Origin of the sequence: Stenotrophomonas sp. RIT-551 (genome assembly GCF_026241915.1) — a bacterium.
Lineage (GTDB): Bacteria > Pseudomonadota > Gammaproteobacteria > Xanthomonadales > Xanthomonadaceae > Stenotrophomonas > Stenotrophomonas bentonitica_A.
Genome location: NZ_JAPJIU010000002.1, coordinates 1 through 55,558 on the forward strand (window position 1 = coordinate 1; position 55,558 = coordinate 55,558).

Below are 55,558 nucleotides of genomic sequence, written 5' to 3' on the forward strand. Positions count from 1 at the left end.
CAAGGCAGAGGCCGTGGCCCGCCTGCACCCGGGCCAGTGGGTGATCGGCTCGGACCAGGTGGCGGAACTGAACGGCGCCGCGCTGGGCAAGCCCGGCACGGTCGAGGGTGCGCAGGCGCAGCTGGCGGCGATGTCCGGCCAGGTGGTCGACTTCCACACGGCGGTGAGCCTGGTGCGCGACGGCGAGGTCCTGGCCGCCTGCGACCGGACCCGGGTCCATTTCCGCACGCTGGATCATGCCGAAATCGTCCGCTACGTGGCCGCCGAGCAGCCGCTGGACTGCGCCGGCAGTTTCAAATGCGAGGGGCTGGGCATCACCTTGTTCGAGGCGATCGAGAACCGCGACCCGACCGCTCTGATCGGCCTGCCGCTGATCGCGGTGAGCCAGCTGCTGCGCCAGGCCGGCTACACCCTGCCCTGAGCCTCAACGCAGCTGCAGCGCTTCCAGGCAGCCGGCATCCAGCGGCCCGGTGGCCCAGCCGACCCAGTGCCCGGCCAGCGGCATCGCCAGGCCCACCGGGCGTCCCGCGCACTGCAGGACCAGCCGCGGCGCCGGGCTCCGGGCAGCGAACTCCACGCGCCACGCGGGCCCGCCCAGCAGGTTGCGCACGGCGACCACCGAAACCGCACTGAGCGGCACCGCCGAGGCGGTGGCCGCCGTGGGTTTGCCCTCCAGATAGCGCGTTTCCGGCCAGGCGAACATCGCGCTCCCGTGCGCGCGCAGGCTTGGCAGTGCCGCCTGCACTTCGCCAGGTACGCTCTCGCCATGGGTCTGGTCCGGATCGATCACGCCCGCCGCGGCTGCGGTGGCCGTCATGTTGGCCACGCGCTGCATGCTGGCGCCGAGGTAGGCCATCCAGGCGGTGCTCGGCACGGCCACCAGAGCCAGCAGGAGCGCCCCGCAGACCACCGGCCGGGGGCGGCGCAGACCCACGCGGACCGTCGCCCACAGCAGCAGGCCGCACCAGAACAGCCACGACCACGGCACATACCGCGGTGCGGCCAGCTGCGTGGGGTAATCGGCGAAATAGGTCCAGCGGCTGAGCGCGACCAGCCCGCCCACGGTCAGCCCGAACCACGCCATCGCCAACGCCACCGACTCCCCGGCGCCGGCGCTGCGCCCGCGTTGCCAGCTGCAACGGGTCATTCCGAGCACTCCGCCCAGCCCAACCGCGCCCACCAGCAGATGCGGCCAGCGCGAGGTCATCACCGGGCCGAACAGCCACTGGTACCCGCTCGCCACCGAATGGACCGCATTGCGCACGGGCGCGAACGGCAGTTGCTGTGCCACCGCCGGATCCAGCGCAGGCCAGGCCAGGTAGATGAAGGGCGAGGCCAGCCAGCGCAGCAGCACGTCCAGCTGCGCCAATGGCGCAAGCGCCATCTGTGAGGGCATGCCGGTGCGGCCCATGCCCAGGTGCAGGCCGACCGCCACCAACAGCCCCAGCATCAACGGTACCCAGTGCGACAGCGGCGCACGGCGCACTACCAGCACCGCCGCCAGCCCGACGAACACCGCTACGCCGCTGCCGAACGAGAACGTCGCGGCGACACCGCACACCGCCGCCAGCACCGCACCGCGGCGATCCCCACGCAACAGTAGCGCCACCCCGGCCATCAGCGCCGCGGTGATCAGATACGCATGCACCGACTCGTTGCCATGGGTGAGCGCGCGCTGGCTGCCGAGCCAGAAGATCGACAGCGCCCCGATCAGGGTCGCGGCCGCGCGTACCGGCGGCGCCAGCGCATCGGCCTTGATGATCCGGGCCAGCAGCCACACCGTGGCCAGCGCCAGCAGCACGCCCGTGCCGATCTGCAGCCACTGGTTGCCATGCAGCCAGGACAGCTCGGCATGGCGCACCAGGTTCGGCAGGATTTCGCGGTGGCCGTTGTCCGAGACCAGCACGTTCGATGGCCACGGCATCTCCAGCAGCTTCTGGGTGAAGCGCCACGGATCGGCGTACAGCACGCGCGGCGCGAGCCACAGCATCGCCGCCACGCCCACCGCGACGACCGCAGCCACCGCCAGCCACAGCAGGCGCGTCAGCGCGGGCGGCACCGGCGGCACCGGCGCGGAGACCGGACGGGACACCGGCACGGAAGCCGTTTCCGGCGAGGCATTGCGCATGAGGGTGTCATCCATGAAAAAAACACGCGCACTCAGCGCGCGGGGACGGTGAAGGCCTGTTCCTGCCACTGCTCCACGCTGCCGTCCTTGCCGTACAGCGTCATGCCCAGCCAATGGCGACCGGGCGCGAGGTGAGCGGTGTTCAGCGTGGCATCGAAGGCCACGTTGGGATGCTGCGGATCGGTGGAGATCTTCCAGGCGCTGGTGATGTCGTAGGCGCGCCCGTAGACCGCATCGCCGACCGGCTTCCCATCGACAAACAGCTGGACGCGTTCGATGCCGGCACCGTCCTTGAAGGCCCAGCCGCGCACATCCAGCGTGTCGCCCACCTTGGCATCCGGCTGCGGCGCATCCACCCAGGCCATCGCCGGGGTGACGCAGGGCCCGTCCACCCGCCCGGCAGGCAGCTTGAACAGCAGGAAGCGCTGATAGCCATGATCGTTGCTGACCACGCGCGGCGGCGGCAGCGGGCCCACCTGGTCGCAGACCGCGTGATAGCGCTCCAGCAGATCGCGATAGCGCTGGTCGCTGGGGGACAGCACCAGCAGCATCGGTGTGTCGCGCTGACCATCGTGCAGCAACCCCCACAGCCCCAGCTGCGCACTGCGGCCGTGTTTGTCGTTCAACGGATGGCGCAGCACCTCGATCGAGGGATCACGCAACTGGAAGCCCAGTTCCGCGCCGACCTTGAAGTTGCCGGCCAGCACGCGGGTGCCCGGTGGCATGCCCTTCAATTCTTCGCGCACGGCGCCTGCCAGGGGTTCCCAGCCGGCGAAGTTGCGCGGGTAATACTTGTAGCCGGCCAGCTGCTCGCGCACGCTCGGCACGGACGCCATCAGGTAATAGCCGAAGGCCAGTGCCAACCCGGCACCGGCCAGCCACCAGCCGGTGCGGCGCAGCCAGCGCGGCCAGCCATTGAGCACGACCGGCACCGCGATCAGCAGCGCGAGATAGCCCGGCAACGGCCAGTGGAAACTGATGCGCTCCACATCGGTGAAGAAGCCCAGGGCGAAGATGGACAGGGTCGATACCGCGCCGATCAGACCGAAATACCGCCACTGGGCGCGTGCGCCTCCACCGGAGCGGGTACCGGCCAGGGCCACCTTCCACATCGCGATGCACAGGATCGGGGTGACCAGCATCGGCTGGATCACCAGGAACCACAGCCCGCTCCACTCGAACGCCCACGGGTGGCGCTCGACCACCTGGAATTTCAGGCCGGCATCATGGTTGTCGGCATTCCACGACAGCAGCGGCAGCCACGCCACCACACCCACTGTCAGGGCCACCCAGACGCGCGGATCGCGCAGCATGCGCCGGCCCTGCGGCAGCACCAGCAGCGCGATGAAGCCGACCACGATCACCCCGATGAAGCGGTAATGGCTGAGTGCGCCGATCGCCAGGCCTGCGGCCAGCTTCACCGCCGCCGCCGCGTCCACGTTGCGCAGCAGGCGTGCACCGGCGTCCAGGCACAGCACCGCGGCCAGCGCCATCGGCACATCCGGCACGGCCAACATGCCCAGCGTGGCTGACAGCGGCATCAGCAGGGTCAGGCTGCCGGCCTGCCAACCGGCCACCGCGCCGAACCAGCGCGTGGCGATCCGCGAGACCAGCCATGGCAGCCACGCACCGATCGCCAGGAACGGCAGCCGCAGCGCGAGCACATGGTTGCCACCCACTTCCACGCCCAGGCGTGCCAGCCATGCGGTCAGCCCGGGCAGGTCCGAATAGGCCGCCGCCAGGTGCTGGCCTTCCTGCCAGTAAAAAGCCTCGTCCACGAACAAGGGCAGACGTGCGGCCACCACCAGCTTGACGGCGGTGACCAGCGTCCACAACAACAGGAATATGGTGCGTGCGCGTTGTTCGCCCTGCATTGCTCTATAGAATCAGTGGAATCATCGATACGAGACGGACATGGATCATTCGCCCCCCGTGCCAGCCATGCTAACCGATGTACTGCGACAGTCTCTCCGCGCCGCCCAGGATCAGGTCAACGGGCTGGTCCTGGGCAAGGCCCAGGAGGTACGACTGGCCTTCGTGGCGCTGCTCTCCGGCGGCCATCTGCTGATCGAGGATCTGCCCGGCCTGGGCAAGACCACCCTTGCCCACGCCATGGCCTCCAGCCTCGGGCTGGGCTTCCAGCGGGTGCAGTTCACCTCCGACCTGCTGCCTGCCGATGTACTCGGCGTCTCTGTTTACGACGCCGGCAGCCGTCAGTTCCAGTTCCACCCCGGCCCGGTCTTCACCCATGTGCTGCTTGCCGATGAGATCAATCGCGCCCCGCCGCGTACCCAGAGTGCGCTGCTGGAGGCGATGGCCGAGCAGCAGGTGACCCTGGATGGCGTGACCCACCCGCTGCCGGATCCGTTCTTCGTCATCGCCACCCAGAACCCGGTCGACCTGTCCGGGACGTTCCCGTTGCCGGACTCGCAGCTGGACCGCTTCCTGCTGCGGTTGGCGCTGGGCTACCCCAATCCCGAATCCGAGCGCGAGCTGCTGCGCGGCACTGATCGCCGCCACCTGATCGCGCAGGCCACCGCGCGGCTGAGCGAGGTGGAGGTGCGGACGCTGCGCGAGGCGGTCGGCCAGGTGCACGCCAGTGAAGCCTTGATCACCTACGTGCAGGCGCTGCTGGCCCGCAGCCGCCAGCACGCCGGGGTGCGCGTCGGCCTGTCACCGCGCGCGGGCCTGGCATTGCTGCGCGCCGCCAAGGCGCATGCGCTGCTGTTGGGCCGCGCACATGTCGTGCCTGAAGACGTGCAGACCCTGTTCATTGCAGTGGCCGGGCATCGGCTGGTGCCGGAGGCAGAAGCAGGCAATGGGCCGGCACTGGCCCGCGCCATCCTCCAGACCGTGCAGGTCGACTGAGATGCGCCGCGGCTGGGGAGCCCGCTGGCAGCACCTGCAGCATCTGGCGCGACCGCGCCGACCGGAGCACCTGCCCAGCCGGTTCGACCGGCGCCGCATCTATGTGCTGCCGACGCGCTTCGGTCTGTTCGTCGCCGCGCTGCTCTCGGCGATGCTGCTCGGTGCATTGAACTACAACAACAACCCTGCCCTGTTGTTGGCGCTGCTGCTGGCCACGGTCAGCATCGCCAGTGCGATCAGCGCCCACCTGCAGTTGTCCGCGTTGCAGGTGGATGCGGTATCCGCCGAACCGGTCACCGCAGGCGCGCCGCTGCGGCTGCGCATCAGCCTGTCGCGCACCGATACCCGCGCACGTCGCGGCCTGCACGTGGAGCACGACGGCGTGGCAGCGTTCGGGCACCTGGTGGACAGCGACCAGATCGAAGTGGATCTCGACCTGCCCACGCATCAGCGCGGCTGGTTCGATCTCTCCCGGATCCGCATCGCCACCACACAGCCACTGGGCCTGGTACGCGCCTGGTCGTGGGTGTGGCCGGAGACACCCTTGCTGGTCTATGCCGCACAGGAAGCGCACGCCCCTGCGTTGCCCGAGAGCGGCGGCGATCCGCTGCATACCCGTGTGCATGCCAGCGGCGACGAGCTGCATCAGCTGCGTCCGTATCGCCCCGGCGACCCGACGCGCAGCATTGCGTGGAAGCACTCTGCGCGGCGCGACACCCTGCTGGTGCGCGAGTACGAAAAGCCGATCGGCGTGGAGGTCGTGCTGGACTGGTGGCGCCTGGCCCCGCTGGGCACCGAGGCGCGGATCGCGCGCCTGGCGCGCTGGGTCGACCTGGCCGAACGCGAAGGGCGCCGCTACACCCTCACGCTGCCCGGCCAGCCGGTGCTCGGCCCCGGCAATGGCAGTGCCCATCACCATCTGTGCCAGCGCGCGTTGGCGCTGCTGCCCCATGACTGACCGCGCCGTCGCCCAGCTCAGTCCCGGTGCGCGCTACTGGACCCTGGCCAGTGCGGCCCTGGGCCTGTTGCCGCTGCTGCTGCAGCTGCCCACCGTGCTGGCGGCCGTCATCGCCGGCGTTGCACTGCTGACCGCCCTGGCTTCGCGGCAGCGCCTGCTGCCGGGGGCACTGCGCCTGCTGCTGGTGCTCGCCATGCTGGGCGCCATCTACTGGCAGATGGGCCCGCGCCCGGGCCGCGATACCGGCTGCGCGCTGCTGGCGGCGATGCTCGCGTTGAAATCCAGCGAGCTGCGCAGCCTGCGCGATGCGCGCAGCCTGGTCGGCTTCGGGTTGTTCGGCCCGTTCGCGGCGTTCCTGCTCGACCAAGGGCCGCTGACGATGACATTGGCGGTACTGGCCGGCCTGGTCGCATTGCTCGCGTTGCAGCGGCTGGCGCACCTGGAGGGCCAGGCACCGCCGGCGCCGCTCAAACGCCAGCTGCGCGGGATCGGCCGGCTGGTCATGCTCGGCCTGCCATTGGCGCTGGCAGGTTTCTGGCTGTTCCCGCGGTTGAGTGAACCCCTGTGGGGCATCCCCGATCGCGCGGTCGGCAAGCCCGGCCTGTCCGACACGATGGAGCCCGGGCAGTGGCTGGATCTGATGGCCGATGACACCCCGGCGCTGCGCGTGCAGTTTTTTGGCGCGGTTCCGGAACCGCAGCAGCGCTACTGGCGCGGCCCGGTGCTCAGCCTGTTCGACGGCAGACGCTGGGAACAGGACAGGCATCTGATCGAGCGCGCGCCCGCCGCGGTGACCCACGCCAGCACACAGTGGGAGTACCAGATCGACTATGAGCCGACCGACCGCCGCCAGCTGGTCGCGCTGGATCTGCCGTTGCAGGCCCCTGCCGGCAGCGATCTGGATGCCAACCACAGCCTGCGCAGCCACGCAGCACTCAATGCCCTGACCCGCTGGCGACTGCGTTCCGCCCCGGCCGTGGCCTACACCGACCCATTGACGCCTTACGAGCGTCGCCTCGCACTGCAGCTGCCCGACGGCGTGAACCCGCGCACGGCGGTGCTGGCGCGGCAGTGGCGGCAGGAGGCTGGCAGCAACGATGCGGCGATCGTGCAGCGCGCACTCGAGTGGGTACGTGCGCGCTTCGTCTACACCCTGGACACGCCCGAGCCGGGCCGCGATGGCGTGGACGAGTTCCTGTTCGACCAGCAGGCCGGCTTCTGCCAGCACTTCAGCTCATCGTTCGTTGTGTTGATGCGCAACGCCGGCATCCCGGCGCGGGTCGTGACCGGCTTCGCCGGTGGCGTCCACAATCCGTATGGTGACTACTGGGTGCTGCGCCGGATGGATGCCCATGCCTGGGCCGAGGTCTGGCTGCCCGGGCGCGGCTGGGTGCGGGTCGACCCGACCGCGGCGGTCGCCCCCGAACGCATCTACGACACGATCGACGACCGGCTGGCGGCCGGCGACGCCGGTGCGATGCTCAACAGCCGTTGGCTGCAGTTCGGGCAGATGGGGGACTGGCTGCGCCGGGGCTGGAACGACCTGATCCTGTCCTTCGATGCCAACCGCCAGCAACGGCTTCTTGAACCGTTTGGTTTCGAGCGCCTGGATCCGACCCGACTGGTGGGAATTTTCACTGTCTTCGCGCTGGCCGCGCTAGGGTGGATGGCGTGGCTGCTGGCCCGGGGCGAACGCGAACGCGACCCGCTGCTGCGGGCGTGGCACCGGCTGGGACGCCGCTATGCACGCCATGGGCTGGAACGCGCCAGCGCCGAACCGGCCAGCGAGTGGGCCCGCCGAGTGGACCGGCAACGGCCCGATCCGGCGTTGTTGTCGCTCAGCGCGCGTTTCGTCCAGGCGCGCTACGCTGGCGCTGACGTCGACCTCACTTCATTATTGCGCGACCTGCGCAGGCATCGCCCGACCTCCGGAGCATCCCCATGAAGATTCAAATCCTGCTTCCCCTTGCTGCCTCTCTGGCATTGGCTGCCTGCGCCACCGCGCCCAAGCCGCTGCAGGGGCAGTTCAGTATGGTCAGCCCGCGTGACGCGGTTCCCACCCAGCAGGTGGGCACCCCGGTGCGTTGGGGTGGTCGCATCATCGAAACCAACCCGGGCCAGGGCCAGACCTGCTTCCAGATGATTTCGCGTCCGCTCAACGGCAGTGGCCGCCCGAGCACCACCTCGGCCGACGCCAGTGACGGCCGCTTCATCGCGTGCCGCGCCGGCTTCTACGATCCGGCGGTGTTCGAGCCGGGCCGTGACGTGACCTTCATCGGCAAGATCGGCGGCTACGAGAACACCCGTATTGGCGAGTACGACTATCGCCTGCCGAAGCTGGACGCCGATGTGATCTACCTGTGGCCGGAACAGCGCCAGGTCGACGTGGTGCCCGCCTACCCGTACGGCCCGTGGGGCCCGGGCTGGGGTCCGGGCTGGGGCTACCGCGGCTGGGGCTGGTGGTAAGCCCGGAGGTGGCGCGTCCCCGTCGCTGATGCGGACGCGCTGAAAAAAAACGCCGCCTTCGGGCGGCGTTTTTTGTTGCCCCGGCCCGCTCAGCCGTTCGGCGTGCCGAAGTGACCCAGCTGCGCGCCGGCCAGCAGGTGCAGGTGGATATGGAACACGGTCTGCCCGGCGTGCTCGCGGCAGTTCATGACGATACGGTAGCCGTCCTGCGCGAGCCCTTCGCGGCGGGCGTACTCGGCGGCGGCCATCGCCAGCTTGCCGATCAGGTGCGCCTGGTCCGGTCGCACGTCATCCAGGGTCGGGATCGCTTCGTGCTTGGGAATGAACAACACGTGCACCGGCGCCTGCGGTGCGATGTCCTTGAAGCCGAGCACCTCCTCGTCTTCGTAGACGATGGTGGCGGGAATTTCGCGGCGGATGATCTTGCCGAACAGGGTGTCGTGGCTCATGAGGGCACCTCGTGTAACAGGGCCTTGGAGAGTAGCGCGGATGCACGCCCGGTTTCGATCACCGGCGCGGGTTGCGCGGGATCATTCCTGCACTTCGGTACGCGTACCGAAGGCGTGCGACAGCGTGCCGCGATCCACGTATTCCAGCTCGCCGCCCAGCGGCAGGCCCTGCGCCAACCGGCTCGGGCGGACCTTGTGGCTGCGCGCCATCTGGGCCAGGTAATGCGCGGTCGCTTCGCCTTCCACGGTGGCACTGGTGGCGATGATCAACTCGGTCACTTCGCCTTGCTTCAGGCGGGCCTCCAGCTGATCCAGGCCCAGCTCGCGCGGACCGATGCCGTCCAGCGGTGACAGCCGCCCCTGCAGCACGAAATAGACCCCGCGGTAGCCGGTAGCCGTTTCGATCGCCAGGCGATCGGCCGGTGATTCCACCGCACACAGCTGCTGGCGCTCGCGGCTGCCGTTGGCGCAGACCGCACAGACCTCGGTCTCGCTGAAATCCCGGCACTGCGCGCAATGCCCGATCCGCTCGATCGCCTTGGCCAGCACCTCGGCCAGCTTCTGGCCGCCCTCGCGCTCACGTTCGAGCACGTGGTAGGCCATGCGCTGGGCAGTCTTCTGGCCCACGCCCGGCAACACGCGGAAGGCCTCGATCAATTGTTCGAGCAGGGGCAGGCTCATGGCGGATCGCTCATCTCAGAAACAAGCGCGCGAAGCCCGGAGGCTTCGCGGCGCGGTCACCACTCTCGCCAGGCCTCGACCCGGCGCAGACGTGGCTCAGAACGGCAGCTTCATGCCCGGGGGCAGCTGCATGCCAGCGGTCGCCGAACCCATGCGGTTCTTCGACTCGGCATCGATCTTGTTGGAGGCATCGTTGAACGCTGCGGCCACCAGGTCTTCGGTCATTTCCGCATCGGAGAGCACCGACGGATCGATGCGCACCTTGCGGCATTCCTTGGTGCCGGTCAGGGTCACGCTGACCATGCCGCCGCCGGCGCTGCCGGTGACTTCCAGCTTGGCGAGGTCTTCCTGGGCCTTCTGCAGGTTTTCCTGCATCTTCTGGGCCTGCTGCATCAGTTGGGCGATATTGCCGCGCATGGTTCTTTACTCTTCAAAAGGACGAATGGAATCGGCCACGACCCGGGCACTGTGTTGCTGGATCAGCAACTGCACCGACGGGTCGGCCATGAAAGCGGCTTCCGCCGCCGTTTGGCGTTCGCCACGCTGGCGGTCAGCGCGCTGATGCAGGGTCTCGGCACCGGCCGCGCCGGTATCGATCACCAGACGCGGAGCCTGCCCCAGGGGGCCGGTCAATGCCGCGATCAGCGCCGCCTGCGAGCGGTCCGAACTCAAGTACTCAAATCCGGGCGAAATCGCCAGTTTCAAGACACCGTGCTGGTAGCTGATGAACGCCGAGTGGGCCGCCAGCTGCTTGGACGGGCCATTGAGCTGGCTGCCGGCGACCAGTTCCAGCCAGGCATCAGCGGTCAGCTCACCGCTCGCCCCTGACGGCGCGGCGTCGGCCACTGAGGGTGCGATGGCGATACCCTCCGGGCGAGCCACCGGGGCGGGGGCTTCCCGTACAGGCGCGGGAGCAACCGGTGCCGCGGTCCGCTCGGGCGGCGCTTCCCAGGGAGCGACCATGGCCGCATCCGGGGTGGCCATTTCAGCAGCCAGCGCTTCGTCGCGATCGGCCGCATCGTTCTCCTGATGCCACGGCGGCAGATCGTCGTCGGCAGCGGGGGCAGGCGCGTTTGGCTTGGCCGGCTTGGTCGGTTGGACCGGCTCGGCGGCTGTCGGGGCGGGAGCAACCTGTTTCAGCGGCGGGGCTGCGGCCTCGGGGGGCGCGACGACCGGGGCGGCGACGGGCGCCTCAGGCGCCACCGGGGCTGCCTGAGCGACGGGCGCGCTGGCCTTGGCGGGCGCCACGGACGGAGCCGGAGCCGGAGCCGCTGCCGCAGCGGCCATGCCGGCGCCCTGGCCACTGGCCTGGCCGCCACTGTTCACTTCGGTACCGGTGCCCGGATCACGGGGCACCGGCGGGACGGCCGATGCCGGGCGGAACGCCAGCATGCGCAGCACCGCCATCTCGAATCCCGCGCGCGGGCTTGGGGCCAGGTGCAGGTCACGGCGACCGCCCAGGGCCATCTGGTACCAGAGCTGCACCACTTCCGGGCGCAGGCGCTGGGCGAAGGCCTCGGCATCGATCCCCTCGCCCGCCGTCGCGGCGCCCGGCACCAGCTGCTGCACCTGGATCCGGTGCAGGGCTTCGGCCAGGGCGTCGAGCACCCCGCTCCAGTCCGGCGAGAACTCGGCCAGCAGGGCCACGGTCTGCAGCAGCCGCGGGCCATCACCATCGGCCAGCGCATCCAGCATCGCGGCGACCTGGGTGCGGTCGACCGTGCCCAGCATCGCGCGCACCACATCCTCGCGCAGCGCGCCGCCGGCATAGGCAATCGCCTGGTCCAGCAGCGACAGGCCGTCACGCAGGCTGCCATCGGCCGCCTTGGCCAGCTGCACGATCGCGGTCGGATCGGACTCGATCTCCTCGGCGGCCAGGATCTTGGTCATCTGGCCCTGGATCTGTTCCTCGTCCAACCGCTTCAGGTTGAACTGCAGGCAGCGCGAAAGGACCGTCACCGGCAGCTTCTGCGGATCAGTGGTGGCCAGCAGGAACTTCACGTGCTCCGGCGGCTCTTCCAGCGTCTTGAGCAGCGCATTGAACGCCGCCTTGGACAGCATGTGCACTTCGTCGATCAGATAGACCTTGTACTTGCCCCGGGAGGGCATGTACTGGGCGTTCTCGATCACCTCGCGGACATCATCCACACCGGTATTGGACGCGGCATCGATCTCGAGCAGATCGATGTAACGGCCGGAGTCGATATCCAGGCAGGCCGGGCACTGGCCGCATGGATCGGCGCTGGTGCCCTGCTCGCAGTTCAGCGACTTGGCGAAAATACGGGCAATGGTGGTCTTGCCGACCCCGCGGGTGCCGGTAAACAGGAACGCATGGTGCACCCGGCCGCTGTCCAGCGCATTGCTGAGCGCACGGACCACGTGTTCCTGGCCCACCAGCTCGGCAAAACGCTTCGGACGCCACTTGCGGGCAAGGACGAGATAGGACATCAGGCCACCGTCTTCATCGGGACGACCATTGTGCCACGCCTGTCCAGCCCCCCTGCCCCCGTGACGAACCGCTTGTGCGATTCCGATTCCCCCGCTAGAATCTGCGCCCCTGCAGCGGGTTGTGTGCGGCAGGTCCGGAGAGGTGTCCGAGTGGTTGAAGGAGCACGCCTGGAAAGTGTGTAAGCGTCTAAACCGCGCTTCGGGGGTTCGAATCCCCCTCTCTCCGCCAGACAAATAAAAAGGCCGCCCCCAGGGGCGGCCTTTTTATTTGTCTTCCGGAAAGCATGGGGAGCCGAGAACCCCAACGGGTTCGACGGATTCGCCAGGAGCGAATCCGGACAGCCGAATGGCTGTCCCTGGAGCGCGCCAGCGCGGAAGGGCTGGGTGCATGGATGCACCCAGCAATCCCAATGAAGCGGCCACCCTGCTATCGAAGCCCAAGCGCCTCACCGACATTCCTGGGCGCGTGGCGACGCGTTCATCTCAATGGCGCATCCAACTCCAGAAGGCGCGGCCCTGGAGCGCGTCAGCGCGGAAGGGCTGGGTGCATGGATGCACCCAGCAATCCCAATGAAGCGGCCAGCCTGCATCCGAAGCCGACCACCCCAACGCGGAGCATGCCAAAGTCCCCCCATGCCCACCCTGCGCGCCTACACCCCAACAGACGCCCCCGCCTGCCTGGCACTGTTCGACACCAACGTGCCGCGTTACTTCGGCCCACACGAACGCCACGACTTCGCCAACTATCTACTTCACCCAGACCGGGCCCACGACTATCTGGTCATCGAACACAACGGCCACGTCGTCGCCTGTGGCGGCCTCGCCCTGGAAAAGGAGCACACGGCGGCCTTCTGCTGGGGCATGGTCGATAACGCCCAACATCGCCAAGGCCTGGGCAAGCAGCTCTCCCACGCACGCCTCGCCCACGCAAAAGCGCTAGGCGCCCAGCGCGTCACGCTCAGCACCAGCCAGCACACGCAGGATTTCTACGCCGGACTCGGCTTCGCCGTCACCCACATCACCCCCGATGGGCACGGCCCCGGGCTGGATGCGGTGGAGATGGTGCTCGAACTGGCGCCGCGTTGAGCGGCGCCAGTGATTCGATCGGGTCAGCAGTGCGTCAGCCACGCATGGCGTGGCTCTACGCCCGAGCGCGCAGCGCGCGTTTTGAACGCCTCAGCTGCTGCTCAACTTCATCAACACCAATCCGCTCACGATCAGCACCGCTGCAGCAATCCGCATCGCGCTGACCTGCTCGCCGAGGAAGGTAATGCCGATCACGAACGCGCCGACCGCGCCGATGCCGGTCCAGATCGTGTACGCGGTGCCCAGCGGCAACGTGCGCATCGCCAAAGACAGCAGCCAGAAGCTGGCAATCATGGTGACGAGGGTGATGATCGAGGGGGTGAGCCTGCTGAACCCCTCGGACTGCTTCATCGAGAACGCCCAGACGATTTCCAGTACACCGGCTGCCAACAGATAGATCCAGGCCATGCGGCCCTCCTTGATGGGGGCCAGGCCGTCCTGGTCAGTGGTTCCCGAAATGGGGGAGGCCGTTCCTCCTGTGCCACGCATTTTAGCAACCCACTCGCCGGATGGCCGATTCCGGCGGCACCGGGCTACACGGGATTCAGCCTCCGCGTCTGGCACTGCAGGCCGTGCATGCGCTAGAATGCGCGACTGCACTGCCGGACCTGTTCCTGCGTTGCACCTTCCGCCTGCGGCCGGCTGATCCTCGATCGCCCTGCAGCCGGAACGTCTCTATGGTGGCCCCGTCGGCCCCTCGCGACGCTAGGTCGAAAATCCCGCCAGGGCCGGAAGGCAGCAACGGTATCGATCGACGCGGGCGCCGAGGTCAGCCGGCGGGGCCGCCACCTTTTTGGGCGCCCGGTTTTCCCCCAACCACGCTGCCGCTCAAGGCACCGCAGGCGTGCCCTGATGGAACACCACTCGCCATGCCCCGTCGCGCAGTCGCCACAGCGAACTGCGCAACACCTCGCTCTGGCGCTCGCCGCCGACCACATACCAGCTGCGATAGCGCACCTGTGCCAAGGTGGGCGCCAACAACACGACCCGGTAGTCGGTGGACACGATCTCGACCTGCGCGCGCTCGTGCGGAATCTCCGCCAGTGCAGCAGCCCGATCGAAACACGCACCCGAGCTGCCGATCTCACTGAAGTCGTCATCCAACAACGCCGCCAGCTGCGCGACATCGCCACGGACCGCAGGCTCGTGCAACGCGCGTTCGAGCGCCTGCAGATGAGCGGCCAACGCGTCGTCCATGCTCAGGGAGGATCCTGCGCCAGCACGTGCATGGCGGTGGGAGACGCCAGCGCCACACGTTCGCCGGGCACGGCTACGCGGTGACCCCGCTGGCGCAGCGCCTCGCCGTCAGCCTCGCTGGCGTAGTGGTAGAGCATCATCCGCGCCTGCAACCCGGCCGTGTACTCACGCTCCAGGTCATCCACACCGGTGTGCGACGGGTTGCCATGCAGGCCGCAATCGTGGGCGATCAGTTCGTTGTCGTCGGCGTAGCGCGCCAGCATTTCCGGAATCGGCCGGGTATCGCCACTCCAGGTGACCGCACCCTTCAGGCGCAGGCCATAGGCGGTTTCCGGCCAGTGATGCCGGACCGGAAACACTTCCAGGCGCACGCCGTCATGCCAGAACGCATCGCCGACCACGATCAGCTGGAACGCATCCCAGAAATTCGCACCGCCCTCGGCCAGCACGTTCGGGTAATCGGCCACGCGTTTGTGCAGCAGCGGCACGACCGTCGCCGGCACGTACACGCGAATTCGCCCACGACGCTGGGGCGAGAAATACGCATCGACGAACAGGCGTTCGAAACCGGCGACGTGGTCCAGGTGCACATGGGTGACGAACAATGCCTGCGGCACATGGCCGTAGTGCGCCTGGAACGCAGTGAGCCCTTCCCCGCCGCAATCGATGGTCAGCCACGGGCGTCCATCGCGTTCGATCACCGCCATCGGCGAACCGAGCTGCACGGCCGACGCATTGCCGACCCCCATGAAACGCAGTGCCCAGTCCATCAGTAACCCCGGTTCCAGGCCAGATCGTAGGCGCGGCGCAGCCGTGCGTAGTCCTTCTCGACGTCATCCTGGCTGCGCTCACCGCGCAGCTTGATCAGCGAGCGCAGCAGCCGCTTGAGATTGCGCTCGCGCCAGCGGGTGGCCGGGATGCGCAGCACGCCGCGATCGAAATCGATCAGCCAGCCGTGGCCGTTGGCGTCGAACAGAATGTTGTGGGCGTTGAGATCGGCGTGGTCCAGCCCGACGCGATGGAACCGCGCGATCAGCCGGCCGGTCTCTTCCCAGGGCGCGCCGCGCCCGGCGACCAGCGCGCGGTCGGCCAGTGAACGCACGCCCTCCAGGCGCTCCATCAGGATCGCTGCCTTGTAGCGCAGGCCTTCGCGCATGTAGAACGCGGCGATCGGTCGCGGCACCGGCAGCTTCTGCGCGCGCAGGGCACGCATCAGCCGGAACTCGGCGAAACTGCGGGTGCGGTTGGCCCCGCGCCAGATGTAGTGGTCCCGGCTGAGCTTGGCCGCCAGGCCGCCACGCAGGTACTGGCGCAGCACGGCATGACCGAAGGGGGCATCGACGAACCAGGCGCCACCACGGCCGCCATCGCCGACCGGCCGTGCCCGCTCGCCCCAGTGGGCCGGTGCGAACAGGCTCATCTCGGCTTGCCGCAAGGCTTCGCGGTCGAACAGAATGGCACCGATACCGCGTCCATCGCGGCAGGGCGTCAGCGCTTCAGTGGCGTCGAATGCGACCATTCCTTCGAGTCTAACAACACCATGGCACCAACGTCCTCTTCCTTGTGTCTTTTGCGTTTGTCCGCGCTGGGGGACGTGACCCATGTGGTGCCGCTGGTACGCACCCTGCAGCAGGCCGATCCCGGGGTGTCGCTGCACTGGATCATCGACAAGGCCGGCCACAAGCTGCTCGATGGCCTGCCCGGCGTGACCTTCCACAGCTACGACAAGAAGACCGGCCTGGCCGGCATGCGCGCCCTGCGCGACAGCCTTCCCGCCGGGCGCTTCGATGCGCTGCTGCAGATGCAGGTGGCTTTCCGCGCCAACGTGCTGTCCGCCTTCGTGCCGGCCAAGCGCCGCATCGGCTATGACAAGGCCCGCTCCAAGGATCTTCACGGGCTTTTCATCAATGAGCGCATCCCCGACCGCCCCGGCATCCATGTGCTGGATGCGATCGGCAGCTTCTGCGAACCGCTCGGCCTGAAGCAGACCGAGGTCAGCTGGGACCTGGCCGTGCCGCCGGCCGCCGTCGAGTGGGCCAACGCCCAGTGGACCGGCGATGGCCGCCCGGTGCTGATGATCTCGCCCTGCTCCAGCCATGTGCGCCGCAACTGGTATGCCGACCGCTATGCGGCCGTGGCCAACCACGCTACCTCGCGCGGCTGGCGGGTGGTGCTGTGCGGTGGGCGCAGCGACCTGGAGCGCGGCATGGCCGATGCGATCCAGGCGCAGCTGACCACCCCGGCGCTGGATCTGGTCGGCAAGGACACCCTCAAGCAGCTACCGGCCCTGTTGGCGCGTGCCGCGCTGGTGATGACGCCCGATTCGGGCCCGATGCATATCGCGAACGCGATGGGCGCCAAAGTGCTTGGCCTGCATGCGGCCAGCAACCCGCACCGCAGCGGCCCCTATTCCGACCGCCGCTACTGCGTGGATCGCTACGACGATGCGGCGCGCAAATTCCTCGGCAAGCCGGCCAGCGAACTGAAATGGGGCGCGAAGGTCGAATTCGACGACGTGATGCAGCTGATCACGGTCGAGGACGGCATTGCCGCCTTCGAGCGGTATGTGGCCGATTACGCCCCGCGCGGCGCGTAATCCTTGTACGACTTCTCTTCCACGTAGAGCGAGCCCAGCGCCAGGTTGATGTCTTTCTTGATGCGGGCGCGCTCATCGTTCTGCTGGTAGACGCTGCGGGCCAGTTCGACGAAATGATCGTCGAAGGCCTGGGCCTTGTCCTGCAGGCGGATGTTGTCTTCGATGTCCCATAGGCGCTCGTTGACGGCCTTGAGTTCGGCACGCAGGCGGGCGATGTCCTTGACCCCGGCCGGGTGCGCCATCCAGGTCTTTTCCAGCGCGCTCAGTTCGGTGCGGATGTTGGCCAGCTTGGCCTCGTCGCTGATGCGCTCGGACTTGATCTGCAGGATCGAGATCTTGTCGAGCAGTTCACCGAAGGACACGGGGACGAGGATTTCAGCGGTCATGGGGGAGATCCGTTACGTGAGGTGGGCAGTTTAGCGGAGCGCACGTTGGCGGGGTGTGGGGTGGGGGTGCGCCCCCCCCCCCGGGTAGAGCCACGCCATGCGTGGCTGCGCGATGGCCGCTTCATTGGGATTGCTGGGTGCATCCATGCACCCAGCCCTTCCGCGCTTGCGCGCTCCAGGGCCGCGCCTCCTGGAGCTGGAGACGCCGTTGGCGATGAACGCGTCGCCACGCGCCCGGGTATGTCGGTGATGACGCTGTGGCTTCGGAGACAGGGTGGCCGCTTCATTGGGATTGCTGGGTGCATCCATGCACCCAGCCCTTCCGCGCTTGCGCGCTCCAGGGCCGCGCCTCCCGGAGCTGGAGACGCCGTTGGCGATGAACGCGTCGCCACGCGCCCGGGTATGTCGGTGATGACGCTTGGGGCTCCGGGAGCAGGGTGGCCGCTTCATTGGGATTGCTGGGTGCATCCATGCACCCAGCCCTTCCGCGCTTGCGCGCTCCAGGGCCAGACGTTCGTCTGTCCGGATTCGCTCCTGGCGAATCCGTCGAACCCCCGTCGGGGGTTCTCATCCCCCCGCAATTGGGCGCCGCTCATTTCGCAGCGGTCGGAAAACGCCCGATCTCGGTCATGAAAAAGGCCGCCCAATGGGCGGCCTTTTTCATGTATCTGGCGGAGAGGGGGGGATTCGAACCCCCGAGGCGCTATAAACGCCTGCCTGATTTCGAGTCAGGTACATTCAACCGCTCTGCCACCTCTCCAGATGGTCCCGGCGAACCGGGACGCGAATGATACGGGTAGGACGCGCTGGCGACAAGTCATTGCGGGCAAAGAAGTGAATTTCTTCTGTATGGATGCCTTGCCGGATGTCCGGCGGGCCGCGATCATGCCGTTATCCCCCGCAATCCTTACCGGCACGCGCCTTCATGATCGAATTCGGACACCTGACCCACCCCGGCCTGCGCCGTGACCTCAATGAGGATACGTATTACGGCGATGGCGAACTGGCGCTGTGGCTGGTCGCCGATGGCATGGGCGGGCACGCCTGTGGCGAGGTGGCCAGTGCGCTGGCGCGCGAGACCATCGTGCGCGAGATCCGCCGCGGGGCGACGCTGGCGCATGCCATCCGGATCGCCGATGAGGAGATCATCCGCACCTCGCGCCGCCGCAATGACAGCCTGCCGATGGGCACGACGGTGGTGGCCGCGCGGGTCCAGGGCAATCGCTACGAGGTGGCGTGGGTGGGCGACAGCCGCGCGTACCTGTGGCGCGACGGCAAGCTGGCCCAGTTGAGTCAGGATCACAGCGTGGTCCAGGAGCTGGTCGCGCAGGGCAATCTGACCGCCGAACAGGCACGCGCGCACCCGCACCGCAATGTGGTGACCCAGGCGCTGGGCGTGACCGATCCGGCGCACCTGAATGTGGCGACCACCACCGGTGAGCTGCGCCCGGGCATGCAGCTGCTGCTGTGCAGTGATGGGCTCACCGAGGAAGTCGAGGACAAGGGCATTGCCCGTACCCTCGCCTTCGACGATGCCAGTGCGCAGGAATGCGTGGATACCCTGGTCGCCGCCGCGCTGGATGGCGGCGGCTCGGACAACATCACCGTGATCCTGGTGCGGTGCCATTGAGGCAGGCATCCCGACCAACGGTCGGGATCTACCGCCGGGGTCGGGCCATCAGGCGCTGACCGCTTCCACCGCTTCAGGCTCACCATCCCAGATCGCGCGGCCGGCCTTCTTGCGCAGCTTGGCCAGGCGCGCTTCGTGTGCTTCCAGCTCCGAGGCGGTGGCGACCACGCGCGGGCGTGGCAGCAGGCGCGAGGTATCGAAGGTCTGCACGTGGGCGCTGCCGGATTTGCGGTCGTCGGCCGCGCCGAAGCCGATTTCTTCCTGGCCCGAGGTCAGCGCGATGTACACATCGCCCAGGATCTGGGCATCGAGCAGGCCGCCGTGCAGCTGGCGGTGGGCGTTGTCCACGGCCAGGCGCCGGCACAGCGCGTCCAGGGAGTTGCGCTGGCCGGGGAAGCGCTCGCGCGCCATCTTCAGCGTATCGATCACCGTGCAGCGGTCGGTGATCTTGCCGTAGTGGTCGCCCAGCAGCGACAGTTCGTTGTCCAGGAAGCCCAGATCGAACGCCGCGTTGTGGATGATCAGCTCGGCGCCGTCGATGTAGGCCAGGAACTCGTCGACGACCTGGGCGAAGTCCGGCTTGTCGGCCAGGAATTCCAGGGTCAGGCCGGTGACTTCCTGCGCGCCCTGCTCGAACTCGCAGTCCGGCTTGAGGTACTGGTGGTAGTTGTTGCCACTGGGGCGGCGCTCAAGCAGTTCCACACAGCCGATTTCGACGATGCGGTTGCCCTTCCGCCACTCCAGGCCGGTGGTTTCGGTATCAAGGATGATCTGACGCATGGGCTCAGTGTACCGGGCCGGCGGCACGGATCCGGATCGCGGCGTCGCGCGCCAGCTGGTCCACGCGCTCATTGTCCGGATCGCCGGAATGCCCCTTGACCCAGCGCCAGTCGATGGTGTGCTTGAGCGTGGCCGCGTGCAGGCGTTCCCACAGCTCGCGGTTCTTGACCGGCGAGCCGCCCGCGGTTTTCCAGTTCTTGCGGATCCAGCCGGGCATCCACTCGGTCAGGCCTTGGCGTACGTACTGCGAATCGGTGAACAGCACGATGTTGCATGGCTCGGTGAGCGCTTCCAGCCCCGAGATGGCCGCCATCAGTTCCATGCGGTTGTTGGTGGTATGCGCTTCACCACCGCTCAGCTCACGCTCGTGCGCGTTGTAGCGCAGCAACGCCGCCCAGCCGCCCGGGCCGGGATTGCCGAGGCAGGAACCGTCGGTGTGGATTTCTATCGTCTTCATTCCATTCCAGATCAGGTGGCCACGGTCCCGTGCCAGCGTGGCAGGGCCACGGGCGTCGGTCCCGGCAGGGCCAGAGTGCGTTTTTCAGCGGTGAACAGGCAGGCCGCGCGCAGTGGAGCGAGGTCGCGCCGGGCCGGCGAGCGGTCGCGCCACATCGGGCCGAGGTAGTGCAGGTCTTCGCAGCTCAGACCGGCCTGCGTGAGGGTATGGCGCAGCCGCTGCGGGCTGCGCACCACCAGCCCGTGGTGGCGCCACTGCCGGCGGTACGGGCTGAACGGGTTGAGCGTGGACAACCACAGGCGGCCGCCCGGCATCAGCACCCGCGCGCACTCGTCGATCAGCTGCTCGGCATCGCGCGCGGTGACGTGCTGCAGGATGATCGCGTTGACGCTCTCGTCCGGCAGCGGCAACGGCAGCCCGCAGTGCACGTCCCCGGCGTAGCTTGCCCCATCGCGGAACAGCCGCAGGCCGCGACCGGGCAGCTCGACGCGCTCCAGCCAGCCGGGCGTCGGTGCCACCCACAGCCAGGGGTTCACCGGGCGCTCGGCGAGCAGGCCGCGCAACCGCTCGGATTCCAGACGGCACAAGGCGTGTGCCGGTTCAGTATCAAACCAGGATGCGACTGTCGCTTGACGGGAGCTCGGCGCGGGGGGCATGGTCCAATTCTATGCGACTGACCGCCCTACCCGCGTTTGCGGACAATTACATCTGGGCGCTGGTCGCCGACGACGGCCGCGCCGTGGTCATCGACCCCGGCCAGGCCGACCCCGTTCTGGCTGCCGCAGCGCAGCAGGGATGGGTTCCCCACAGCATTCTGCTGACCCATCACCACGATGATCACATCGGCGGCGTGGCAGAACTGCAGGCACGTTTTCCGGCGGTGGAGGTTTACGCGCCAGAAGAACCGCGCATCCAGGTGGCCGCCCATCGGGTCGCTGAAGGTGAATGCGTTCAGGCATTGCGGCTGGGGTTCCACGTAGTATCCGTGCCCGGGCACACCCGGAGCCATATCGCGTTTCACACCGCTGAACACCTTTTCAGTGGCGATGCGTTGTTCAGCCTGGGCTGTGGGCGCATGTTCGAAGGTACGCCTCCCCAGCTTCTGGCATCCCTGCGGAAGCTGGCGTCCCTGCCAGCGCAACTGATGGTCTGTTGCGCCCACGAGTACACCCTGTCCAATGCCGTCTTCGCGCGGCATGTAGACCCCACCAACGCTGCGCTGTCGCAGCGCCATGAGGAGGCCTTGGCCATGCGCCGCGATGACCTGCCCACGCTGCCGGTTTCACTGGCAAGCGAGCTGGAATGCAATCCGTTCCTGCGTACGAGTACCCCCGCCATCCAGGCGGCCGTCAGCGCCCATCTCGGGCGTCCCGTTACCGATGAAGTCGATGTTGTCGCAGGGCTGCGCAACTGGAAAGACGGATTCCGAACATGAGTCGGCGATTGTTGCCGCTCGCGCTGGGCCTGGCGATCGCCGTGGCCGGCAGCGCGGGCGCCCAGTCGTTGACCGCCGGCATGTCGCAGAACGTGGCCGGCCTGTCCTCCCTCCCCCTGACCGCTGCGGCGCTGCCGCCGGCCTCGGTGCGCAACGGGCAGGACATCTTCGCCAGCTTCCGCGATGGCCTGGCTGAACCCACCTGCGACGCCGAGGCGACCAGCCCGCGCTGGCAGAAGCAGTTCGCGCATGCCCCCTCGCGCCTGGCCAACCAGGACGATGACGCCCTGGTGCTGTTCGGCTATGTGGTGGAAGAGCTGCGCAGATCCGACCTGCCGACCGAATTTGCGCTGATTCCCTTCGTGGAAAGCGGCTACCGGCCCAACGCCCGCAACGGCGGCGGCCCGGCCGGCCTGTGGCAGTTCATCGCCACCACCGCCAAGAACCACCGCGTGCAGATGACCCCGGGCTACGACGGCCGCCTCTCGGCGGTGGATTCCACCCAGGCCGCGGTGCGTTACCTCAAGACCCTGCACGGCATGTTCGGCGGCGACTGGCGCCTGGCCACCATGGCCTACAACGCCGGCGAGTACCGGGTCCTGCAATCGCTGCGCAAGGCCGGCATGAACGCGCAGAACGCGCGTCCGGCCGAGTTGCCCGGCCTGTCGCCGGTCACCTATGCCTATGTCGAGAAGCTGCACGCCCTGGCCTGCGTGCTGGAAGACGCAGAAACCGAGCCAGCGGTGATGGCCTCGCTGGACCGCACCGTGCCCGTGCTGAAGGGGCATACCCTGCCGGCGGGCACCAGCGTCCAGCAGTGGGCCCAGCAGCGCGACCTGGATCCGGCCCGGATCGCCCGGCTCAACCCGGCCCTGGCCAGCGGCAAGGGCCGCCCGGCCGGCCAGGTGACGGTTCTGGCCCCGACCGCGCATGCGCCGGTGGATGCCAGCGCCAGCGTGGCCGCCATTGCGGTGGCTCCCAGCGCACCAGTGGATAGCCCGGCCGCCCGTACGGCGCCTGCGCCGGCCGCCACCCGCACGGTGGCCAGCGCGGATCGTCCGCGCAGCCGCCGCCACACCGTGCGCGATGGCGAATCGCCCTGGACCATCGCCCGCCGTTACGGGATGCCGTTGAAGGCCCTGCTGTCGCTCAATGGCCTCAGTGGCAGCAGTGTGCTCAAGCCGGGAGCGGTGTTGCGCGTCGAAGACTGAGCAGCGCCCACCCCCAACGCAAAAAGCCCGGCATCGCCGGGCTTTTTGTTGTCCAGCAGAAGCCGCCCCGGTTAGAGGTTGGCTTCTTCGGTCTGCACCTTGAAGTGCTTGCGCATCGCTTCCACGTAGGCCTTGGCGGCGGCCATGCCGTCGATCTGGCTCAGCTGCTCCTTGAGCTGCTGCTGCTGGGCGGCGTCCACTTCAGCAACGTTGCCCGGGGTGACCTTGGTCACCGCGTAGATCACGTAGCGGCCCTGCACGGCGACCTTGCCGTAGCTCGGCTTGCCTTCGGCGGGCAACGGCGCGCTGAACACGGCACGGTTGATCTCCGGGGTCGGCACCGGCTGGGTGCGCGGCAGGCCCGGCAGCGGGCTGATCTGCAGCTTCTCGCTGGTCGCCAGCGCCTGCAGGGTCTGACCGGCCTTCAGCTTGGCCAGCACGGCATCCACGGCCTTCTCCGACGCCTGGCGGGTGCGGTCGGCATGGATCGCGGCGATGATCTGCTCACGGGCCTTGTCCAGCGGCAGCGCCTGTTCCGGGCTGTGCTCGGTCACGCGGATCATCACGTTGTGGTTCGGACCCAGCTCGATCGGGTCGCTCACCGTGCCGTCCTGGGTCAGGATGTCGGAGAACGCCGCGCGCAGCACGGCCGGGTTGGCGGCGATGCCGCTGGCGGTGGTGCGGGTGAACGGACCGATGGTCTGCACCGGCAGGCTCATGTCCTTGGCCGGGCCTTCCAGCGAGGTCGGGTTCTTGTAGACCAGATCGACCAGGCGGCCGCTCAGCTCGGTGAACACACGGTCGGTGTCGGCCTTGAGCTGCTCGGCAGCCAGCTGGTCACGCACCTCGTCGAAGGAACGGCCTTCGCCGCCCTTGGTCTCGCGCAGCTTGAGCACGTGGAAACCGAAGTCGGTCTTGACCGGACCGGTCACCTCGCCCGCCTTCATGGCGAACAGGGCATCTTCGAACGGCTTGACCATCGCGCCGCGTTCCACCCAGCCCAGGTCACCACCGGTGTCCTTGGAACCGGGATCTTCGGAGTTGGCCTTGGCCAGTGCGGCGAAGTCGGCACCCGGTGCCTTGGCTTCGGCAGCCAGGCGGGTTGCCTTCTCTTCAGCCGCCTTGAGCTTGGCCGGATCGCTGCCATCGGCGGTGATCAGGATATGCGAGGCCAGACGCTGTTCCGGCGTGGCAAAGCGCGCCTTCTCATCGTCATAGCGCTTGCGCAGCGTGGCTTCGTCGGCGGCCGCCGGCGCAGGCAGGTTCGCGCCGTTGATTTCGACGTATTCCAGCGACACGGTTTCCGGCTGGCGGAAATCCTTGGTGTGGCTGTCATACCACTGCTTGATCTGTGCGTCGGTCACTTCGGCGGTGTCGGCCGGGGTTTCCGGCAGCGCGGCCAGTTCGACGTCACGCGTTTCACCGAGCAGCTTCATCAGGCGCTCGGCTTCGCTCTGGGTGGTGAACCCGGAACGCTGCAGGGCCGACGGAATGATCGACTGCTGGATGCTCTCGCGCACCAGCGCTTCGAACTGCGTCGGCGTGCGCGGCGGATTGCCGCTGGCCAGCGCGATGCGGTAGTTGTCCTGGTTGAACTTGCCGTCGGCACCGAGGAAGGCCGGGATCGAGGCGATGTACTCGCGCACGGCGGCATCGCCGATCACGATGCCGGACTGTTCGCCGGCCAGGCGCACGACCTGCTCATCGATCATCTGATCGAGCACGGCCAGCTTGCTCTCCGTGCTTTCGAACTGGCGCGGATCGAAGTCCTCGCCCTGCTCCTGGCGTGCCTGCTGGCGCGCCTGCTCGAAGCGCACGCGGAAATCGTTGGAGCTGATCTCATGGTGCTGCCACAGGAACGAGACCGGCCACCACGACGGGGCGGACTTCCACCAGGTCGGCGGTGCGGCCACTTTGGCCACGTTCTGCGAGCCGACGCCACCAAGGTAGCTGGAGTCGATCACGAACAGGAACGGAATCATCAGCAGCCCCAGGATCACGGTAACGATCCAGCCCGAGGTCTTGTCGCGAAGTTTCTGCAGCATGGGAAAAATCAAGGCCTGATTGGCGAGCCCGGCAGTGTAACCCGCTTCGCGGCAGGCTCCAAAAGTGCCCGCGCTGGCCCCTGCGCGCGATCCGCCCGGTGCCGCACCCGCTGATCGCGGCGGGCAAACGGTGTGCGCCGCGCTGCCGATCAATCTGCTGGATTGGAAACAAAAAAAAGCCCTTGGTTTTCACCAAGGGCTCTTCAAAGATTGGCGGAGCGGACGGGACTTGAACCCGCGACCTCCGGCGTGACAGGCCAGCATTCTAACCAGCTGAACTACCGCTCCGCACTTGAAACTTTGCAGGCGCTCATTCTATCCGAAGATATTCAGATTGCCCACCCCGAAATGCTGCTTTTTTCGAGGTTTTTTTAAAACTGGCGGAGCGGACGGGACTTGAACCCGCGACCTCCGGCGTGACAGGCCAGCATTCTAACCAGCTGAACTACCGCTCCATGTTTTAATTCTTTCAGCCGACCAACGGTCGGCTCTACCGCCTTCACCGCGACATGCGTCGGCGGAGAAAACAAGGCCCCCGATTGCTCAGGGGCCTTCTTGAAACTGGCGGAGCGGACGGGACTTGAACCCGCGACCTCCGGCGTGACAGGCCAGCATTCTAACCAGCTGAACTACCGCTCCACATTTCAAAACTTTTACTGGCAGTGCCTGGTGGGTGCTGAGGGTTTCGAACCCCCGACCCTCTCCGTGTAAAGGAGACGCTCTACCGCTGAGCTAAGCACCCCAGCAAGCCGCTTAGTTTACGGCATCCTTCAGGGCTTTGCCAGCCTTGAACGACGGATTCTTCGACGCAGCAATCTTGATGGTGTCGCCGGTCTTCGGGTTGCGGCCGGTACGGGCAGCGCGGTCGCGGACCTGGAACGTGCCGAAGCCCACCAGCGTCACCGCGTCACCGCCCTTCAGGGCCTTGGTGACGGAAGCGATGACGGCATCAACGGCGCGGCTGGACTCGGCCTTGGTCAGGTCGGCGGCTTCAGCAACGGCGTCGATCAATTCGGTCTTGTTCATTCTCTACAGCTCCTTTGGCGGGGATTCCGCGGATTCAACATTGAGACACCCGATGACGATACGCCGTCGGATGCCAGTGAAGTTCTCTGTTCGCCGAATTCAGATTTACGCTGACTCGCGAGTGGTGCTTTTATACCAGTGCCCCCCTACCCGCGCAAGCTGAAAAGCCAATAACGACGCGGGTTTCGGGCATTTCCACAGGACGCGTCAGTGCTTGACGCGCGTTGTGGAAGCTGTCTTGGACTTGCCGCGTACCGTGACACGTTGCCCATCTTTCTTGGGCTTCGGTGCGGTCAGCGGGGCCTCCAGGGCCAGGTCGAGCACTTCCTCGATCCACTTCACCGGCACGATCTTCAGATCGCGGGTGACATTGGCGGGGATATCGGCCAGATCCTTGCGGTTCTCCTCGGGAATGATGACCGTGGTGATGCCGCCGCGCAGCGCCGCCAGCAGCTTCTCCTTGAGGCCGCCGATGGCGGTGACGCGACCACGCAGGGTGATCTCGCCGGTCATCGCCACTTCGGCCCGGATCGGCACCTTGGTCAGCGTGGACACCAGCGAGGTAACCATGGCGATACCCGCACTCGGGCCATCCTTGGGGGTGGCGCCATCGGGCACGTGGACGTGCACGTCGTGCTTCTGCAGGAACTCGTTGTCGATGCCCAGCCGCTCGGCACGCGAGCGCACCACCGACAGGGCCGCCGAGGCGGATTCCTTCATCACGTTGCCCAGCTGGCCGGTGAGGATCAGCTGGCCCTTGCCCGGCACCAGGGTGGATTCGATCTGCAGCAGATCGCCGCCCACTTCGGTCCAGGCCAGGCCGGTGACCAGGCCCACTTCGTTCTGCTCTTCGGCACGCCCGAAATCGACGCGGCGAACCCCCAGGTACTTGTCCAGGTTCTTGCCGTTGACCACCACCAGCGCCTTCTTCTTCGCGCTGGCCTTCTTGCCGGCCTTGGCCGGCTTGGCCGCCTTGGCGGGCGCTACCGGACCGGCAAGCGCGATTTCCTTGACCACCTTGCGGCAGATCTTGGCCACTTCGCGCTCGAGGTTGCGCACGCCGGATTCGCGCGTGTAGTAACGCACGATGTCCTGGATCGCATCGGCCTCGATCTCCAGCTCTTCCGGCTTCAGGCCGTTGGCCTTGATCTGCTTGGGCACCAGGTAGCGCATGGCGATGTTGAGCTTCTCATCCTCGGTGTAGCCGGGGATGCGGATCACTTCCATGCGGTCCAGCAGTGGGCCGGGAATGTTGAGCGAGTTGGACGTCGCCACGAACATCACTTCGGACAGGTCCAGGTCCACTTCCAGGTAGTGATCGTTGAAGGCGTTGTTCTGCTCCGGGTCGAGCACTTCCAGCAGCGCCGAGGACGGATCGCCACGGAAGTCCATCGACATCTTGTCGATCTCATCGAGCACGAACAGCGCGTTCTTGCTGCCCACCTTGTTGAGGTTCTGCACGATGCGGCCCGGCATCGAGCCGACGTAAGTGCGGCGATGGCCACGGATCTCGGCCTCGTCGCGCACGCCACCCAGGCTCATGCGCACGAACTTGCGGTTGGTCGCCTTGGCGATGGACTGGCCCAGCGAGGTCTTGCCCACGCCGGGCGGGCCGACCAGGCACAGGATCGGGCCCTTCATCTGCTTCACGCGCGACTGCACTGCCAGGTATTCCAGGATGCGGTCCTTGACCTTGTCCAGCCCGAAGTGATCGGCGTCCAGCGTGTCCTGCGCGGCCTTGAGATCCTTGCGGACCTTGGTGCGCTTCTTCCACGGCACGCCCAGCAGCCACTCCAGGTAATTGCGCACGACCGCCGCTTCGGCGGACATCGGCGACATCTGCTTGAGCTTGTTGAGCTCGGCCTTGGCCTTGGTCTCCACCGGCTTGGGCATGCCCGCCTCGGCGATCTTGCGCGCCAGCTCGTCCATCTCGCCGGGCGCGTCATCCAGGTCACCCAGTTCTTTCTGGATGGCCTTCATCTGCTCGTTGAGGTAGTACTCGCGCTGGCTCTTTTCCATCTGCGACTTCACGCGGCCGCGGATGCGCTTTTCCATCTGCTGCACGTCGATCTCGCCATCGACCAGGCCGACCAGCATTTCCAGGCGGTCGCCGATCTGCAGCGTTTCCAGCAGGCGCTGCTTGTCGGCCAGGCGCACGCTGATATGCGCGGCGATGGTATCGGCCAGGCGCGCCGGCTCGTCGATGCCGGCCAGGGTCTGCAGCAGCTCCGGCGGCAGCTTGCGATTGGTTTTGACGTACTGCTCGAACAGCGACATCAGCGAGCGGGCGATCGCCTCGATCTCGCGCGGCTCGCGCGATTCGTCCGATTCGATTTCCATGCCCACGCCGTGCAGCGAGCCATCACGCTCGGTCACGTCGGTGACGTTGACGCGCGACAGGCCTTCGACCAGCACCTTGATGGTGCCGTCGGGCAGCTTCAGCAGCTGCAGGACCTGGGCGAGCGTGCCGACCTGGTACAGATCGGCGGCGGACGGATCATCCGTCTCGGCGGACTTCTGCGCGAGCAGCAGGATGCGCTTGTCCGCTTCCATCGCCTGCTCCAGCGCATGCATGGACTTGTCACGGCCGACGAACAGCGGAATGACCATGTGCGGGAACACCACCACGTCACGCAGCGGCAGTACCGGCAGGTCGAGAGTCTCAGTTGGGGAACGGGCCATGTGGGCTCCAGTGGAACAGTGGGGATGGCCTCCGGGCGCCTCGCCCGGATACAAAAAAAGCCGATGGCCTCGTTATGGGGCCATCAGCTTCTAGATGCAAGCTGTTCTGAAAAATTTCTTTCAATTCAATTACTTGAACTGATTATTCAGCGCCAGCCGCCTTCTGTTCAGGCGCCGGTGGCGTCTGGTAGATCAGGTACGGTTCGGACTTGTGTTCGATCACCGATTCGTCCACCACCACCTTGCTGACGTTCTCTGCCGAGGGCAGGTCATACATGGTGTCCAGCAGGACCGATTCGACGATCGTACGCAGGCCACGGGCACCGGTCTTGCGCTTGAGCGCCTTGCGGGCAATGGCGGCCAGCGCGTCCGGACGGAACTCCAGCTCGACGTGCTCCATCTCGAACAGCTTCTTGAACTGCTTGGTGATGGCGTTCTTCGGCTCGGTGAGGATGCGCACCAGGGCGGCCTCGTCCAGCTCTTCCAGGGTCGCCACGACCGGCAGGCGGCCGACGAACTCCGGAATCAGGCCAAACTTGATCAGATCTTCCGGCTCGACTTCGGCCAGGATCTTGCCCACTTCCTGCTTGCGCTCGGAACTCTTCACCTTGGCACCGAACCCGATGCCGCCCGAATCGTTGGAACGCTGCTGGATCACCTTGTCCAGGCCGGCAAACGCACCACCACAGATGAACAGGATGTTCTTGGTGTCCACCTGCAGGAATTCCTGCTGCGGATGCTTGCGACCGCCCTGCGGCGGCACGCTGGCCACGGTGCCTTCGATCAGCTTCAGCAGGGCCTGCTGGACGCCTTCGCCGGACACATCGCGGGTGATCGACGGGTTCTCGCTCTTGCGCGAGATCTTGTCGATTTCATCGATGTAGACGATGCCCTGCTGTGCCTTTTCGACGTCGTAGTCGCACTTCTGCAGCAGCTTCTGGATGATGTTCTCCACGTCCTCGCCCACGTAACCGGCTTCGGTCAGCGTGGTGGCGTCGGCCATGGTGAACGGCACGTTGAGCAGGCGGGCCAGGGTTTCGGCCAGCAGCGTCTTGCCCGAACCGGTCGGACCGACCAGCAGGATGTTCGACTTCGCCAGTTCGACCTCGTCGTTCTTCTGGCGGCTCTCGATGCGCTTGTAGTGGTTGTATACGGCCACGGCCAGGGTCCGCTTGGCGCGGTTCTGCCCGATCACGTACTGGTCCAGGACCTCGAGGATCTCGCGCGGCTTGGGCAGCGAACTGCGGGCCGACTGCGCCTTCTCCTCCAGCTCCTCACGGATGATGTCGTTGCACAGCTCGACGCATTCATCGCAGATGAACACGCTCGGACCCGCAATCAGCTTGCGCACCTCATGCTGGCTCTTTCCGCAGAAAGAGCAGTAGAGGATCTTGCCGGTGTCCGTGGAACGACCTTGGCGGTCTTCGCTCATGCTTCGCTTACCCAGTTACCCCACCCGACTGAACGGGGGTTCGATTCGAGAATAGCACAGGGTCAGGAGGACGCCAGTCCCGCCTGACCCGGTGGAAACAGGCCGGTTTCCCGGCCTGGTACAACGTTATGCCGGCTGGATCGACTCTTCCGGACGACGCTCCAGGACCTGGTCGACCAGGCCGTAGGCCACCGCATCGGCCGCGCTCTTGAAGTTGTCACGCTCGGTATCCCGGGCGATGGTCTCCAGCGACTGGCCGGTGTGCTTGGCCAGCACTTCGTTCAGGCGCGAACGCAGGGTCAGGATTTCACGGGCATGGATGTCGATGTCCGTGGCCTGGCCCTGGAAGCCGCCCAGCGGCTGGTGGATCATCACGCGCGAATTCGGCAGCGCGTACCGCTTGCCGGCCGCGCCGGACGCCAGCAGCAGGGCGCCCATGGAGGCCGCCTGGCCGACGCAGATGGTGCTCACGTCCGGCTTGATGTACTGCATGGTGTCGTAGATCGCCATGCCGGCGGTGACTACGCCACCGGGCGAGTTGATGTAGATGCTGATGTCCTTTTCCGGGTTGTCCGCTTCCAGGAACAGCAGCTGCGCCACAACCACGTTGGCCATGTGATCGTCGATCGGGCCCACGAGGAAGATCAGGCGCTCCTTCAACAGGCGCGAATAGATGTCATAGGCGCGCTCGCCGCGGCTGGTCTGTTCGACCACCATCGGAACCATGTTCAGGGCTGTGGTTCGGTTGTCCATTAGTGAGGCACCTATTTTGGGGGGAACGACCCCGCGCCAGGGCGCGGGGCGTAAAACACGACCGCTTACTGGCGGATCGCGTCCTGGAACGACAGCTTCTCTTCGGTGTGCTGGGCGCGCTCGGCGATCCAGTCGATCACCTGCTCTTCCATCACACGATTCTGCAGCCCACTCATCAGCTGGGGGTCGTTGCGGTACATCTCAATGACCTGCTCCGGCTCTTCGTAGGTCGAGGCGATCAGGCGCATGGTTTCATTCAGGCGCTTGGGATCCAGGCGCAGGTCGTTCTTGCGGGCCACTTCACCGACCAGCAGGCCGACCAGCACGCGCTTGGCGGCGGCGTCCTTGAAGCCTTCGTGGGCGTCGGCCGGGACGTCACCCGGGTTGCGGCCACTGCGGCGGATCTGCTCGAGCTGCTGGTCCAGCATGGCGCGGGCTTCGTTCTCGACCAGGCGCGGCGGCATTTCCACCGAGGCGTAGGCGGCGATCAGCTGCTCACCGACTTCGCGGCGCAGGCGGTTCATCAGGGCGCCCTTGAGCTCGCGCTCCAGGTTGGCGCGGATGTCCTTGCGGAACTGCTCCACGTCGCCGCCCTTCACACCGAAGCTCTTGATGAACTCGGCATCCACCTCCGGCAGCACCGGCGCGGACACGTCCACCGCCGTGACGGTGACCTTGACCTGCTTGCCGGCCAGTGCCGGGACGCGCCAATCGGCCGGGAACTCGACGTCCAGGGTCTTTTCTTCACCGGCGGTCAGACCGACCAGGCCCTGTTCGATCTGCTCGAACATCATGCCTTGGCCCACGATCACGCTGCCCTTTTCGGTGCCTTCGGCCGGCAGGCGCTCATCGCCGGCCTGCGACCAGGTTTCCAGCGCGACCAGATCGCCGTCCTGGGCGCCACGGGTGACCGGGCTCCAGCTGCGGCGCTGTTCGCGCAGGTTGGTGATCATCTGGTCGATGTCGGCGTCGTTGATTTCAGCGGTGTGGCGGACCACGGTCAGCTTGCTGACATCCACGTCGCCGAAGTCCGGCACCAGCTCGACGGTGGCCACGAAGGACAGCTCGCCCTCGCCCTTGTCGATGCGCGGGGTGCCGGCGATGCGCAGCTCATGCTCGCGCAGGGCGGCATCGAAGGTCTCACGCAGCAGGCCATCGACGGCTTCGCTGCGGACCTGCTGGCCGAAACGCTGCTCGATCACCTTGGCCGGCACCTTGCCCGGGCGGAAGCCCTTGATGCGCGTGGTGCGGGCGATCTCGCCCAGACGGCCGCTGATGTGCGTCTGCAGGCGGTCCTCCGGCAGCGAGAAGGTCAGGCGGCGTTCCAGATTGCCAGTGGATTCGATCGAAGCTTGCATGTTGACTCCTGCCACCGGCGGCATGGGCCCCGGCACGATGTGATGGATGAAACGGGTTTTGGACGCGGGGTCGTGGACGCGCATGCCCGCCGCAGCCCTGTAGTTTCGCCGATAAACGCCAGCGCCGCCAGCGCGGGCCGAGAACGTCCGGGGGCCGCCAAGGGCCCAGCATGTGGCCGTCTCCCCGATCCGGGACGTGCCCATGGTCATGGTGCCGGCGAAAACGCCCTGCACTGGTGCGAAAGGGGGGACTCGAACCCCCACGCCTTGCGGCACTGGAACCTAAATCCAGGGCGTCTACCAATTCCGCCACTTTCGCGAGCCTGAAAGCCCAGGCGCACATTGTTGCAGGCGGGGCCGGAAAGCGGAAGGTCGTCATGTCGCTTAACGGCGTGAAGCGCGTGCTCCACCCCGCGGATCAGCGGCTATCGCGCCGGCAGCGCCACGCTGGGAAGCAGTGGCGCTTTCGCCAGCGCCTGGCGTTCCTCGCGCTGGGGCGCGCCCTGCATGGAGGCACGGGCCAGTGGCTTGGCCGGCTGGAAACCGCCAGGGGGAAGAGTGTTGCGGATTACGGTCGTGGCATAACCGGCCAGGACCGGGTCGAACGATGCGTGGGCGGGCGTTTCGGCAGCCGTGGCGGCCGTGGCCGCGCAGGCGGTCAACGCCACGGCGGCAAGGATCCGGAGAGTCATGATGGGCGTACCTCGATGGGCGCCTAAGCGCGGTCCGTCGAGTGGAACCTGATTGCCGGTTGCGATCCGTGCGCTGTCGCGCAGCTTGGAAACGATGCGTGTCGCGTTCGACCCCGGTTTCAGGAGGCTTTCAGATATGCAGGCCCGGAAAAGAAAAAAGCCGCCTGGCGGACCAGGCGGCTTCTGTCTTGGTGGGCTGTCAAGGATTCGAACCTTGGACCTATTGATTAAGAGTCAACTGCTCTACCAACTGAGCTAACAGCCCGAAAATCGGGAGGCGAATTATGCAGGGTTTCCTGCGCGCGACGCAAGCGTTTTGTTTGAATGGATGGCCAATGGCGGCAGTGGACCGCCAATGCGCTACCGGTTCAACGTGTCGCGAACAAGAAAAAAGCCACCGGGCGGACCCGATGGCTTCTGTCTTGGTGGGCTGTCAAGGATTCGAACCTTGGACCTATTGATTAAGAGTCAACTGCTCTACCAACTGAGCTAACAGCCCTGAAAAACTCAGGCGCACATTGTAGCGTGTGTGCTGCCTTTTGCAACCCTGGTTCACTTTCGATGAACCAGTTTGAATCAGTGGGGTGGCTGAGGGGACTCGAACCCCCGACCACCGGAATCACAATCCGGAACTCTAACCAACTGAGCTACAGCCACCACTGAAAACTTTGCTTCCTACCGCTTGCACCGAATGGCGCGCCCGACAGGAATCGAACCTGTAACCGCCGGCTTAGAAGGCCGGTGCTCTATCCAGTTGAGCTACGGGCGCTCGATCCGGATTGTCGCATTCCAATCCCGGTTTGAGCAGCGGGCTTGGTCGGGGTAGAGGGATTCGAACCCCCGACATCCTGCTCCCAAAGCAGGCGCGCTACCAGACTGCGCTATACCCCGGCGGTTTGTTTCCCTCCGGGGTTCCCCCCGAAAGAGCCGCCTATTGTGGGAATCGGCGTGGCATCTGTCAACGGTTTTCACACATCAATTCACCTGTCGCCATTGGCGAGGGTCGCTTCGGCTATGCTCGGGTCAGTGGCCGGATGGCCAGCCCCCTACCCCATCAAGGAGATTGGCAATGCGCAGCGGCAATCCCGCACTTTCCGAGTCGACCTTCCTCGACCTGGCCAGCGGCTCGGTCGTGGCCCGCCCCGACCAGGCGATGACCATCAACGGCACCGTCAACAAGACCGGCATCCTGTTGCTGCTCACCGTGCTGACGGCCGCGTTCGCGTGGAGCCAATCGGTCGATGCCTATGGGCAGGTGTCCTCCAGCGCGATGATGTACACCATCGGCGGCGCGGTGGGCGGGCTGATCCTGGCACTCGTCACCGTGTTCAAGAAGGAATGGTCGCCCGTCACTGCGCCGATGTATGCCCTGGTGGAAGGCTTCTTCCTCGGTGCGATCTCGGCCGTGTTCAACATGAAGTTCCCAGGCATCGTGTTCCAGGCGGTGCTGCTGACTTTCGGCACCCTGTTCGCGCTGCTGATGCTGTACCGCAGTGGCGTGATCAAGGTCACCGAGAAGTTCAAGATGGGCGTGTTCGCCGCCACCGGTGGCATCGCGCTGGTGTACCTGGCCTCCTTCGTGCTGAGCTTCTTCAACATCAACGTGCCGGTGATCCACGATGCCAGCCTGCTGGGCATCGCCTTCAGCCTGTTCGTGGTGGCGGTGGCCGCGCTGAACCTGGTGCTGGATTTCGACTTCATCGAAACCGGTGCCGCCGCACACGCCCCGAAGTACATGGAGTGGTACGGCGCGTTCGGCCTGATGGTCACGCTGGTGTGGTTGTACGTGGAATTCCTGCGCCTGCTCTCCAAGATCCAGCAGCGCTGAGCCACTGGCCAGGCAAGCATCAGGGGCGCCTTCGGGCGCCCTTTTTCATGCGCCCGCATGGCGCCCCGGCAAGCTCCGGCCGGACCGCCTGGCAGGGTCCTAGGCCGCCGCGCCGGCTTGCCCTGCGTAATGCGCAGCCAGATGTTCCACCAGCGCGCGCACCTTTGGCGCCAGCGAACGGGCGTGCGGATACAGCGCGAAGTAGCGGCGCTGCCCGGCATGCCAGCCGGGCAACACATGGATCAAGCGACCGGCGCGCAGATCGTCCTGCACGGTCAACGCGGTGAACAGGCTGATACCCATGCCGGCCCGCACTGCGGCATAGAGGGCGGGCGTGGCGTCCACGCGCAGCCGTTGGCCGGCCTCCACGCTGGCCTGCGCGCCCCGCGGGCCCTGCAGGTGCCAAGCGGTAGTGGCCGCGCCGGGCTGGAACGCCAGCAGCGTGTGCGCCGGAAGGTCCGCCACCTGGCGCGGCAGGCCGTGCCGGGCCAGGTAAGCCGGCGCGGCCACCAGGATGCGCGGGCAGCACGCCAGTTCGCGGGCCACCAGTTGGCTGTCGGGCAGGCTGGCGGCAATGCGAAGCGCCATGTCGAAACCACCCCCGACCACGTCCACCAGCTGGTCGTTGGCCGACAGATCCAGGCTTACCTGCGGATAGCGGGCCAGGAACCCCGGCAGCCACTGCGGCAATTCCTGGCTGGCCACCACCTGCGGCACGCTGATGCGCAGGCGCCCGCTTGGCGCTGCCTGGCCCGCGCGGGCGCGGTCGTCGGCCAGTTCCAGCCGCTCAAGCAGGGCCACGGCATCACGGTAATAGTCGCGTCCGGCCTCGGTCAGCGACAGCCGCCGGGTGGTGCGATCGAGCAACCGGACCTGCAGGTGCTCTTCCAGCTGCCGCAGTTGCCGCGACAGGGAGGAGTGGGTGGTTCCCTGCCGCTCTGCGGCCGCACTGAAGCTGCCGGCCTCGACGATGGCGCGCAGCGCGCGCAGGGCGGCGAAGTGATCCATCGGCGGTCAGCTCCAGGCGAGTGGCAGGACCCGCCGGATGCGGGCCTGCCCAGCTTATCAAGCGCCCTTGCCCGCCTCGCGGACCGGCAGGGCCAGGATCGCGTCGGTGGCCATGACATCGCCGAACGCATCCTCGATCTGCGCCAGGGACGCCTCGTGCAGTGCGCGGTGGCCGATGCGCGTGCCATCGGCCAGGTCGAGGTCGCGACTGGCGCTGGCATCGGACGCCACGAGGACACGGTAGCCGCGCGGCGCGGCAGCCGCGTCGCGGGCGGCCCCGACGACGCAGGCATGGGTCTGCAGGCCGGTGATGATCAACGTGTCGACGCCGGCCTGCTTGAGCACCGTGTCCAGCGCCGCAGCCGAGGCGCCGGCGAACACGCTGACGTTGTCCTTCTGGATGACGGTTTCGCCACTGCGCGGCTGCATGTCGCGATGGAAGGCGACGTTGACACTCCCCTGCGCGAACAGCGGCGCGCCCGCCGGCAGCACATGCTGCACGTGGATGACGCGGATGCCGTGGGCATCGGCGAAGTCGACCACGCGGCGGGTCTGGCGCAGTGCGGCGATGCCGTCGGGAATGACCATGCGGCCGCCGGCGAAACCTGGCGCGGCACGGTCATCGAAGTATTCGTTCTGGAAGTCGATCACCAGCACCGCGGTCTTCGCCGCGTCGAGCGAGGCGGGCACCGGGGCACCCGCCATGTGGCGGATGGTGGGATGGGACGGTTCAGTGGCAACCACCGGGGCGGTGGCAGCCATGCCGATCAGGCTGGCCAGGCCGAAGGCCGTGAGGTTCATGGGACGACTCCTGTGCGATGGAAAGTGGGCACAGGATGCGAGGCGGATGGCGCACGAACCAGCCATGGATTGACACACGATCTGTGCACATTTCGAACAGACCGCTCGTGTGGAGTCGCGCCAGGCGCGACTGCTTTTCGTTCGGGCGCCCGTGAACGATCAGCCGCGCAGGGCTCGACTCGACGACGCCAGCGTGACGCCATTGAGCCGCACGATCACCGCGCCCTTTCGCCCTGGCACCACTTCGGCAGCGTTGCTGCCAGCGCGCACGGCACGTTCCAGGCCCGCCGGGTACTTGACCGGCACCCCTGCGAGGGTCTGCACATGCGCTGCCCCATTCTTGCCCCTGATGATGAACTCCGCGCAGGCGCCCTCCAGCCGGTACACCGGCGCCCCCGCCGGACATTCGATCAACTGCAGCGCGCGCGCTTCGCTGTGCCGCAGGTTGCGGATGCAGACCCCGTGCTTGCGCAGGCGACGCAACGCGCGCTGGGAACGGGACCAGGGCCAGCAGAAGACGAAGTAGATGCCTACGCCGATCACATAGACGGCAACAGCCGCCACCACCCACACAGCCGAATCAGGCATCTGCAAAAACCCTGTCGGTGAAAAGCCACATGTGAAAACGCAGACGGGCCGTACAAGGACGGCCCGTCTTCAACAATGCGCAGCGCTGCCTGGATACCCCCTGGGACAGCACCCAGCAAGAGCGCCGGCCGCTTACAGGCGGCTGGCGATGGCCTGGGCGAAGCCCATGGTGTTGCCGGTGCCACCCAGGTCGCCGGTCAGCGAGTCCTTGGCTTCCAGCGTGGCCACGATGGCCTTGCGCAGGCGCTCGGCGTTTTCGACCTGGCCGACATGGTCCAGCATCTGTGCGGCGGCCAGCAGCAGCGCGCACGGATTGGCCTTGCCCTGGCCGGCGATGTCCGGCGCGGTGCCGTGCACGGCTTCGAAGATCGCCGCGTTCTCACCGATGTTGGCGCCCGGGGCCAGGCCCAGGCCGCCGACCAGACCGGCACACAGGTCGGAGATGATGTCGCCGAACAGGTTGGTGGTCACGATCACATCGAACTGTTCCGGACGCATCACCAGCTGCATGCAGCAGTTGTCGACGATCATTTCCTGGAACTCGATGTCCGGGTACTTGGCGGCCACTTCACGCGCCACGGCCAGGAACAGGCCCGAGGTCGACTTGATGATGTTGGCCTTGTGCACGGCGGTGACCTTCTTGCGGCCGGTGCTGCGGGCCAGCTCGAAGGCGTAGCGCACGATGCGCTCGGAGCCCTTGCGGGTGATGCGGGTGCCGGAGAAGGCGGTCTCGCCATCGGCCGACACTTCCTGGCCTTCGGCCAGGTACGCGCCTTCGGTGTTCTCACGGACGGTGATCAGGTCCACGCCGTCGCCGAAACGCGACTTGGTGTTCGGGAAGGACACCGCCGGACGCACGTTGGCGTACAGGTCGAAGTGGCGGCGCAGGCTGACGTTGATCGAGGTGAAGCCACCACCGACCGGCGTGGTCAGCGGGCTCTTCAGCGCGATCTTGTTGCGTGCGATCGATTCCAGCGTGGCCGCCGGCATCAGATCGCCGTGCTTCTCCAGCGCGACCAGGCCCGCGTCGGCGTCTTCATATTCAAAGCCGGTGTCCAGCTTGCCGAGCACGAACAGGGTAGCGTCCATGATCTCCGGGCCGATGCCGTCACCGCGGATGACCGTGATTTTCTGCGTCATTGATGTGTATTCCGAACCGAGGGGGGAGCGCCATCCGTGAGGTGCGCGAAGCGCGGGCGCAAGGGAAGTTTCATCGGCAATTATGCCTTACCCGCCCGATGGACCCCAAATGGGCCATTGGTCTTAGGCAGGCAAAGCAGCATTGCCCGCGCATTCCCCCTCTCCCCGCGCCGTTGGCGCGCCGCCATCAACAGAAGGGGGCTGTGCGCCAGACACGCGATCGGTAGTGCCGGCCGCTGGCCGGCAACCAGGGGTGCGCTGAACGATGCGGTAGCCACCGACCGTTGGTCGGTGGAACGGCATCTCGAACATGAACGGCGCACTGCCGGGCGCCGATATCGTCGGGGCACCCAAGCAGCCGACCAACGGCCGGCTCTACCTCGGTGGGGCCGGGTCGGCCCCGACCTCAATGCTCGTGAACGGCCGGCGCTTCGGCGCCGCCTTCGAGCTGGTCCAGGAAATCGACCGCGCGGCGCAGGTGCGGGATCACGATCGAGCCGCCGACCACCAGGCCGACCGAGAAGGTCTCGAAGAACTCCTCACGGGTCACGCCGGCGTCCTTGCACTGGGCCACGTGGTAGCTGATGCAGTCATCGCAGCGCAGCACCATCGAGGCGACCAGGCCCAGCAGCTCCTTGGTCTTCACGTCCAGCGCGCCGGCCTGGTAGGTCTGGGTGTCCAGCGCGAAGAAGCGGCGCACGACCTGGTTGGGTTCGCCCAGGATGCGCTGGTTCATGCGCTGGCGGAACTCGGTGAATTCGGCGATGCGGTCCTTGCTGCCGTCGTCGGCCGCGCTCATGCCGGGTCCTGCCCGGCCAGCAACGGCTCCAGCTTGCCAGCACGGTGCAGCGCCATCATGTCGTCGTAGCCGCCCACATGGACCTCGCCGACGAAGATCTGCGGCACGCTGGTGCGGCGGGTCTTGGCCATCATCTTCTCGCGCTCGACCGGGTCCAAGTCGATCCGGACCTCGGTCCAGTCGCGGCCCTTGCTCTTCAGGAAGTTCTTGGCGGCCACGCAGTACGGGCACACCGCGGTCGAGTAGATGGTGATGGCGGGAGCGCCACCGGGGGTGGAAACAGCATCTTGGCTCACGGGAAACTCCACAGCGGAACGTTGGTCTGTATATGGTAGCGGTCCGCTGGATTTTCCACGTCACCGTCGCAACACTGTGGTTTAACTGCAGGTTGCACTGGCCCTGTCACGCTGTCGTCCGCCTTCCCCCAGGAGCTCCGTTTGCGCCCTCTGCTGCTCTCTGCCGCCTTGACCCTGGCCCTGGCCGTACCGCTGGCCGGGGCCCAGGAAAGCAAGCTGCCGGACATCGGTTCTTCGGCCGGCGAGCTGCTGACCCCGGCACGGCAGGCCGAGTACGGCGGGATGATGCTGCGCGAACTGCGCAACTACGGGTACCTGCTCGATGACCCGCTGGTCGATGACTGGCTGCAGACCATGGGTGCCCGGCTGGGCTCCAACAGCGCCCAGCCACGCCAGTCCTACACCTTCTTCATGCTCAAGGACCGGCAGATCAATGCCTTCGCGACTCTGGGCGGCTACATCGGGGTCAATGCGGGCCTGGTACTGACCGCCGAGCGCGAAGACGAGGTCGCCGCGGTGCTGTCCCACGAAATCGCCCACGTCACCCAGCAGCACGTGCTGCGCGGCGTCGAGCGCGCACAGCGCGACCAGATCCCGATCCTGCTCGGCATGCTTGCCGCGATCGTGGCCGCGCAGCAGGCCGGCGGCAACTCCTCCGGTGACGCCACCATGGCCGCGATCACCTCGGGCATGGGGCTGATGCAGCAGCGCCAGATCAATTACACCCGCTCCAACGAATCCGAGGCCGACCGCCTGGGCATCCGCACCCTGGCCCGCAGCGGCTATGACGTGGATGCCATGGCCGGCTTCTTCGAGCGCATGTCCGCCTCGATGCGTGGCAACCAGGGGGGCTACAGCGTCCCGGACTTCCTGCAGACCCACCCGGTCACCACCACCCGCATCAGCGAGGCCAAGGCCCGCGCCGAACAGATGAAGAAAGACACGGTGCTGCTGACCACCGAGGTGCCCGGCGGCGTCCGCCAGGAACGGGTGAACCCGTCCGACCCGGCGTTGTCCGATCCGCTGGTGCGGCGGAGCAACCCGTTGCTGCCGGCCTCGATGCAGATTTCGGTCAATTCGCTCAGCCGCGGCAGCACCGGTCAGTTCGAATGGGCGCGCGAGCGGCTGCGGGTGCTCAGCGCCGACACCCCGGGCGATGTCATCCGCGAATACGAGAGCCTGCAGCGCGCGCAGAAAAACGGGCTGACCGAACCACAGCGCTACGGGCTGGCCCTGGGCCGGCTGCGCAACAGTGCCGCCGCGCAGGCCAGCCGCGACCTGGCCGAGCTGCTGCGCGACCACCCGGACAACGTCTGGGTGGCACTGGCGCTGGGCGAGGCGGAGTCGCGCAGCGGACAGCAGGCCCAGGCCAACGCCCGTTTCGAGACCCTGATGCGCCAGCACCCCGGCAGCCGCCCGGTCGCGTTGACCTACGCCACCATCCTCAATGAACAGGGCGGGCGCGAGGCCGGCCAGCGCGCGCAGGCGATGCTGCGCCCGATGCTGTCGCAAAGCGGCAATGATCCGGTCTTCCAGCAGCGCTTCGCCCGCGCCAGCGAATTGGCCGGGGATACCACCCGGGCCAGCGAGGCCTATGCCGAGGCGGCCTTCCTCAGCGGCCGGCCGGAGCAGGCCCTGATCCAGCTGCAGGCCCTGAAGCGGCAACCGGACCTGGACTATGTGGGCCGGGCCCGGGTCGATGCCCGGATCGAGAGCATCACCCCGACCGTGCTGGAAATGCGCCGCCAAGGCATCGACGACCCGGAACTGGACCGCCGCTGAGGCGCCGTTCAAGGGGTCGGGATGACGGCGGGATGGCGGTCAACGACGGGAACGGCCCCCTCGTCACAAACCTGTCATGAAACCGTAGTCTACTGGGCTCAATCCCGATCTGATGAGCAATACGGTGGGCACGTGCAGAAACGCATCCTGATCGTCGATGACGAACCCGCGATCCGCGAAATGGTCGCCTTTGCCCTGCGCAAGGGCGACTATGACCCGATCCATGCCGGCGACGCCCGCGAGGCGCAGACCGCCATCGCCGACCGCGTTCCGGACCTGATCCTGCTGGACTGGATGCTTCCGGGCACCAGCGGCCTGGACCTGGCCCGGCGCTGGCGCAAAGAAGCCCTTACCCGCGAGGTGCCGATCATCATGCTGACCGCGCGCGGGGAAGAGAACGACCGCGTCGGTGGCCTGGAGGCCGGTGTCGACGACTACGTGGTCAAGCCGTTCTCGGCGCGCGAACTGCTGGCCCGCATCCGTGCGGTCATGCGCCGTGCCCGCGACGATGACGAAGACGGCAGCGTGGCGGTCGGCACGATCCGCATCGACGGCGCCGCGCACCGCGTCTTCGCCGGCGACCAGCCGGTGCCGATCGGTCCGACCGAATACCGGCTGCTGCATTTCTTCATGACCCACCCTGAGCGCGTGTACACCCGTGCCCAGCTGCTGGATCACGTGTGGGGCGGCAGCGTGTACGTGGAGGAGCGCACCATCGATGTGCACATCCGCCGCCTGCGCAAGACGCTGGAGCCGTTCGGCGCGGAGAACATGGTGCAGACGGTGCGCGGCGCCGGCTACCGGTTCTCTACCTCGACCTGAGTCTCGTCGGGCCGGGACCTGGCGCGCATGCCTGGTTCCGGCCACTCCTGCTATAACCTTGGATCGAGTCCGAGGACCGCACCTTCTGCGAGACCGCAATGCCGCGCCACATCCGTTCTGCCTGGTTGAAAACGCTGGCCACCCTCGCCGCCCTGCTGCTCGCGGCCGGCTTGCTGGGCCTGGCAGTGGGACATGTGTGGATGTGCATCGCGCTGGCCTCCATCGGCGCGCTGGCCTGGCATTACTGGCGTCTGCGCCGGGTGCTGCGTGGGCTCACCGCGCGCCATCGCTGGGACATGGGCGACGGCACCGGCGTGTGGAACGAGCTGGACCGCCTGCTCTACCGCAATCAGTGGGAAATGCGCACACGCAAGCGCCGCCTGCTCGACATGCTGCGCAGTTATCGCGCCGCCGCCGCGGCACTGCCCGATGCCGTGGTGGTGGTGGACCGCAACAGCCAGCGCGTGCAGTGGTTCAACGAAGCGGCCACCTCGCTGCTCGGCCTGCATCATCCAGGCGATCTCGGCGAGGCGCTGGTCGAACGCCTGCAGCCGATGCCGCTGGCCCACTGGCTGGCCGGTGGCCGCAATGCCGAACCCATCCTGGACGTGCCCTCGCCGGTCGATCCGGCGATCCGCCTCAACCTGCGCCTGATTCCCTACTCGCCGGACTACTGGCTGCTGATCGCGCGAGACGTCAGCAAGCTGCTTCGGCTGGAACAGGTCCGCCGCGATTTTGTCGCCAACGTTTCGCATGAACTGCGCACGCCACTGACCGTGGTGCACGGCTATCTGGACATGATGGACCCGGAGGACTTCCCCGGCACCGGCCCGATGCTGGAGGAAATGCGCAAGCAGTCCCAGCGCATGGCGCAGCTGGTCGAAGACCTGCTCACCCTGTCGCGGCTGGAATCGCAGGAGCACACCGAAGCTGAGGCCGTGGCGATGACGCCGATGCTGGCCACGCTGCGCCGTGAAGCCGAAGCGCACAGCCAGGGCCGCCACCAGATCAGCATCATCGATACGGCCGGGGTGGACCTTCAGGGCTCCAACAAGGAACTGCACAGCGCGTTCTCCAACCTGGTCACCAACGCCGTGCGCTACACGCCGGCCGGTGGCCGCGTGGAAGTGGAATTCGCCCGCGAAGCAGATGGCGTAGTGCTGTCGGTGCGTGACACCGGCTACGGCATCCCGGCCAACCATCTGCCGCGCCTGACCGAACGCTTCTACCGGGTGTCCAGCAGCCGCTCGCGCGAGAGCGGCGGCACCGGCCTGGGGCTGTCGATCGTCAAACACATCCTGGGGCTGCACCATGCCCGCCTGGACATCCAGAGCGAAGTCGGCAAGGGCAGCACGTTCTCCTGCCATTTCGATGCCGACCAGGTGCGTGCGCGCACCGAGGTCGCCTCCCTTCCTTCCGCCGAAGACTTTTCCGCATGAGTACTCCTGTTCCCGTCGCCGTACCCGTGGACGGCGATCCGCTGCGCGACCCGGCGCTGTACATCAACCGTGAACTGTCGCAGCTGGATTTCAATTTCCGCGTGCTGGCCCAGGCCATGGACCCGCAGGTGCCGCTGCTGGAGCGCCTGCGCTTCATGTGCATCTCCTGCACCAACCTGGACGAGTTCTTCGAGATCCGCGCCGCCGCCGTGCGCCATGCGCAGGAGTTCGGCCTGCCGCCGGCGCCGGACGGCATGACGCCGCAGGCGATCCTCAATGCGATCCACGACCGCGCCGCACAGCTGGTGGACCAGCAGTACCGCTGCTGGAACGAAACACTGCGCCCGGCGCTGCACGAGGCGGGCATCGACGTACTCGGTCGGCACTCCTGGAACCACCGCCAGAAGCGCTGGCTGCGCGCCTACTTCCGCAACGAGATCATGCCGGTGCTGTCTCCGCTCGGCCTGGATCCCTCGCACCCGTTCCCGAAGATCCTCAACAAATCGCTGAACATCGTGGTGGTACTCAAGGGCACCGACGCGTTTGGCCGCGCCGGGCACCTGGCGATCGTGCGTGCACCGCGCTCGCTGCCGCGCATCATCCAGCTGCCGGAGCAACTCGGCGGCCCGCAGACCTTCGTGTTCCTGTCCTCGGTGCTGTCGACCTTCGTCGATGAGATGTTCCCGGGCATGGAAGTCCAGGGGGCCTACCAGTTCCGCGTGACCCGCAATTCCGAGCTGGTGGTGGACGAGGAAGAGGTCGAGAACCTCGCCCTGGCGTTGCGCGATGAACTGGTCGACCGTGGCTACCGCCCGGCGGTCCGGCTGGAGATCGCGCAGGACTGCCCGCGCGACATCGTGCGCACCCTGCTGCAGAACTTCGGGCTGACCGAAAACGCGGTCTACCGTATCGACGGCCCGGTCAACCTCAACCGCGTGATCCAGCTGTACGACGTGATCCAGCGGCCGGAACTGAAGTACCCCGCCCTGAGCCCGCGCACGCTGCGCGACAGCGACGGGATCTTCGAGATCGTCGCGCGCCGGGACGTGCTGCTGCACCATCCCTTCGATGCGTTCACCGCGGTGCTGGATGTGATCAAGCAGGCCGCCGTCGACCCCAACGTGCTGGCGATCAAGCAGACCCTGTACCGCACCGGCAAGGACTCGCTGATCGTGGACGCGCTGATCCAGGCCGCCCGCAACGGCAAGGACGTCACCGTGGTGGTCGAGCTGCGCGCGCGCTTCGATGAGGAGGCCAACCTCGGCCTCGCCGACCGTCTGCAGGAAGCCGGCGTGCAGGTCGTCTACGGCGTGGTCGGGTTCAAGACCCACGCCAAGATGCTGCTGATCGTGCGCCGCGAAGGCCGCAAGCTGCGCCGCTATGTCCACCTGGGTACCGGCAACTACCACAGCGGCACCGCGCGCGCGTATACCGACCTGAGCCTGATCACCGCCGATGCGGATATCGGCAACGATGTGCACCTGCTGTTCCAGCAGCTGTCCGGGCTGGCCCCGCGGATGAAGCTCAAGCGCCTGCTGCAGTCGCCCTTCACCCTGCACCCGGGCCTGCTGCAGCGGATCGAGCGCGAAACGCGCCTGGCGGCCAGCGGGCGCCCCGGGCGGATCATCGCCAAGATGAACGCCCTCAACGAACCGCAGATGATCCGCGCGCTGTATGCCGCTTCGCAGGCCGGCGTGCAGATCGACCTGATCGTGCGCGGCGCCTGCACCCTGCGCCCCGGGGTGCCGGGCGTCTCGGACAACATCCGGGTGCGCTCGATCGTCGGCCGTTTCCTGGAGCACAGCCGGGTTTACTGGTTTGGCAATGACGGCGCCTCGGAGCTGTTCTGCGCCAGCGCGGACTGGCTGGAACGCAACCTGCTGCGCCGGGTCGAGACCTGTTTCCCGATCCTGGACCCGGAGCTGGCGCGCAAGGTCTACCGCGATGTGCTGCAGAACTACCTCGACGACAACCTCAACGCCTGGGAGCTGCAGGCCGACGGCAGCTACATCAAGTGCACACCAGGCCATGACGAGCCGCCGCATGCGGCGCAGATGGCCCTGCTGCAGGGTCTGTAGGTACCGACCGCTGGTCGGTACGCGGTCATTGCCTGCCCCTTCGATGCGACCGGTCGTCGCAGCCTGCCCATGTGAAGGGCGCGCGGTGACTTCGCGACCCACCGTTCGGCTAACATTCGCAAATGCCGCATACCTCCACGACACCGCCCGCTCTGCAGGATGGCGACCTGCTCGCCGCCATCGACCTGGGATCCAACAGCTTCCACATGGTCATCGCGCGATACACCCTCGGGCAGTTGCGGGTGGTCGACCGCCTGCGCGAGACCGTGCGCATGGCCGACGGCCTGGATGGCAAGGGCGGCCTGTCCGCCGAAGCCCGCCAGCGCGCGCTGGAATGCCTGGCCCGGTTCGGCCAGCGCATCCGCGCAATCCCCTCGGTGCGGGTCCGCGCCCTGGCCACCAATACGGTCCGCCAGCTGCGCTCGCCGCAGGCCTTCCTGATGCCGGCCGAAACCGCGCTCGGGCATGCCATCGAAGTGGTCAGCGGCCGCGAGGAGGCGCGCCTGATCTACCTGGGCGTGGCCCATGCGCAGCCGCCCAAGCCTGACCAGCGCCGGCTGGTGATCGACATCGGTGGCGGCTCCACGGAGTTCATCATCGGCCAGGGCATGCAGACCCTGGAGCGCGAAAGTCTGCAGGCCGGCTGCATCGCCAGCACGCGGCGCTTCTTCCCCGGCGGCAAGCTGAGCAAGAAGCGCTGGAAGGACGCACTGACCGAGATCGGCGCGGAGTTCCAGCAGTTCGCCAACAAGTACCGCGCGCTCGGCTGGCACGAAGCGCTGGGCTCGTCGGGCACGCACAAGGCGATCAGCGAAATCTGCGCCACCATGAAGCTCAGCAAGGGCGCGATCACCGCCGAGGCCTTGCCGCAGCTGCGCGATGAGCTGCTCAAGGCCAAGCGCATCGAAGACATCAATCTGCCGGGGCTGTCCGCCGATCGCCGCCCGATCATCGCCGGCGGCATCCTGGTGCTCGAGGCGGCCTTCCAGGCGCTGGGGCTGCAGAAGCTGCTGGTGAGCAAGGCGGCGATGCGCGAAGGCATCCTGTACGACATCCTCGGCCGCGCCAGCGAGAACGACCTGCGCGACGAGTCGGTCGCGGCCCTGACCCAGCGCTACGGCATCGATACCGTCCAGGCCGATCGCGTGGAGAACACCGCGATGAACCTGCTGGCCCAGGTCGAGGAAACCTGGCAGCTGGACCCGGACGATGCGCGCATGCTCGGCTGGTCCGCGCGCCTGCACGAGCTTGGCCTGATGATCGCGCACAGCGGTTACCACGTGCATGGCAGCTACGTGCTGGAGAACTCGGACATCGCCGGCTTCTCGCGGCAGGAACAGCAGCTGCTCGCCGCGCTCGTGCGCAGCCATCGCCGCAATATTTCCAAGTCCGCCTTCGATGCGCTGCCCGAGCGTCTGCTGCAACCGGCACGGCGCATGACCGCCCTGCTGCGCCTGGCGGTGCTGCTCAACCGCGCGCACGAAGACACGCCGATGCCGAAGCTGGAACTGACCGCCGAGGACGCGCGCCTGTCGTTGATCCTGCCGCAGGCGTACATCGATGCGCGTCCGCTGCTGCGCGCGGACCTGATCGGGGAAACCGAAGGCATGGCCGGGCTCGGTGTGCAGTTCCGCCCCTTTGTTGCCTGACGCTTTCCACCCGCTTCCAAACGTGCGTCTGCAGCAATTCGTGGACCGAATTCGCAGAACGCACGGCCCATGACGTATTTGTGAGAACGACCTCACATGTCCTTCATGAACGCTTAACGAATCGATCTACTCTCGGGACACCGGCCTTCATTGGGCTGGATTTTTGAAGAAGGCGGTACTTGGGTCCGCCGACTTCTTGGACGTCGTTCCGATTAGAGAGAGAGTCGATCATGTCTTCATCCACTACCCCGCTGGGGCAGGCGATCCGCCTGGCCCTGGTCGCCGGCACCGCTGGCCTGGCTTCCACCGCCGTCCTCGCCCAGGACGCCACCCCGACCACCCTGGACCGCATCGAGATCACCGGGTCGCGCATCCGCCAGGTCGATGTCGAGTCCGCCCAGCCGGTGCTCGCGATCAGCCGCGCCGACATCGAGCGGCAGGGCTTCAGTTCTGTCGCCGACATCCTGCAGAACCTGACCGCGGTAGGCAGCCCGGCGCTGAGCCGCTCCAACGTGCTCGCTGCCGGCGAAAATGCCGGCGGCACCTACATCGACATGCGCAACCTGGGCGCACAACGCACTCTGGTGCTGATCAACGGCAAGCGTCTGGGCATCAATACCGGCGGCTACCAGGACATCTCCAGCGTGCCGGTCTCGGCGATCGAACGCATGGAAGTGCTGAAGGATGGCGCCTCGGCGATCTATGGCTCGGACGCCATGGCCGGCGTGATCAACATCATCACCCGCAGCAACGTCAGCGGCGTGACCGCCAACGTCTACCAGGGCCAGTACAGCCAAGGTGATGGCGCGCGCACCAGTGTCGATGTGGTGGCCGGCTGGTCCAACGACCGTGCCTCGCTGACCTTCTCGGCCGAGCACACCGAAGAGAAGGGCGTCTGGGCACGCAACCGCTGGTTCAGCGAATTCCCGAACACCACCCGCCACCCCGGCGACAACTGGACCCAGCTCAGCCAGTGGGGCCAGATCACTGGCCTGAGGGGCCCGGGCTGCACCGCCGCGGCGGGCTGCAATTATTCGCTGGATCGCGGCGCCGACCCGACCAACCCGGCCAACTACCATCTCAGCGATCTGACCCCGTTCACCGGTGATGTCAGCAACGCACAGGAGCAGATGCACCTGATCTCGCCGCTCAAGCGCGATTCGCTGTTCCTCGATGGCCGCCTGGACCTGACCGATGACATTCGCCTGACCACCCAGCTGGGCTACAACAAGCGCACCTCCACGCGCCAGGTGGCCGGCTATCCGCTGCAGTCCGCCACCGCCGGTATCGGGCGGATGTCGGCCGACAGCTGGTTCAATCCGTTCGGCAACCACCACGGCTATGACACCCCCACCGACATCGCCTGGAACCGCCGCGCCTGGGAGGTTCCGCGGGTCAGCACCAGCGAGCTGACCACCTGGCGCGCCGTGGCCGCGCTGGAAGGCAGCTTCGAGGTGGGCGAGCGCTACTTCGATTGGGAAGTGGGCTACCAGTACAACCGCAGCGAACTGCTGCAGCGGTCGACCGGCAATCTGCACAAGGAACGGGTCAAGAACGCGGTCGGCCCGTCGTATTACAACGAGGCCACCGGCAAGGTGGAATGTGGCGTCCCGGGCGCACCGATCGCGGGCTGCATGCCGTGGAACCCGCTGGCGCCGTATGGCAGCAACGACCCCAATGGGCTGAGCGGCAACCAGGCCCTGATCGACCATCTGTTCCCGCCGGAAATCACGCGCGGCAAGACCACCACCCGCAATGCGTTCGCCAGCATCGCCGGTACGGTGATGACCCTGCCGGCCGGTGATCTGGGCTTCGCCTTCGGCGTGGAAACGCGCAAGGAGGCCGGTGAGTTCATCCCCGATGCGCTGGCCCAGAGCGGTGCCACCACCAACCTGGCCGCCGGCCCGACCGGGGGCGGCTACAAGGTCAATGAGGCCTACCTGGAGCTCAGCGTGCCGATCCTGGCCGACCTGCCGGGTGCGCGCGAGCTGAGCCTGAGCGCCGCCACCCGCCACTCGGACTACAGCACCTTCGGCACCACCCTCAACAGCAAGTTCGGCTTCAAGTGGAAGCCGATCGAACAGTTGCTGGTGCGCGGCACATGGGCGCAGGGCTTCCGCGCGCCGACCATCTCCGATCTGTATGGCGGCGGTTCGGAAACCTTCACCACCGGCTACCGTGACCCCTGCGACACCGTCTACGGGGCCTCGGCCAGCAGTGCCGAGGTGCGTGCCCGGTGCGCCGCCGACATCGCCAATGCCGACGCCTACCGCCAGCTGCGCCAGGGCGGCGTGCCGATCACCAGCAGTAGCGACCAGACCCCGGTGCCGTTCACCAACGGCTCCAACCCTGACCTGCAGCCGGAAACCTCGACCAGCCGCACGCTGGGCCTGGTCTGGAGCCCGTCCTTCGTGCCCCACCTCAACGTGGCGCTGGACTGGTGGAAGGTCCGCATCGACAACACCATCGTCAACGATCACCCCAACGACATGCTGCGCGACTGCTATGAGCAGGGCATCACCTCGCGCTGCAGCGGCTTCACCCGCGATCCGGTCACCGGCATCGTGGACCAGTTGACGTACGGCAGGCGCAACTCCGGTTTCCTGGAAACCGAAGGCTACGACCTGGAGCTGAGCCACCACCTGGATACCCGCCATGGCAAGTTGAGCACGGGGTGGACGACGACCTATGTCAGTTCCTACCTCGAGCGCACCACCAACGACGCTGATGTGGTGCCCGAAACGAAAAACGGCATCGGCAGCGGCTTCCGCGTGCGCTCCAACCTGACCCTGGGCTGGGACGTGGGCAACTTCGGCGCCAGCTGGACCGCCCGCTACTACTCCGGCGTCAAGGAACGCTGCATCAACGCACGAGCCCGACCGGACGAGTGCTCCGACCCCGGCGTGCAGGCCCCGTGGTATGCCGGCTCGCGTGACTACAACGAGCGCGGCTCGGTCACCTTCCACGACGTGCAGTTCCGCTACTCCCTGCCGTGGGACGCCACCGTCTCGGTCGGTGCCAACAACGTGTTCGAGAAGTACGGCCCGATCATGTACACCCAGCCGAACTCGACGTTCTCGTACTACGGCGGTTACGACATCGGCCGCTTCCTGTACATGAAGTACCAGCAGCGTTTCTGATCGCCGCCCGGTAACCTCGCTTGATCACCACGGCCCTTCGGGGCCGTGGTGTTTTTCTGCCGGCGTGCGCGTCATGCCGGCGTCATACGGCGGTCATGTCGGCTACATCGCCCGGCCCCAGCATGCGTGGCATACCGGAGGCCCGCCATGCGCTATGCCATCGTCACCGAAACCTATCCCCCGGAAGTCAACGGCGTCGCCCTGACCGTGCAGGGCCTGGAACTGGGGCTGCGTGCCGCCGGCCACCAGGTGGATCTGGTCCGGCCCCGGCAACCGTCCGATGTGGACAACGCCGAAGGCACCGTCCTGGTCACCGGCGCCAACCTGCCGCGCTACCCCGGCCTGCGCTTCGGCCTGCCCGCGCCCGCCCGGTTGAGCCGCCAGTGGCAGCAGCAGCGGCCGGACGCGATCTACATCGCCACGGAAGGCCCACTGGGCTGGTCGGCACTGCGCACCGCGCGACGCCTCGGCATTCCGGTCGCGACCGGCTTCCATACCCGCTTTGACGAATACCTGCCCGACTACGGCGTGGCCTGGCTGCAGGCCGCCGCGCTGCGCTGGATGCGCCGCTTCCACAACCAGGCCGATGCGACGCTGGTGCCGACCCAGGAGCTGCAGCAGTTCCTCGGCGAGCAGGGCTTCGACCGCGTCCGCCTGCTGGCGCGCGCGGTGGACAGCAGCCAGTTCGAACCCGAGCGGCGCGACCCGGCGCTGCGCGAGGAATGGGGCATCGACGGCAACGGATTCGCGGCGATCCATGTCGGCCGCATCGCCCCGGAGAAGAATCTCGGGCTGGCGGTCAAAGCGTTCCGCCGCCTGCAGCAGGTACGCCCGAAGGCGCGCTTCATCTTCGTCGGCGATGGCCCAGCGCGCGCCAGGCTGGCCCACGACAACCCGGACTTCATCTTCTGCGGCGTGCAGCGCGGCGATGCGCTGGCGCGCCATTTCGCCAGCGGCGATCTGTTCCTGTTCCCCAGCCGCAGCGAGACCTTCGGCAACGTGACCCTTGAAGCCATGGCCAGCGGACTGGCCACGGTCGCCTTCGACTACGGCGCCGCCCGCGAATACCTGCTTACCGATGAGAACGGCATCGCCGTAAGTGACGACAGCGAGTTTGTGACCGCCGCCGTGCAGCTGGCCGGCGACGATACGTTGCGCCACCGGCTCGGCCGTAACGCCGCCACGGCGATGAAGCGCCTGCATCCGCAGCACGTGGTCGCCGAGTTCGATGCGCTGCTCGCTGAACTGGCCCACGCCCGGAGGGCACATGCCGACCACGCCGCTTGACGCCCTGCGTGGCCGCGAAACGCGCTGGTGCCGCCGCGCCAACCACTATTGCCGGCACCGCCGGATCCGCCATGCCTTCGCGGTGATCAGCCGCCTGGGCGATGGCGCCTTCTGGTACGCACTGATGGGTGCGCTGGTGCTGCTGGATGGCTTGGACGGCCTGCGCGCCTCGCTGCACATGGCCGCCACCGGCTTGATGGCCCTGCTGCTATACAAGGGCCTCAAACGCTGGACGCGACGCCCGCGGCCCTACGCCGCCGACCTGCGCATCCGCGCCTGGGTGGCGCCGCTGGACGAGTTCAGTTTCCCGTCCGGGCACACCCTGCACGCGGTGTCCTTCACGATCGTGGCACTGGCCTATTACCCGTGGCTGGCCCCGGTGCTGGTGCCCTTTACGATGCTGATCGGGCTGTCGCGGGTCGTGCTGGGGCTGCATTACCCCAGCGATGTGCTGGCCGCGACCGGGATTGCCGCCCTGCTGGCGGCGGCCAGCCTGCAGTGGCTGCCGCTGTAGCGGCCATGGCCGTGCTGCGTTGACGCAGCCAGGCGCTTCACCCTGCAGCGATGCCTCGCCCGTGATCCCGTTTTACAATGCGGGCATGACCACGCTGTTCATCTCCGATCTGCACCTGGACCCGAGTCGTCCAGCCATCACCGACCTGTTCCTGGCGTTCCTGCGCGATGAAGCGATGCAGGCCGATGCCCTGTACATCCTGGGCGATCTGTTCGAAGCCTGGATCGGCGATGACACGCCCTCCCCGGCCGCCGATGCGGTCGCGGTCGCGCTGCATGCCGTGGCCGACGCCGGCGTGCCGGTGTACTTCATCCGTGGCAACCGCGATTTCCTGGTCGGCGAGGACTATGCGCGCCGCGCGGGATTCACGATCCTGCCCGACCCGAGTGTGATCGATCTGTACGGCCGCCCGGTGCTGCTGCAGCATGGCGACCTGCTGTGCACCGACGACACCGCTTACCAGCAGTTCCGCGCACAGACCCGCGACCCGGTGTTCCAGGCGCAGTTCCTGTCGCAGCCGCTGGCCGCGCGCATTGCCTTCGCGCAGAAGGCCCGCGATGCCAGCCAGGCGCGCCAGTCGGAAATGAAACAGGGGGACCGTGCCCAGTTCGAGACCGTCACCGATGTCGCGCCGGCGGAAGTGGACGCTACCTTCGGCCGCTACGGCGTGGACACCATGATCCACGGCCATACCCACCGCCCCGCCATCCATGCCCTGCAGGCCGGGGGCCGCGATTGCACGCGCATCGTGCTGGGCGACTGGTACGAACAGGGCTCGGTGCTGCGCGTCACCCCGGACGGCTGGACACTGGATTCGCTGGCGAGCTGACGCCGGCAGCGGCCCTGCCTGCCGTGCTGTTCCGGCGCGGGGCTTCCGCGCTACCTTAGCCGGCATCCTCGGGGAACAGGGACGATATGGCGGTGGCAGCTACCCAACCGACGACGGCGCCGACGGTGTCGCTGCACATCGGCCTGTTCTTCGACGGCACCCGCAACAACGCCGACAACCTGCAGCGCGCCTCGCGCCCGCCCGGTGCCACCACGCCTGCGCCGCGCCCACCTGCGGTGGTCGCCGATGATGCCTCGCCGTACCAGAGCCGCTTGACCAGCAGTTACAGCAACGGCCTGACCAACATCGCGCGGCTGCACGCTTTGTACCCGGACCATCGGCAGCTGCCGCCGGCCGGAAGCACCCTCGCGCTGTCGATCTACATCGAAGGCGTGGGCACGCGTACCGGCGAGGAAGACGACCTGATGGGGCTGGCGTTCGGCATCGGACGCACCGGCGTACGCGCCAAACGACGGCGCGCGCTGGAGCAGCTGCTGCCGGAGGCGCTGCGCCAGCTGGCCCGCGCGCAGCCCGGTCATACCCTGGGCAGCGTGCGGGTGGATCTGTTCGGTTATTCGCGTGGCGCGGCCAGTGCACGTGACGTGGTGAACGTGCTCAATGCGCCCGCCGGTGCCGCGTGGCTGCGCGAACAGCTGGTGCGCTCGGGCTGGGCGCTGGCGCCGGGATTCCCCGCCACCGCGCGGCCGGTACGCTTCGTGGGGCTGCTCGATACCGTGGTGGCGATCGCCCGCCAGCACCGCGATGAGATGCCGGCGCTCGCGCTGCGCCCCGGCTGTGCGGACAAGGTGGTGCAGCTGGTCGCCCGCGATGAACACCGCGAGCATTTCGCGCTTACCAGCGTGGCGCCCGAGCACGAAGAGATCGCCCTGCCGGGCGTGCACGCCAACATTGGCGGCGGCTACGACCAGCGTATCGAAGGGCCCAAACTGCTGAGCCGCCCGCAGGGGCAGCTGCTGCGGGGTACCGGGCTGGCGCCAGGCGCGGTGCCGCCGCTGGCACTGCTGCGCGCGAGCACGGTCTACCGCACCGCGCAGGCAACCTGCCGCCGCTGGCAGCGCACGCTCGGCCTGGGCGATGACGCGATCTGGGTCGATGTCTGGCACCAGTGGCAGCAGCAGCGCATCGCCGGCAGCCGCAGCGTGCTGCCGCAACCCACCCTGCGTGGGTACGCGGCGGTCGTCCTGCGCCGCGAGATCGATGCGCGCTACCAGTTCATCGCGTTGCGGCTGCTGCACCAGCGCGCCGCCGCGGCGGGCGTGGCGTGGACGACCTCGCCCGACCAACTGCCTGCGCTGGCGTTGCCGATGGAGCTGCAACCGATCGCAGCGCGGCTGCTGGCCGGCCAGCCGCTGGACGCCGCGCAGGAGCTGCTGCTGCGCCAGCGCTACCTGATGCAGTCCGCACATTGGAACTTCGATGCATTGGGCGATACCGCGCTGCTCTACGCCGCCGATGAAGGCACCCGGGAGTTGCCGTATCGACCCGGGCCGGGCCTGTTCTACGTCAACCGGCCGACCGCGAGCGGTCAGCGCGTGGTGCTGGCCAACACCTGACCGCGCAGCTCGGTCTGTTCGATCAGCTCGGCCAGTTCTTCCTCATCAAAGCCAGCCAGCAGGCGCGCTTCGAGATTGAACGGGCCATAGAGGTAGCCGCCGGCGTATTCCTTCAGCAGCGCCATGAAACGCGGTCGCGGCTCGACGTTTTCACGCGTGCAGTACCACCGATACCAACGCGAGCCGGCGGCCACGTGCGCCACTTCTTCGCGCAGGATGATCTCCAGCACATCGGCGGTGGCATGGTCGCCACCGGCACGCAGCTTCACGATCATGCCCGGGGTGACATCCAGCCCGCGCGCTTCGAGCACGCGCGGCACCAGCGCCATGCGGGCCAGGCCGTCATGGGCGGTCTTCTCGCACATTTCCCACAGGCCGTTGTGCGCGTCGAAATCGCCGTACGCATAGCCATTGGCCTGCAGCCGGTCGTGCAGCAGCATGAAGTGGCGCGATTCGTCATCGGCCACGCTGACCCAGTCGGCATGGAACGACGTCGGCAGGCCGCGGAATCGGTACACCGCATCCCAGGCCAGATCGATCGCATTGAGTTCGATATGCGCGATGGCATGCACGAAGGCGGCACGCCCCTCCACGCTGCCCAGGCCGCGCCGCGGCAGATCGCGCGGGTGGACCAGGGTCGGCCTGGCGGGGCGGCCCGGCATCCGGATCGGCGCCGGTGGCGGCGCATCGGCCGGTGCCTTGAGGTGACCGGCCCGGAACTGCGCGGCGTAGTGCTGGGTCAATGCGACCTTGCGCAGCGGATCCGGCTCGGCCAGGCACTGCTGCGCGGCCTGCAGCAGATCGCCGGCCGCGCTGTCCAACACATCACTCATGCCCTGCCCTCAGGCGCGACGCTTGTGCTTGGCATCGTCCGAACGCAGCTGCTGGATGCGCTCGAAGTAGCCCGGCTCGATCCCGGTCGGGTAGACGCCGTTGAAGCACGAGGAATCGAACGACTTCAGCTCCGGATTGCCTTCGCTCACCGCCGCTTCCATGTCCTCGATGTCCTGGTAGATCAGCCAGTCGCAGCCCAGGTGCTTCTCGATTTCTTCGATGCTGCGGTTGTGCGCGACCAGTTCTTCGGCCGCCGGCATGTCGATGCCGTAGATGTTGGGGTAGCGCACCGGCGGCGCGGCGCTGGCCAGGTAGACCTTGCGGGCACCGGCGTCGCGCGCCATCTGCACGATCTGCTGGCTGGTGGTGCCGCGCACGATCGAGTC

The 55,558-nt window shown here is 67.1% G+C and carries 50 protein-coding genes, 12 tRNA genes and 1 other RNA gene (1 of these 63 cut by a window edge); 23 read left to right on the forward strand and 40 right to left on the reverse strand.

Annotation, left to right across the window (positions count from 1 at the left end; all coding sequences use genetic code 11):
* A partial coding sequence (locus tag ORK51_RS02555) for a Maf family protein (protein ID WP_266083863.1) occupies positions 1-421 on the forward strand: 421 nt, incomplete at its 5' end.
* Positions 422-424: 3 nt separating this feature from the next.
* On the opposite strand, the gene ORK51_RS02560 is transcribed toward ORK51_RS02555, so the two are convergent.
* A complete protein-coding gene (locus tag ORK51_RS02560; RefSeq protein ID WP_266083865.1) occupies positions 425-2,143 on the reverse strand; it encodes a hypothetical protein in 1,719 nt (572 codons plus the stop codon).
* Between the two features lie 17 nt (positions 2,144-2,160).
* Positions 2,161-4,002, reverse strand: a complete 1,842-nt coding sequence (locus tag ORK51_RS02565; protein WP_070426746.1) for a glycosyltransferase family 39 protein — start codon at positions 4,000-4,002, stop codon at positions 2,161-2,163.
* A 40-nt stretch (positions 4,003-4,042) separates the two neighbouring features.
* Between ORK51_RS02565 and ORK51_RS02570 the strand changes: the two genes are divergently transcribed.
* From ORK51_RS02570 to ORK51_RS02585, 4 genes are read left to right on the forward strand one after another with little or no spacing between them, the layout of a single operon-like run.
* Positions 4,043-4,996: an AAA family ATPase gene (locus ORK51_RS02570; protein ID WP_266083867.1), complete on the forward strand. Its 954-nt coding sequence runs from the start codon at positions 4,043-4,045 to the stop codon at positions 4,994-4,996.
* A gap of 1 nt (position 4,997) precedes the next feature.
* Complete coding sequence (locus ORK51_RS02575) at positions 4,998-5,954, forward strand: DUF58 domain-containing protein (RefSeq protein ID WP_266083869.1); 957 nt, start codon at positions 4,998-5,000, stop codon at positions 5,952-5,954.
* Complete coding sequence (locus ORK51_RS02580) at positions 5,947-7,899, forward strand: transglutaminase TgpA family protein (RefSeq protein ID WP_266083870.1); 1,953 nt, start codon at positions 5,947-5,949, stop codon at positions 7,897-7,899. Before ORK51_RS02575 ends, ORK51_RS02580 begins: the two co-directional genes overlap by 8 nt.
* Positions 7,896-8,420: a Slp family lipoprotein gene (locus tag ORK51_RS02585; protein ID WP_019185338.1), complete on the forward strand. Its 525-nt coding sequence runs from the start codon at positions 7,896-7,898 to the stop codon at positions 8,418-8,420. Before ORK51_RS02580 ends, ORK51_RS02585 begins: the two co-directional genes overlap by 4 nt.
* 89 nt (positions 8,421-8,509) lie before the next feature.
* Here the strand turns inward: ORK51_RS02585 and ORK51_RS02590 are convergent, their stop codons facing one another.
* From ORK51_RS02590 to dnaX, 4 genes are all read right to left on the reverse strand, one after another.
* Positions 8,510-8,869 (reverse strand): histidine triad nucleotide-binding protein, encoded by a 360-nt coding sequence (locus ORK51_RS02590; RefSeq protein WP_266083873.1) that lies wholly within the window; start codon positions 8,867-8,869, stop codon positions 8,510-8,512.
* 81 nt (positions 8,870-8,950) lie between these two features.
* On the reverse strand, positions 8,951-9,550 hold the full coding sequence (gene recR, locus ORK51_RS02595; protein WP_019185336.1) for a recombination mediator RecR: 600 nt from the start codon (positions 9,548-9,550) through the stop codon (positions 8,951-8,953).
* A gap of 96 nt (positions 9,551-9,646) precedes the next feature.
* Positions 9,647-9,967 (reverse strand): YbaB/EbfC family nucleoid-associated protein, encoded by a 321-nt coding sequence (locus ORK51_RS02600; protein WP_019185335.1) that lies wholly within the window; start codon positions 9,965-9,967, stop codon positions 9,647-9,649.
* A 6-nt stretch (positions 9,968-9,973) separates the two neighbouring features.
* Complete coding sequence (gene dnaX, locus ORK51_RS02605; RefSeq protein ID WP_266083876.1) at positions 9,974-11,998, reverse strand: DNA polymerase III subunit gamma/tau; 2,025 nt, start codon at positions 11,996-11,998, stop codon at positions 9,974-9,976.
* A 136-nt stretch (positions 11,999-12,134) separates the two neighbouring features.
* Between dnaX and ORK51_RS02610 the strand changes: the two genes are divergently transcribed.
* Together ORK51_RS02610 and ORK51_RS02615 are read left to right on the forward strand one after the other, a co-directional pair.
* Positions 12,135-12,227, forward strand: a tRNA-Ser gene (locus ORK51_RS02610).
* Positions 12,228-12,631: 404 nt separating this feature from the next.
* Positions 12,632-13,084 carry a GNAT family N-acetyltransferase gene (locus ORK51_RS02615; protein ID WP_266083878.1) on the forward strand — a complete coding sequence of 151 codons (453 nt, stop codon included), beginning with the start codon at positions 12,632-12,634 and terminating at the stop codon, positions 13,082-13,084.
* 90 nt (positions 13,085-13,174) lie between these two features.
* Here ORK51_RS02615 and ORK51_RS02620 read toward each other — a convergent pair whose 3' ends face one another.
* Positions 13,175-13,492: a DMT family transporter gene (locus tag ORK51_RS02620; RefSeq protein WP_019185787.1), complete on the reverse strand. Its 318-nt coding sequence runs from the start codon at positions 13,490-13,492 to the stop codon at positions 13,175-13,177.
* A gap of 278 nt (positions 13,493-13,770) precedes the next feature.
* On the opposite strand from ORK51_RS02620, the gene ffs reads away from it, so the two are divergent.
* Positions 13,771-13,867: signal recognition particle sRNA small type (gene ffs / locus ORK51_RS02625), an RNA gene on the forward strand.
* A 45-nt stretch (positions 13,868-13,912) separates the two neighbouring features.
* Here ffs and ORK51_RS02630 read toward each other — a convergent pair.
* Genes ORK51_RS02630 through ORK51_RS02640 form a run of 3 tightly spaced genes read right to left on the reverse strand, consistent with a single transcriptional unit; the run spans position 13,913 to position 15,800 of the window.
* Positions 13,913-14,281 (reverse strand): nuclear transport factor 2 family protein, encoded by a 369-nt coding sequence (locus tag ORK51_RS02630; protein WP_266083881.1) that lies wholly within the window; start codon positions 14,279-14,281, stop codon positions 13,913-13,915.
* A gap of 2 nt (positions 14,282-14,283) precedes the next feature.
* On the reverse strand, positions 14,284-15,051 hold the full coding sequence (locus ORK51_RS02635) for an MBL fold metallo-hydrolase (RefSeq protein WP_070426740.1): 768 nt from the start codon (positions 15,049-15,051) through the stop codon (positions 14,284-14,286).
* Complete coding sequence (locus ORK51_RS02640) at positions 15,051-15,800, reverse strand: 3-deoxy-D-manno-octulosonic acid kinase (RefSeq protein ID WP_019185790.1); 750 nt, start codon at positions 15,798-15,800, stop codon at positions 15,051-15,053. The genes ORK51_RS02635 and ORK51_RS02640 overlap by 1 nt, the downstream gene beginning before the upstream one ends.
* Before the next feature lie 21 nt (positions 15,801-15,821).
* Between ORK51_RS02640 and ORK51_RS02645 the strand changes: the two genes are divergently transcribed.
* Positions 15,822-16,877: a glycosyltransferase family 9 protein gene (locus tag ORK51_RS02645; protein ID WP_266083884.1), complete on the forward strand. Its 1,056-nt coding sequence runs from the start codon at positions 15,822-15,824 to the stop codon at positions 16,875-16,877.
* Here ORK51_RS02645 and ORK51_RS02650 read toward each other — a convergent pair.
* Positions 16,856-17,263 carry a DUF6165 family protein gene (locus ORK51_RS02650; RefSeq protein ID WP_019185792.1) on the reverse strand — a complete coding sequence of 136 codons (408 nt, stop codon included), beginning with the start codon at positions 17,261-17,263 and terminating at the stop codon, positions 16,856-16,858. The genes ORK51_RS02645 and ORK51_RS02650 overlap by 22 nt on opposite strands.
* Before the next feature lie 669 nt (positions 17,264-17,932).
* Positions 17,933-18,023: transfer RNA gene (locus ORK51_RS02655), tRNA-Ser, on the reverse strand.
* Positions 18,024-18,188: 165 nt separating this feature from the next.
* Here ORK51_RS02655 and ORK51_RS02660 point away from each other — a divergent pair.
* Complete coding sequence (locus tag ORK51_RS02660) at positions 18,189-18,893, forward strand: PP2C family protein-serine/threonine phosphatase (protein WP_019185793.1); 705 nt, start codon at positions 18,189-18,191, stop codon at positions 18,891-18,893.
* A gap of 48 nt (positions 18,894-18,941) precedes the next feature.
* On the opposite strand, the gene dnaQ is transcribed toward ORK51_RS02660, so the two are convergent.
* From dnaQ to ORK51_RS02675, 3 genes are read right to left on the reverse strand one after another with little or no spacing between them, the layout of a single operon-like run.
* Positions 18,942-19,673 (reverse strand): DNA polymerase III subunit epsilon, encoded by a 732-nt coding sequence (gene dnaQ / locus ORK51_RS02665; RefSeq protein ID WP_266083888.1) that lies wholly within the window; start codon positions 19,671-19,673, stop codon positions 18,942-18,944.
* A 4-nt stretch (positions 19,674-19,677) separates the two neighbouring features.
* Positions 19,678-20,130 carry a ribonuclease HI gene (rnhA, locus tag ORK51_RS02670; protein ID WP_121042991.1) on the reverse strand — a complete coding sequence of 151 codons (453 nt, stop codon included), beginning with the start codon at positions 20,128-20,130 and terminating at the stop codon, positions 19,678-19,680.
* 11 nt (positions 20,131-20,141) lie between these two features.
* Positions 20,142-20,786 (reverse strand): methyltransferase domain-containing protein, encoded by a 645-nt coding sequence (locus ORK51_RS02675; protein WP_266083891.1) that lies wholly within the window; start codon positions 20,784-20,786, stop codon positions 20,142-20,144.
* 11 nt (positions 20,787-20,797) lie between these two features.
* Between ORK51_RS02675 and gloB the strand changes: the two genes are divergently transcribed.
* Positions 20,798-21,565 carry a hydroxyacylglutathione hydrolase gene (gloB, locus tag ORK51_RS02680; protein ID WP_266083893.1) on the forward strand — a complete coding sequence of 256 codons (768 nt, stop codon included), beginning with the start codon at positions 20,798-20,800 and terminating at the stop codon, positions 21,563-21,565.
* Positions 21,562-22,776, forward strand: a complete 1,215-nt coding sequence (locus tag ORK51_RS02685) for a lytic transglycosylase domain-containing protein (protein WP_070426718.1) — start codon at positions 21,562-21,564, stop codon at positions 22,774-22,776. Before gloB ends, ORK51_RS02685 begins: the two co-directional genes overlap by 4 nt.
* A gap of 71 nt (positions 22,777-22,847) precedes the next feature.
* Here the strand turns inward: ORK51_RS02685 and ORK51_RS02690 are convergent, their stop codons facing one another.
* The 17 genes from ORK51_RS02690 to ORK51_RS02770 form a co-directional block, all read right to left on the reverse strand.
* On the reverse strand, positions 22,848-24,821 hold the full coding sequence (locus tag ORK51_RS02690) for a peptidyl-prolyl cis-trans isomerase (RefSeq protein ID WP_266083897.1): 1,974 nt from the start codon (positions 24,819-24,821) through the stop codon (positions 22,848-22,850).
* Between the two features lie 211 nt (positions 24,822-25,032).
* Positions 25,033-25,109, reverse strand: a tRNA-Asp gene (locus ORK51_RS02695).
* 90 nt (positions 25,110-25,199) lie between these two features.
* A tRNA-Asp gene (locus ORK51_RS02700) sits at positions 25,200-25,276 on the reverse strand.
* Positions 25,277-25,383: 107 nt separating this feature from the next.
* Positions 25,384-25,460 (reverse strand) — tRNA-Asp (locus ORK51_RS02705).
* 28 nt (positions 25,461-25,488) lie between these two features.
* Positions 25,489-25,563 (reverse strand) — tRNA-Val (locus ORK51_RS02710).
* Between the two features lie 11 nt (positions 25,564-25,574).
* A complete protein-coding gene (locus ORK51_RS02715) occupies positions 25,575-25,847 on the reverse strand; it encodes an HU family DNA-binding protein (RefSeq protein ID WP_019185801.1) in 273 nt (90 codons plus the stop codon).
* Positions 25,848-26,054: 207 nt separating this feature from the next.
* Positions 26,055-28,529 carry an endopeptidase La gene (gene lon, locus ORK51_RS02720; RefSeq protein WP_019185802.1) on the reverse strand — a complete coding sequence of 825 codons (2,475 nt, stop codon included), beginning with the start codon at positions 28,527-28,529 and terminating at the stop codon, positions 26,055-26,057.
* 142 nt (positions 28,530-28,671) lie between these two features.
* Positions 28,672-29,961, reverse strand: a complete 1,290-nt coding sequence (gene clpX / locus ORK51_RS02725) for an ATP-dependent Clp protease ATP-binding subunit ClpX (protein ID WP_019185803.1) — start codon at positions 29,959-29,961, stop codon at positions 28,672-28,674.
* A gap of 126 nt (positions 29,962-30,087) precedes the next feature.
* Entirely contained in the window at positions 30,088-30,714 is a 627-nt protein-coding gene (gene clpP, locus ORK51_RS02730; RefSeq protein WP_019185804.1) for an ATP-dependent Clp endopeptidase proteolytic subunit ClpP, read from the reverse strand.
* A 65-nt stretch (positions 30,715-30,779) separates the two neighbouring features.
* Entirely contained in the window at positions 30,780-32,072 is a 1,293-nt protein-coding gene (gene tig, locus ORK51_RS02735) for a trigger factor (protein WP_266083901.1), read from the reverse strand.
* Between the two features lie 234 nt (positions 32,073-32,306).
* Positions 32,307-32,391: transfer RNA gene (locus ORK51_RS02740), tRNA-Leu, on the reverse strand.
* Positions 32,392-32,497: 106 nt separating this feature from the next.
* Complete coding sequence (locus tag ORK51_RS02745; RefSeq protein ID WP_266083902.1) at positions 32,498-32,764, reverse strand: hypothetical protein; 267 nt, start codon at positions 32,762-32,764, stop codon at positions 32,498-32,500.
* A 189-nt stretch (positions 32,765-32,953) separates the two neighbouring features.
* Positions 32,954-33,029: transfer RNA gene (locus tag ORK51_RS02750), tRNA-Lys, on the reverse strand.
* Between the two features lie 158 nt (positions 33,030-33,187).
* Positions 33,188-33,263: transfer RNA gene (locus ORK51_RS02755), tRNA-Lys, on the reverse strand.
* Positions 33,264-33,344: 81 nt separating this feature from the next.
* A tRNA-His gene (locus ORK51_RS02760) sits at positions 33,345-33,421 on the reverse strand.
* A gap of 35 nt (positions 33,422-33,456) precedes the next feature.
* A tRNA-Arg gene (locus tag ORK51_RS02765) sits at positions 33,457-33,533 on the reverse strand.
* A gap of 45 nt (positions 33,534-33,578) precedes the next feature.
* Positions 33,579-33,655, reverse strand: a tRNA-Pro gene (locus ORK51_RS02770).
* Positions 33,656-33,833: 178 nt separating this feature from the next.
* Here ORK51_RS02770 and ORK51_RS02775 point away from each other — a divergent pair.
* Positions 33,834-34,592: a Bax inhibitor-1/YccA family protein gene (locus ORK51_RS02775; RefSeq protein ID WP_070426714.1), complete on the forward strand. Its 759-nt coding sequence runs from the start codon at positions 33,834-33,836 to the stop codon at positions 34,590-34,592.
* Positions 34,593-34,691: 99 nt separating this feature from the next.
* Here ORK51_RS02775 and ORK51_RS02780 read toward each other — a convergent pair whose 3' ends face one another.
* The 6 genes from ORK51_RS02780 to grxC form a co-directional block, all read right to left on the reverse strand.
* Positions 34,692-35,600, reverse strand: coding sequence for a LysR family transcriptional regulator (locus ORK51_RS02780; protein WP_266083905.1), 909 nt, complete (start codon positions 35,598-35,600; stop codon positions 34,692-34,694).
* A gap of 57 nt (positions 35,601-35,657) precedes the next feature.
* Positions 35,658-36,401 (reverse strand): cysteine hydrolase family protein, encoded by a 744-nt coding sequence (locus tag ORK51_RS02785; protein ID WP_266083907.1) that lies wholly within the window; start codon positions 36,399-36,401, stop codon positions 35,658-35,660.
* A gap of 159 nt (positions 36,402-36,560) precedes the next feature.
* Complete coding sequence (locus ORK51_RS02790) at positions 36,561-36,995, reverse strand: hypothetical protein (protein ID WP_266083909.1); 435 nt, start codon at positions 36,993-36,995, stop codon at positions 36,561-36,563.
* Between the two features lie 126 nt (positions 36,996-37,121).
* A complete protein-coding gene (locus ORK51_RS02795; protein WP_019185811.1) occupies positions 37,122-38,129 on the reverse strand; it encodes an isocitrate dehydrogenase in 1,008 nt (335 codons plus the stop codon).
* A gap of 406 nt (positions 38,130-38,535) precedes the next feature.
* Complete coding sequence (locus tag ORK51_RS02800; protein WP_019185812.1) at positions 38,536-38,928, reverse strand: carboxymuconolactone decarboxylase family protein; 393 nt, start codon at positions 38,926-38,928, stop codon at positions 38,536-38,538.
* Positions 38,925-39,224: a glutaredoxin 3 gene (grxC, locus tag ORK51_RS02805; protein WP_019185813.1), complete on the reverse strand. Its 300-nt coding sequence runs from the start codon at positions 39,222-39,224 to the stop codon at positions 38,925-38,927. The genes ORK51_RS02800 and grxC overlap by 4 nt, the downstream gene beginning before the upstream one ends.
* Positions 39,225-39,365: 141 nt before the next feature.
* On the opposite strand from grxC, the gene ORK51_RS02810 reads away from it, so the two are divergent.
* The 10 genes from ORK51_RS02810 to ORK51_RS02855 all read left to right on the forward strand — a co-directional run bounded on the left by ORK51_RS02810 (position 39,366) and on the right by ORK51_RS02855 (position 54,338).
* A complete protein-coding gene (locus ORK51_RS02810; protein WP_070426710.1) occupies positions 39,366-41,006 on the forward strand; it encodes a M48 family metalloprotease in 1,641 nt (546 codons plus the stop codon).
* Between the two features lie 132 nt (positions 41,007-41,138).
* Entirely contained in the window at positions 41,139-41,828 is a 690-nt protein-coding gene (gene phoB / locus ORK51_RS02815; RefSeq protein ID WP_019185815.1) for a phosphate regulon transcriptional regulator PhoB, read from the forward strand.
* Between the two features lie 98 nt (positions 41,829-41,926).
* On the forward strand, positions 41,927-43,267 hold the full coding sequence (phoR, locus tag ORK51_RS02820; protein WP_019185816.1) for a phosphate regulon sensor histidine kinase PhoR: 1,341 nt from the start codon (positions 41,927-41,929) through the stop codon (positions 43,265-43,267).
* Positions 43,264-45,345: a polyphosphate kinase 1 gene (ppk1, locus tag ORK51_RS02825; RefSeq protein ID WP_046272386.1), complete on the forward strand. Its 2,082-nt coding sequence runs from the start codon at positions 43,264-43,266 to the stop codon at positions 45,343-45,345. The genes phoR and ppk1 overlap by 4 nt, the downstream gene beginning before the upstream one ends.
* Before the next feature lie 122 nt (positions 45,346-45,467).
* The gene (ppx, locus tag ORK51_RS02830; RefSeq protein ID WP_266083917.1) at positions 45,468-46,994 is read left to right on the forward strand and encodes an exopolyphosphatase; all 1,527 of its coding nucleotides are present in this window, start codon (positions 45,468-45,470) and stop codon (positions 46,992-46,994) included.
* A 230-nt stretch (positions 46,995-47,224) separates the two neighbouring features.
* Positions 47,225-50,134: a TonB-dependent receptor plug domain-containing protein gene (locus ORK51_RS02835; protein ID WP_070473750.1), complete on the forward strand. Its 2,910-nt coding sequence runs from the start codon at positions 47,225-47,227 to the stop codon at positions 50,132-50,134.
* A 147-nt stretch (positions 50,135-50,281) separates the two neighbouring features.
* Entirely contained in the window at positions 50,282-51,421 is a 1,140-nt protein-coding gene (locus ORK51_RS02840) for a glycosyltransferase family 4 protein (protein WP_266083921.1), read from the forward strand.
* Positions 51,402-51,935 (forward strand): phosphatase PAP2 family protein, encoded by a 534-nt coding sequence (locus ORK51_RS02845; RefSeq protein ID WP_019185821.1) that lies wholly within the window; start codon positions 51,402-51,404, stop codon positions 51,933-51,935. Before ORK51_RS02840 ends, ORK51_RS02845 begins: the two co-directional genes overlap by 20 nt.
* A gap of 85 nt (positions 51,936-52,020) precedes the next feature.
* Positions 52,021-52,764, forward strand: a complete 744-nt coding sequence (lpxH, locus tag ORK51_RS02850) for a UDP-2,3-diacylglucosamine diphosphatase (protein ID WP_019185822.1) — start codon at positions 52,021-52,023, stop codon at positions 52,762-52,764.
* An 86-nt stretch (positions 52,765-52,850) separates the two neighbouring features.
* On the forward strand, positions 52,851-54,338 hold the full coding sequence (locus ORK51_RS02855; RefSeq protein ID WP_266083924.1) for a phospholipase effector Tle1 domain-containing protein: 1,488 nt from the start codon (positions 52,851-52,853) through the stop codon (positions 54,336-54,338).
* On the opposite strand, the gene ORK51_RS02860 is transcribed toward ORK51_RS02855, so the two are convergent.
* Together ORK51_RS02860 and purF are read right to left on the reverse strand one after the other, a co-directional pair.
* Positions 54,311-55,171 carry a ferritin-like domain-containing protein gene (locus ORK51_RS02860; protein ID WP_266083926.1) on the reverse strand — a complete coding sequence of 287 codons (861 nt, stop codon included), beginning with the start codon at positions 55,169-55,171 and terminating at the stop codon, positions 54,311-54,313. The genes ORK51_RS02855 and ORK51_RS02860 overlap by 28 nt on opposite strands.
* Positions 55,172-55,180: 9 nt before the next feature.
* Positions 55,181-55,558, reverse strand: partial view of an amidophosphoribosyltransferase gene (purF, locus tag ORK51_RS02865; protein WP_019185825.1) — the final stretch only. Its footprint extends 1,089 nt past the window's final position; the window shows 378 of its 1,467 coding nt (coding positions 1,090-1,467); its start codon lies off the right edge, out of view — the gene reads right to left on this strand; it ends in the stop codon at positions 55,181-55,183.

Excerpts from the sequence above, each read along its gene's own strand:
- ORK51_RS02560 (WP_266083865.1), bottom strand. The coding sequence starts at position 2,143 with ATGGATGACACCCTCATGCGCAATGCCTCGCCGGAAACGGCTTCCGTG.
- ORK51_RS02565 (WP_070426746.1), bottom strand. The coding sequence starts at position 4,002 with ATGCAGGGCGAACAACGCGCACGCACCATATTCCTGTTGTTGTGGACG.
- ORK51_RS02570 (WP_266083867.1), top strand. The coding sequence starts at position 4,043 with ATGGATCATTCGCCCCCCGTGCCAGCCATGCTAACCGATGTACTGCGA.
- ORK51_RS02575 (WP_266083869.1), top strand. The coding sequence starts at position 4,998 with ATGCGCCGCGGCTGGGGAGCCCGCTGGCAGCACCTGCAGCATCTGGCG.
- ORK51_RS02580 (WP_266083870.1), top strand. The coding sequence starts at position 5,947 with ATGACTGACCGCGCCGTCGCCCAGCTCAGTCCCGGTGCGCGCTACTGG.
- ORK51_RS02585 (WP_019185338.1), top strand. The coding sequence starts at position 7,896 with ATGAAGATTCAAATCCTGCTTCCCCTTGCTGCCTCTCTGGCATTGGCT.
- ORK51_RS02590 (WP_266083873.1), bottom strand. The coding sequence starts at position 8,869 with ATGAGCCACGACACCCTGTTCGGCAAGATCATCCGCCGCGAAATTCCC.
- recR (WP_019185336.1), bottom strand. The coding sequence starts at position 9,550 with ATGAGCCTGCCCCTGCTCGAACAATTGATCGAGGCCTTCCGCGTGTTG.
- ORK51_RS02600 (WP_019185335.1), bottom strand. The coding sequence starts at position 9,967 with ATGCGCGGCAATATCGCCCAACTGATGCAGCAGGCCCAGAAGATGCAG.
- dnaX (WP_266083876.1), bottom strand. The coding sequence starts at position 11,998 with ATGTCCTATCTCGTCCTTGCCCGCAAGTGGCGTCCGAAGCGTTTTGCC.
- ORK51_RS02615 (WP_266083878.1), top strand. The coding sequence starts at position 12,632 with ATGCCCACCCTGCGCGCCTACACCCCAACAGACGCCCCCGCCTGCCTG.
- ORK51_RS02620 (WP_019185787.1), bottom strand. The coding sequence starts at position 13,492 with ATGGCCTGGATCTATCTGTTGGCAGCCGGTGTACTGGAAATCGTCTGG.
- ORK51_RS02630 (WP_266083881.1), bottom strand. The coding sequence starts at position 14,281 with ATGGACGACGCGTTGGCCGCTCATCTGCAGGCGCTCGAACGCGCGTTG.
- ORK51_RS02635 (WP_070426740.1), bottom strand. The coding sequence starts at position 15,051 with ATGGACTGGGCACTGCGTTTCATGGGGGTCGGCAATGCGTCGGCCGTG.
- ORK51_RS02640 (WP_019185790.1), bottom strand. The coding sequence starts at position 15,800 with ATGGTCGCATTCGACGCCACTGAAGCGCTGACGCCCTGCCGCGATGGA.
- ORK51_RS02645 (WP_266083884.1), top strand. The coding sequence starts at position 15,822 with ATGGCACCAACGTCCTCTTCCTTGTGTCTTTTGCGTTTGTCCGCGCTG.
- ORK51_RS02650 (WP_019185792.1), bottom strand. The coding sequence starts at position 17,263 with ATGACCGCTGAAATCCTCGTCCCCGTGTCCTTCGGTGAACTGCTCGAC.
- ORK51_RS02660 (WP_019185793.1), top strand. The coding sequence starts at position 18,189 with ATGATCGAATTCGGACACCTGACCCACCCCGGCCTGCGCCGTGACCTC.
- dnaQ (WP_266083888.1), bottom strand. The coding sequence starts at position 19,673 with ATGCGTCAGATCATCCTTGATACCGAAACCACCGGCCTGGAGTGGCGG.
- rnhA (WP_121042991.1), bottom strand. The coding sequence starts at position 20,130 with ATGAAGACGATAGAAATCCACACCGACGGTTCCTGCCTCGGCAATCCC.
- ORK51_RS02675 (WP_266083891.1), bottom strand. The coding sequence starts at position 20,786 with ATGCCCCCCGCGCCGAGCTCCCGTCAAGCGACAGTCGCATCCTGGTTT.
- gloB (WP_266083893.1), top strand. The coding sequence starts at position 20,798 with ATGCGACTGACCGCCCTACCCGCGTTTGCGGACAATTACATCTGGGCG.
- ORK51_RS02685 (WP_070426718.1), top strand. The coding sequence starts at position 21,562 with ATGAGTCGGCGATTGTTGCCGCTCGCGCTGGGCCTGGCGATCGCCGTG.
- ORK51_RS02690 (WP_266083897.1), bottom strand. The coding sequence starts at position 24,821 with ATGCTGCAGAAACTTCGCGACAAGACCTCGGGCTGGATCGTTACCGTG.
- ORK51_RS02715 (WP_019185801.1), bottom strand. The coding sequence starts at position 25,847 with ATGAACAAGACCGAATTGATCGACGCCGTTGCTGAAGCCGCCGACCTG.
- lon (WP_019185802.1), bottom strand. The coding sequence starts at position 28,529 with ATGGCCCGTTCCCCAACTGAGACTCTCGACCTGCCGGTACTGCCGCTG.
- clpX (WP_019185803.1), bottom strand. The coding sequence starts at position 29,961 with ATGAGCGAAGACCGCCAAGGTCGTTCCACGGACACCGGCAAGATCCTC.
- clpP (WP_019185804.1), bottom strand. The coding sequence starts at position 30,714 with ATGGACAACCGAACCACAGCCCTGAACATGGTTCCGATGGTGGTCGAA.
- tig (WP_266083901.1), bottom strand. The coding sequence starts at position 32,072 with ATGCAAGCTTCGATCGAATCCACTGGCAATCTGGAACGCCGCCTGACC.
- ORK51_RS02745 (WP_266083902.1), bottom strand. The coding sequence starts at position 32,764 with ATGACTCTCCGGATCCTTGCCGCCGTGGCGTTGACCGCCTGCGCGGCC.
- ORK51_RS02775 (WP_070426714.1), top strand. The coding sequence starts at position 33,834 with ATGCGCAGCGGCAATCCCGCACTTTCCGAGTCGACCTTCCTCGACCTG.
- ORK51_RS02780 (WP_266083905.1), bottom strand. The coding sequence starts at position 35,600 with ATGGATCACTTCGCCGCCCTGCGCGCGCTGCGCGCCATCGTCGAGGCC.
- ORK51_RS02785 (WP_266083907.1), bottom strand. The coding sequence starts at position 36,401 with ATGAACCTCACGGCCTTCGGCCTGGCCAGCCTGATCGGCATGGCTGCC.
- ORK51_RS02795 (WP_019185811.1), bottom strand. The coding sequence starts at position 38,129 with ATGACGCAGAAAATCACGGTCATCCGCGGTGACGGCATCGGCCCGGAG.
- ORK51_RS02800 (WP_019185812.1), bottom strand. The coding sequence starts at position 38,928 with ATGAGCGCGGCCGACGACGGCAGCAAGGACCGCATCGCCGAATTCACC.
- phoR (WP_019185816.1), top strand. The coding sequence starts at position 41,927 with ATGCCGCGCCACATCCGTTCTGCCTGGTTGAAAACGCTGGCCACCCTC.
- ppk1 (WP_046272386.1), top strand. The coding sequence starts at position 43,264 with ATGAGTACTCCTGTTCCCGTCGCCGTACCCGTGGACGGCGATCCGCTG.
- ppx (WP_266083917.1), top strand. The coding sequence starts at position 45,468 with ATGCCGCATACCTCCACGACACCGCCCGCTCTGCAGGATGGCGACCTG.
- ORK51_RS02835 (WP_070473750.1), top strand. The coding sequence starts at position 47,225 with ATGTCTTCATCCACTACCCCGCTGGGGCAGGCGATCCGCCTGGCCCTG.
- ORK51_RS02840 (WP_266083921.1), top strand. The coding sequence starts at position 50,282 with ATGCGCTATGCCATCGTCACCGAAACCTATCCCCCGGAAGTCAACGGC.
- ORK51_RS02845 (WP_019185821.1), top strand. The coding sequence starts at position 51,402 with ATGCCGACCACGCCGCTTGACGCCCTGCGTGGCCGCGAAACGCGCTGG.
- lpxH (WP_019185822.1), top strand. The coding sequence starts at position 52,021 with ATGACCACGCTGTTCATCTCCGATCTGCACCTGGACCCGAGTCGTCCA.
- ORK51_RS02855 (WP_266083924.1), top strand. The coding sequence starts at position 52,851 with ATGGCGGTGGCAGCTACCCAACCGACGACGGCGCCGACGGTGTCGCTG.
- ORK51_RS02860 (WP_266083926.1), bottom strand. The coding sequence starts at position 55,171 with ATGAGTGATGTGTTGGACAGCGCGGCCGGCGATCTGCTGCAGGCCGCG.